The organism is Aneurinibacillus aneurinilyticus ATCC 12856, assembly GCF_000466385.1.
In the GTDB taxonomy this organism is placed as follows: domain Bacteria; phylum Bacillota; class Bacilli; order Aneurinibacillales; family Aneurinibacillaceae; genus Aneurinibacillus; species Aneurinibacillus aneurinilyticus.
On sequence record NZ_KE952752.1, the window covers coordinates 1 to 40,489 of the forward strand.

At 43.1% G+C, this 40,489-nt stretch carries 44 protein-coding genes and 1 pseudogene; 40 read left to right on the forward strand and 5 right to left on the reverse strand.

All coding sequences use genetic code 11. The features are described 5' to 3' along the window. The first annotated feature begins 541 nt into the window (after nucleotides 1-541). The 10 genes from HMPREF0083_RS08755 (at nucleotide 542) to HMPREF0083_RS08800 (ending at nucleotide 12,549) form a co-directional block, all read left to right on the forward strand. Nucleotides 542-1,813 (forward strand): dicarboxylate/amino acid:cation symporter, encoded by a 1,272-nt coding sequence (locus HMPREF0083_RS08755; RefSeq protein ID WP_021620881.1) that lies wholly within the window; start codon nucleotides 542-544, stop codon nucleotides 1,811-1,813. 482 nt (nucleotides 1,814-2,295) lie between these two features. Next, a complete protein-coding gene (locus HMPREF0083_RS08760) occupies nucleotides 2,296-3,585 on the forward strand; it encodes a Glu/Leu/Phe/Val family dehydrogenase (RefSeq protein WP_040302150.1) in 1,290 nt (429 codons plus the stop codon). Nucleotides 3,586-3,631: 46 nt separating this feature from the next. Further along, nucleotides 3,632-3,919, forward strand: coding sequence for an SAV0927 family protein (locus HMPREF0083_RS08765; protein WP_043064376.1), 288 nt, complete (start codon nucleotides 3,632-3,634; stop codon nucleotides 3,917-3,919). 215 nt (nucleotides 3,920-4,134) lie between these two features. Beyond that, nucleotides 4,135-5,661, forward strand: a complete 1,527-nt coding sequence (locus HMPREF0083_RS08770; protein WP_021620885.1) for an aldehyde dehydrogenase family protein — start codon at nucleotides 4,135-4,137, stop codon at nucleotides 5,659-5,661. Between the two features lie 95 nt (nucleotides 5,662-5,756). Further along, complete coding sequence (locus tag HMPREF0083_RS08775) at nucleotides 5,757-7,124, forward strand: putrescine aminotransferase (protein ID WP_370951300.1); 1,368 nt, start codon at nucleotides 5,757-5,759, stop codon at nucleotides 7,122-7,124. A gap of 13 nt (nucleotides 7,125-7,137) precedes the next feature. Further along, a complete protein-coding gene (locus tag HMPREF0083_RS08780) occupies nucleotides 7,138-7,389 on the forward strand; it encodes a biotin/lipoyl attachment domain-containing protein (protein ID WP_148315929.1) in 252 nt (83 codons plus the stop codon). Between the two features lie 144 nt (nucleotides 7,390-7,533). Next, the gene (locus HMPREF0083_RS08785) at nucleotides 7,534-9,654 is read left to right on the forward strand and encodes a sigma 54-interacting transcriptional regulator (protein ID WP_021620888.1); all 2,121 of its coding nucleotides are present in this window, start codon (nucleotides 7,534-7,536) and stop codon (nucleotides 9,652-9,654) included. A 200-nt stretch (nucleotides 9,655-9,854) separates the two neighbouring features. Next, nucleotides 9,855-10,190, forward strand: coding sequence for a hypothetical protein (locus tag HMPREF0083_RS08790; RefSeq protein WP_021620889.1), 336 nt, complete (start codon nucleotides 9,855-9,857; stop codon nucleotides 10,188-10,190). 206 nt (nucleotides 10,191-10,396) lie between these two features. After that, nucleotides 10,397-11,113: a response regulator transcription factor gene (locus tag HMPREF0083_RS08795; RefSeq protein WP_040302166.1), complete on the forward strand. Its 717-nt coding sequence runs from the start codon at nucleotides 10,397-10,399 to the stop codon at nucleotides 11,111-11,113. Then, nucleotides 11,110-12,549 carry a HAMP domain-containing sensor histidine kinase gene (locus HMPREF0083_RS08800; protein WP_021620891.1) on the forward strand — a complete coding sequence of 480 codons (1,440 nt, stop codon included), beginning with the start codon at nucleotides 11,110-11,112 and terminating at the stop codon, nucleotides 12,547-12,549. Before HMPREF0083_RS08795 ends, HMPREF0083_RS08800 begins: the two co-directional genes overlap by 4 nt. Before the next feature lie 39 nt (nucleotides 12,550-12,588). Here the strand turns inward: HMPREF0083_RS08800 and HMPREF0083_RS08805 are convergent, their stop codons facing one another. Beyond that, nucleotides 12,589-12,819 carry a hypothetical protein gene (locus HMPREF0083_RS08805; protein ID WP_021620892.1) on the reverse strand — a complete coding sequence of 77 codons (231 nt, stop codon included), beginning with the start codon at nucleotides 12,817-12,819 and terminating at the stop codon, nucleotides 12,589-12,591. A gap of 140 nt (nucleotides 12,820-12,959) precedes the next feature. Between HMPREF0083_RS08805 and HMPREF0083_RS08810 the strand changes: the two genes are divergently transcribed. From HMPREF0083_RS08810 to HMPREF0083_RS08830, 5 genes are all read left to right on the forward strand, one after another. Then, nucleotides 12,960-13,553, forward strand: coding sequence for a sigma-70 family RNA polymerase sigma factor (locus tag HMPREF0083_RS08810; protein ID WP_021620893.1), 594 nt, complete (start codon nucleotides 12,960-12,962; stop codon nucleotides 13,551-13,553). Then, nucleotides 13,543-14,457, forward strand: coding sequence for a DUF3600 domain-containing protein (locus tag HMPREF0083_RS08815; RefSeq protein WP_021620894.1), 915 nt, complete (start codon nucleotides 13,543-13,545; stop codon nucleotides 14,455-14,457). Before HMPREF0083_RS08810 ends, HMPREF0083_RS08815 begins: the two co-directional genes overlap by 11 nt. 153 nt (nucleotides 14,458-14,610) lie before the next feature. Beyond that, complete coding sequence (locus HMPREF0083_RS08820; RefSeq protein ID WP_021620895.1) at nucleotides 14,611-15,522, forward strand: ABC transporter ATP-binding protein; 912 nt, start codon at nucleotides 14,611-14,613, stop codon at nucleotides 15,520-15,522. Further along, a complete protein-coding gene (locus HMPREF0083_RS08825; protein ID WP_021620896.1) occupies nucleotides 15,519-16,256 on the forward strand; it encodes an ABC transporter permease in 738 nt (245 codons plus the stop codon). The genes HMPREF0083_RS08820 and HMPREF0083_RS08825 overlap by 4 nt, the downstream gene beginning before the upstream one ends. 11 nt (nucleotides 16,257-16,267) lie before the next feature. Beyond that, entirely contained in the window at nucleotides 16,268-17,008 is a 741-nt protein-coding gene (locus HMPREF0083_RS08830; protein ID WP_021620897.1) for an ABC transporter permease, read from the forward strand. A gap of 246 nt (nucleotides 17,009-17,254) precedes the next feature. Here HMPREF0083_RS08830 and HMPREF0083_RS08835 read toward each other — a convergent pair whose 3' ends face one another. Together HMPREF0083_RS08835 and HMPREF0083_RS08840 are read right to left on the reverse strand one after the other, a co-directional pair. Further along, the gene (locus tag HMPREF0083_RS08835; protein WP_021620898.1) at nucleotides 17,255-18,661 is read right to left on the reverse strand and encodes a sensor histidine kinase; all 1,407 of its coding nucleotides are present in this window, start codon (nucleotides 18,659-18,661) and stop codon (nucleotides 17,255-17,257) included. Continuing rightward, on the reverse strand, nucleotides 18,648-19,370 hold the full coding sequence (locus tag HMPREF0083_RS08840; RefSeq protein WP_040302153.1) for a response regulator transcription factor: 723 nt from the start codon (nucleotides 19,368-19,370) through the stop codon (nucleotides 18,648-18,650). Before HMPREF0083_RS08840 ends, HMPREF0083_RS08835 begins: the two co-directional genes overlap by 14 nt. A gap of 411 nt (nucleotides 19,371-19,781) precedes the next feature. Here HMPREF0083_RS08840 and HMPREF0083_RS27085 point away from each other — a divergent pair, with 411 nt between their 5' ends. Beyond that, nucleotides 19,782-20,864 (forward strand): GNAT family N-acetyltransferase, encoded by a 1,083-nt coding sequence (locus HMPREF0083_RS27085; protein WP_021620901.1) that lies wholly within the window; start codon nucleotides 19,782-19,784, stop codon nucleotides 20,862-20,864. A gap of 25 nt (nucleotides 20,865-20,889) precedes the next feature. Here the strand turns inward: HMPREF0083_RS27085 and HMPREF0083_RS08850 are convergent, their stop codons facing one another. Then, nucleotides 20,890-21,630 (reverse strand): J domain-containing protein, encoded by a 741-nt coding sequence (locus tag HMPREF0083_RS08850; protein ID WP_021620902.1) that lies wholly within the window; start codon nucleotides 21,628-21,630, stop codon nucleotides 20,890-20,892. Nucleotides 21,631-21,867: 237 nt separating this feature from the next. Between HMPREF0083_RS08850 and HMPREF0083_RS08855 the strand changes: the two genes are divergently transcribed. The 21 genes from HMPREF0083_RS08855 to HMPREF0083_RS08955 all read left to right on the forward strand — a co-directional run bounded on the left by HMPREF0083_RS08855 (nucleotide 21,868) and on the right by HMPREF0083_RS08955 (nucleotide 38,462). After that, nucleotides 21,868-22,122 carry a FeoA family protein gene (locus HMPREF0083_RS08855; RefSeq protein ID WP_021620903.1) on the forward strand — a complete coding sequence of 85 codons (255 nt, stop codon included), beginning with the start codon at nucleotides 21,868-21,870 and terminating at the stop codon, nucleotides 22,120-22,122. Nucleotides 22,123-22,134: 12 nt separating this feature from the next. Then, on the forward strand, nucleotides 22,135-22,941 hold the full coding sequence (locus HMPREF0083_RS08860; protein WP_051354592.1) for a FeoB small GTPase domain-containing protein: 807 nt from the start codon (nucleotides 22,135-22,137) through the stop codon (nucleotides 22,939-22,941). After that, a complete protein-coding gene (locus HMPREF0083_RS08865) occupies nucleotides 22,926-24,329 on the forward strand; it encodes a nucleoside recognition domain-containing protein (protein ID WP_021620905.1) in 1,404 nt (467 codons plus the stop codon). Before HMPREF0083_RS08860 ends, HMPREF0083_RS08865 begins: the two co-directional genes overlap by 16 nt. Nucleotides 24,330-24,542: 213 nt before the next feature. Further along, nucleotides 24,543-24,950 (forward strand): PaaI family thioesterase, encoded by a 408-nt coding sequence (locus tag HMPREF0083_RS08870; RefSeq protein ID WP_021620906.1) that lies wholly within the window; start codon nucleotides 24,543-24,545, stop codon nucleotides 24,948-24,950. A 26-nt stretch (nucleotides 24,951-24,976) separates the two neighbouring features. Beyond that, nucleotides 24,977-25,333 (forward strand): DUF485 domain-containing protein, encoded by a 357-nt coding sequence (locus tag HMPREF0083_RS08875; protein ID WP_021620907.1) that lies wholly within the window; start codon nucleotides 24,977-24,979, stop codon nucleotides 25,331-25,333. Next, a complete protein-coding gene (locus tag HMPREF0083_RS08880) occupies nucleotides 25,330-26,877 on the forward strand; it encodes a solute symporter family protein (RefSeq protein ID WP_021620908.1) in 1,548 nt (515 codons plus the stop codon). The genes HMPREF0083_RS08875 and HMPREF0083_RS08880 overlap by 4 nt, the downstream gene beginning before the upstream one ends. An 81-nt stretch (nucleotides 26,878-26,958) precedes the next feature. Further along, nucleotides 26,959-27,447: a hypothetical protein gene (locus HMPREF0083_RS08885; protein WP_040302154.1), complete on the forward strand. Its 489-nt coding sequence runs from the start codon at nucleotides 26,959-26,961 to the stop codon at nucleotides 27,445-27,447. A 165-nt stretch (nucleotides 27,448-27,612) separates the two neighbouring features. Further along, nucleotides 27,613-28,338 carry an ABC transporter ATP-binding protein gene (locus HMPREF0083_RS08890; RefSeq protein ID WP_021620910.1) on the forward strand — a complete coding sequence of 242 codons (726 nt, stop codon included), beginning with the start codon at nucleotides 27,613-27,615 and terminating at the stop codon, nucleotides 28,336-28,338. Continuing rightward, nucleotides 28,335-29,162 (forward strand): ABC transporter permease, encoded by an 828-nt coding sequence (locus tag HMPREF0083_RS08895; RefSeq protein ID WP_021620911.1) that lies wholly within the window; start codon nucleotides 28,335-28,337, stop codon nucleotides 29,160-29,162. Before HMPREF0083_RS08890 ends, HMPREF0083_RS08895 begins: the two co-directional genes overlap by 4 nt. A 12-nt stretch (nucleotides 29,163-29,174) precedes the next feature. Further along, nucleotides 29,175-29,948, forward strand: a complete 774-nt coding sequence (locus HMPREF0083_RS08900) for a hypothetical protein (protein ID WP_021620912.1) — start codon at nucleotides 29,175-29,177, stop codon at nucleotides 29,946-29,948. Nucleotides 29,949-29,974: 26 nt separating this feature from the next. Then, nucleotides 29,975-30,661 (forward strand): response regulator transcription factor, encoded by a 687-nt coding sequence (locus HMPREF0083_RS08905; protein WP_021620913.1) that lies wholly within the window; start codon nucleotides 29,975-29,977, stop codon nucleotides 30,659-30,661. Beyond that, a complete protein-coding gene (locus HMPREF0083_RS08910; RefSeq protein WP_051354593.1) occupies nucleotides 30,646-32,160 on the forward strand; it encodes a HAMP domain-containing sensor histidine kinase in 1,515 nt (504 codons plus the stop codon). The genes HMPREF0083_RS08905 and HMPREF0083_RS08910 overlap by 16 nt, the downstream gene beginning before the upstream one ends. Before the next feature lie 140 nt (nucleotides 32,161-32,300). After that, a complete protein-coding gene (locus HMPREF0083_RS08915; protein ID WP_040302156.1) occupies nucleotides 32,301-32,969 on the forward strand; it encodes a PspA/IM30 family protein in 669 nt (222 codons plus the stop codon). A 274-nt stretch (nucleotides 32,970-33,243) separates the two neighbouring features. Continuing rightward, complete coding sequence (locus HMPREF0083_RS08920; RefSeq protein ID WP_040302158.1) at nucleotides 33,244-33,648, forward strand: DUF350 domain-containing protein; 405 nt, start codon at nucleotides 33,244-33,246, stop codon at nucleotides 33,646-33,648. 24 nt (nucleotides 33,649-33,672) lie between these two features. After that, entirely contained in the window at nucleotides 33,673-34,179 is a 507-nt protein-coding gene (locus HMPREF0083_RS08925; RefSeq protein WP_040302160.1) for a DUF4178 domain-containing protein, read from the forward strand. Nucleotides 34,180-34,190: 11 nt separating this feature from the next. Then, complete coding sequence (locus HMPREF0083_RS08930) at nucleotides 34,191-35,003, forward strand: DUF4247 domain-containing protein (RefSeq protein WP_021620918.1); 813 nt, start codon at nucleotides 34,191-34,193, stop codon at nucleotides 35,001-35,003. Nucleotides 35,004-35,129: 126 nt separating this feature from the next. Next, entirely contained in the window at nucleotides 35,130-36,125 is a 996-nt protein-coding gene (locus HMPREF0083_RS08935) for a metal ABC transporter solute-binding protein, Zn/Mn family (RefSeq protein WP_021620919.1), read from the forward strand. Beyond that, entirely contained in the window at nucleotides 36,122-36,877 is a 756-nt protein-coding gene (locus tag HMPREF0083_RS08940) for a metal ABC transporter ATP-binding protein (protein ID WP_021620920.1), read from the forward strand. The genes HMPREF0083_RS08935 and HMPREF0083_RS08940 overlap by 4 nt, the downstream gene beginning before the upstream one ends. Before the next feature lie 18 nt (nucleotides 36,878-36,895). Then, complete coding sequence (locus HMPREF0083_RS08945; RefSeq protein ID WP_021620921.1) at nucleotides 36,896-37,735, forward strand: metal ABC transporter permease; 840 nt, start codon at nucleotides 36,896-36,898, stop codon at nucleotides 37,733-37,735. A gap of 16 nt (nucleotides 37,736-37,751) precedes the next feature. Beyond that, nucleotides 37,752-38,174, forward strand: a complete 423-nt coding sequence (locus HMPREF0083_RS08950) for a Fur family transcriptional regulator (protein ID WP_021620922.1) — start codon at nucleotides 37,752-37,754, stop codon at nucleotides 38,172-38,174. A 99-nt stretch (nucleotides 38,175-38,273) separates the two neighbouring features. Further along, entirely contained in the window at nucleotides 38,274-38,462 is a 189-nt protein-coding gene (locus HMPREF0083_RS08955) for an IS3 family transposase (RefSeq protein ID WP_021620923.1), read from the forward strand. A gap of 97 nt (nucleotides 38,463-38,559) precedes the next feature. Here HMPREF0083_RS08955 and HMPREF0083_RS27090 read toward each other — a convergent pair whose 3' ends face one another. Next, nucleotides 38,560-38,709: a transposase gene (locus HMPREF0083_RS27090; RefSeq protein ID WP_021620924.1), complete on the reverse strand. Its 150-nt coding sequence runs from the start codon at nucleotides 38,707-38,709 to the stop codon at nucleotides 38,560-38,562. A gap of 515 nt (nucleotides 38,710-39,224) precedes the next feature. Here HMPREF0083_RS27090 and HMPREF0083_RS08960 point away from each other — a divergent pair. The 3 genes and pseudogenes from HMPREF0083_RS08960 (at nucleotide 39,225) to HMPREF0083_RS08970 (ending at nucleotide 40,353) form a co-directional block, all read left to right on the forward strand. Then, nucleotides 39,225-39,449: a hypothetical protein gene (locus HMPREF0083_RS08960; RefSeq protein WP_021620926.1), complete on the forward strand. Its 225-nt coding sequence runs from the start codon at nucleotides 39,225-39,227 to the stop codon at nucleotides 39,447-39,449. Nucleotides 39,450-39,919: 470 nt separating this feature from the next. Continuing rightward, nucleotides 39,920-40,108: pseudogene (locus HMPREF0083_RS08965) on the forward strand (LexA family protein); the annotation flags it as partial. Nucleotides 40,109-40,146: 38 nt separating this feature from the next. Continuing rightward, complete coding sequence (locus HMPREF0083_RS08970; RefSeq protein ID WP_021620928.1) at nucleotides 40,147-40,353, forward strand: hypothetical protein; 207 nt, start codon at nucleotides 40,147-40,149, stop codon at nucleotides 40,351-40,353. Nucleotides 40,354-40,489 lie beyond the last annotated feature (136 nt).

The following is a 40,489-nucleotide window of genomic DNA, read 5'->3' on the forward strand; positions in this document are numbered from 1 at the left end:
TCTGGATCATACTGGATAATCAACACCCTTGATCTAAAACAAAAAAGTGGCTGTAATGTAGTCCAAAATAATTGAGTTAGATTAAACTACGCAAGATTGTTTAGACGATTGAGAAAATTGTATTGATTTTAAAAATATAATTGAGTATAATCCTACTATATATGAAAATGTATTTCGATTAATGAAACGGATTAGGGGCATTCTAAAATCTTTTAGTTATCACAGTTGTGTAGAGTTTAAGTGTAGTGACAGTCAAGTGTTATAAGGTACCAATCTATAGTTAATTTTACATTTATATAGAAATACCGTTTTAATAATTGAAATGAAAAAGGGGGTGTGAAAAGAACTGATGGCAGGGTACACGAACTTTCTTGTGGAAACGCTTTCTGAGAGGGTGATGATTATGAATGGTGCCGGAAACTGGCATTGTCCATGAAAGATCAAAGTAATCCAAATTTTTTGGGCCTTCGTTAGCACATAGGAGAAGGTTGAAACTCAAAAGTAAATACCGAAATATTTTTAACTTTTAAGGGGGTAAGCTATGCGTAAAGGGTTGGTATGGCAAATTGTCGCCGGTATGGTACTAGGACTATTGTTTGGATTTTTATCTAAACAATATGGTCAAGCAGTAAAGCCTCTTGGTGATATTTTTATTAACATGATAAAGATTGTCATTATCCCGCTTGTTTTTTCAGTGATTATTTCCAGTATTGCCAGCATGGGCAATTTAAAGAAAGTAGGTAAACTCGGGTTTAAGACACTCGTTTATTTTGAAATCATAACGACTATAGCTCTTATTGTAGGCTTGCTTGTTACCAATTTGACTCAGCCGGGTGTGGGTGTCAATATTAATCAATTGGAAGCAGGTGATATTCACAAATATACAGAAACAGCAGAGCATACCAAGCCTATTGACGTTTTAGTCGGTATTTTTTCACCTAATCTTTTTAAATCATTAGCCGAAGGAAAGATTCTTCCTGTCATATTTTTTGCTGTTATGTTTGGTATTGCGTTAGCTTCTATAGGAGAAAAAGGCAAAGTAGTAGTTCAGTTCTTCCATGGTGTTTCTGAAACGATGTTTGCTTTCGTTCATCTTGTGATGAGATTTGCACCATTCGGTGTTTTTGCTTTGATGGCTAATACGATTGCAACATATGGATTTACCTCTCTCATTCCATTGGGAAAATTGGTGATCATTAATCACCTTACAATTATCTTCTTTATTGTAGTCGTATTCGGCTTTATTGCGTGGCTTGCAAAAGTAAATCTATGGACACTAATTCGTAACTTAAAAGAGGAACTAGTTATCGGTTACGTAACGGATAGTACAGAAACAGTGATGCCTCAACTTATGGAGAAAATGACTCGATTCGGATGTGACCGTTCGGTAGTTTCATTTGTGATACCAACCGGATATACATTTAACCTAGATGGATCAGCTTTGTATCAGGCAATGGTTGTACCATTTATTGCGCAGTTATATGGCATCGAGCTAACGCTCATGGAACAATTTACGATTTTAATCGTATTGATGTTAACATCAAAGGGGATTGCGGCGGTACCTGGAGCATCATTCGCTGTTTTATCTGCCACACTTGCTGCTGTTGGCTTACCGGTAGAAGGTTTAGCTTTAGTTATCGGAATCGACCGTATTATGGATATGGCACGTGGGATAGTAAATATTATTGGACATTCGTTAGCCGCTATTGTTATATCCAAATGGGAGGGCCGTTTTGATCAAACAAAGGCAGTATTATTTAAAAATATGCCAGTTGTAACCGATGAAACGAAGATCGAATCATCTGTAAGTTAATCTATATAAGTTACACTTTATATTTTGACATGATAACGTGGTTGGAAGGAGGAGATTTGGAAAAAAGAAGAGGGTGGATGCGCCCTCCGCCCTTCCTTCTTATCTCTCACCACAAACATGTGCTGATTTATCAAATCAGATGTATATAGACCTCTATGCTTTTTCTCTTTCTTTTTATGCAATTATGAATTAAAAGGAATGGGTTCAAATTTAAGCTGCGAAGTTTATCTAATTATTTTAAGATAATATGATAATAAAGCCGTTTCTACGTAGCAGAGAAATGGCTTTATTTTTATTCATGCAAGCATACCAAGCAAAAACGATGAAGGGAAGGTATGCGACAATTGCTAGGTTATGCAATTGTGACTAGAAAAAGAACGGGGAAAAGACCATTTTTCTTGAAATAAAGCGATTTCTAAGTTGGCACGCTTATTGCTGACTATAAAATATTAAAGAAACAAAATGTGAAAAAAAGAGGTGCAATGGTTGTGAAGGAAGCAGTTGCAGTACAAAAGAGTGCAAAACAAAATGTCAGTGTCAGTGAACTGGAAGCGTTTCAATCAGTGCTGGGTGAAGCTGTAGAACGCCTTCATTATCCAGAAACGGTATATGAGCTCCTAAAAGAGCCAATGCGTGTACTTGAAGTAAACATTCCAGTTAAGATGGATGATGGTACAACAAAGATTTTCAAGGGATATCGTGCTCAGCATAACGATGCAATGGGACCAACAAAGGGCGGTATTCGCTTCCATCCAGACGTAACAGCAGATGAAGTAAGCGCATTATCTGGATGGATGAGCCTTAAATGTGGCATTACTGACTTGCCTTATGGTGGCGGAAAAGGCGGTGTCATCTGCGATCCCCGGACAATGAGTATGCGTGAGCTTGAGCGCTTAAGTCGTGCGTATGTTCGAGCTGTAAGCCAAATTGTAGGACCGTCTAAAGACATTCCTGCTCCAGATATGTACACCAACGCACAGATTATGGCCTGGATGTTGGATGAATACGACCATATCCGTGAATTTGACTCCCCGGGTTTCATTACTGGTAAGCCGTTGGCGCTGGGAGGCTCTAAAGGACGAGAAACAGCAACATCTCGTGGTCTATTCTATATTCTTCAATTCATTGCTGAGAAAAAACAAATGAAGCTTGAAGAAATGCGTGTGATTGTTCAGGGCTTTGGTAATGTTGGAAGCTATCTGGCGAAATATTTATATGAAGCTGGAGCCAAGGTAGTTGGTATTGCGGATGTTATGGGCGGCGTTTATGACGAAAACGGACTTGATATTCCATACCTAATGGAGAAGCGGGACTCATTCGGTGCTGTTACGCACCTGTTTGAAAATACAATTACCAATCAGGAATTGCTAGAGAAAGAATGTGACGTGTTAATTCCAGCCGCACTGGGCGGACAGATCACGGAAGAGAATGCACCACGTCTGAATTGTAGCATTGTCGTAGAGGCAGCTAACGGCCCGACAACTACAGGCGGCGGTAAAATCCTAAAAGAGAGAGGCATTACGGTTGTGCCGGACGTACTGGCCAATTCAGGTGGCGTAATTGTTTCTTATTTTGAATGGGTGCAGAACAACCAGGGATATTATTGGGAAGAAGATTTAGTTGATGAACGATTGAAAGCAAAAATGGAAGCAAGTTTCCAGAAAGTATATCAGACGGCAGAAGCGTATAAAACGGACATGCGCACGGCGGCTTATATGGTAGCTGTCCGGCGATTAGCGGAAGCATGCCGTCTGCGCGGATGGATTGATTAATTAATCCGTTCGCAGACAAAAGTCTACTCAACGGGGGGAATGCAAATTGGAATACCTTTTCGACGAAATGGAAGAAGCGATGACTCGTTACGTATGCCTGGCTACAGAGGAGAATAGATATGATTTCTCGCTTGTGTACAGTAAACTGTTCCAGGGAAAAAGTTTTGTTACCTGCTTGCAGAGCGGTAAAGCGCTGTTGTTATGCCACGATGATCTTCACAACGAAGAGTACTGGGTTAGCGGATTGAAAGTGGCCGAGCAGGATGTTGAAGCGATGAAGGCTTTTTTCACTACAGCTCTACCGGCATTCGCTCCCGCTGTTTCACAATATTAATCAATAACTTTATGCATTTTTGAATAATTCTATTCTTTGTTGCATGATTATACAGAGGTGACAGACATGTTGCCTAACAAATAGACAGGGTGGTGAAAGGCGTATTATAACAGCGTTTTCACTACCTTTCCTCTGCCTGTCTTAAGAGTTGGCATGAGTATTGCATTATTAAAAAGGTAAATCGAATAAAAAGTTCATGTGAGGGGGATTACGGAATGGCAGAAGCAAAAGCGACAGCGGGCACGGCATTACAAGGTGTAAGCGCAACACAAGTGCTGAAGATGTATATCGACGGTCAATGGGTAGAATCAGCGAGCGGCGAAACGCGTAATGTAATCAACCCGGCGAATGGCGAAGTCATTGCTGTAACAACGGAAGGAACAGTAGAAGACGTACGTAAGGCGGTAGCCGCAGCTAAGCGCGCATTTTATGAAGATGGCTGGATGGAGACGCCTGCAAGTGAGCGTGCCCGTCTGCTTTTCGAAGTAGCGAACAAACTGGAGCAAAGAGCGGAAGAGTTTGCATATCGTGAAACGATTGATAATGGTAAGCCGCTGCGTGAAACAGAATTTGACGTAGCTGATACGGTTGCTTGCTTCCGTTATTATGCGGGGATAGCTACCAAGCCGCATGGTCAAACATATGAAGTAGCCGATCCGATGCAAGCGATGGTTGTACGTGAGCCTATCGGAGTAGTCGGACAGATCATTCCTTGGAATTATCCATTGCTGATGTCTGCATGGAAATTGGCTCCGGCACTTGCGGCAGGTAATACGGTCGTCTTTAAGCCTTCTGAAGTGACTCCGGTTAATGCGATTAAGTTATTCGAAATCTTTGAAGAAGTTGGCTTCCCGAAAGGCGTCGTCAACCTTGTGCTTGGCGCCGGCCCAACAGTCGGAAATGAGATTGCCACAAACTTTGATATCGATAAAGTTGCCTTTACCGGCGGTACGGCAACCGGACGTAGCATTATGCAGGCTGCAACCGGCAACCTGAAGAAAATCTCTCTCGAACTTGGCGGTAAGTCCCCGAATATCGTGTTTGCCGATGCGGATTTTGAGGCGGCTGTTGATTATGCATTGTTCGGTATTTTCTGTAACCAGGGTCAAGTATGTTCCGCAGGCTCCCGTCTGCTTCTTGAAGAGAGCATCTATGATAAGTTCATTGAACGTCTCGTCGAGCGTGCGAAACAGATTAAGGTAGGTCCTGGAACAGCAGAAGAGACGGAAATGGGTCCGTTAGTTTCTGAAGCACATATGGAAAAAGTATTAAGCTACATTCAAATTGGTAAGGAAGAAGATGGCGCTACTCTTGTTTGCGGCGGAAATCGCATTACAGAAGGGGAGTTTGGCAAAGGGTTCTTTGTTGAACCAACTATCTTTGTTGATACAACGCCGAATATGCGTATCGTGAAGGAAGAAATCTTCGGTCCTGTCCTTGTAGTACAAAAGTTTAAAGATGAAGCAGATGCCATCTATCTTGCGAATGATACTGTTTATGGACTGGCGGGCGCTGTATTTACGCAAGATGGCGCAAAAGCACAGCGTGTTATCCGTAAGCTACGTGCGGGTATTACTTGGATTAATGCATACCATCCAACTTACAACGAAGCACCGTGGGGCGGTTACAAGCAAAGCGGTATCGGACGTGAGCTGGGCACCTTTGGTTTTGAAGAATATACAGAAGTGAAGCAGATTAATATTAATCTGCAGGTTGAACCAACTGGTTGGTTTAAGAACTAGAACGTAGCCAGACGGGCGATGATCACTCTAATTATTTCCGAGCTGGCACAGTCCAGCTCGGGGAATAAACAAAAAATCAAAACATGGAGGCTTCTATGAAAAACTATAACGAAATATACGAATATACTCAGAAGGTTTTGGGCATTATTGAAAAAGCAGAAGTAACACAAGAGGAAGCAAAATGGATTACAGAAGAAACGGTTAATGGATTCCGCGATAACGTAAACGCAGGATTTCTTGACTACCGTAAATCAGTTACCAAAGGTGGCCAATACGCATCCGTTGAGTGGAAGGATGCTGGTCTGAACTGCTTCATTGACGTAAACGGAAAAGAATACATTGACTGTCTGGGTGGATTCGGGATTTACAACGTGGGTCACAGCAATCCGAAAGTAGTTAAAGCAGTAAAAGATCAAATGAACAGACAACCGTTGCATAGCCAGGATTTGCTTGATCCACTTCGTGCCATGCTGGCAAAAACATTGGCGATGCTAACACCAGGCGACTTGAAATACTCTTTCTTCGGTAACAGCGGTACTGAAGCGGTAGAAGCGGCATTGAAAATGGCTAAAATCTACCACAGCGAAGAAGGTCGCAGCACATTCATTGCAACAACACGTGCATTCCACGGTAAGAGCTTAGGTTCACTTTCCGGTACAGCAAAAGGCGTATTCCGTAAGCCGTTCATGCCGCTAGTAAACGGATTCCGTCATGTTGCCTTCGGCGATATTGATATGATGCAAAAAACAATGCATGCTTGCCAGCTTGTTGGTGAAGATGTAGCGGCTGTTATTGTTGAGCCGATTCAAGGGGAAGGCGGCGTTATCATTCCTCCGGACGATTACCTTGCAAAATTACGTCAACTGTGTGACGATTACGGCGCATTGTTAATTTTCGACGAAGTACAAACAGGTATGGGTCGTACAGGTAAAATGTTCTGTGCTGAGCATTATGGTGTAACACCGGATATTATTACGCTTGCAAAAGCATTCGGTGGTGGAGTTATGCCAGCAAGTGCAACGGTTGCAACAGAAAAAGTATTCGAAAAACTGTTCGACAATCCGTTCCTGCATACAACTACTTTTGGTGGAAATCCGCTCGCATGTGCGGCTGCACTTGCTACAATTAATGTATTAATTGAAGAAAATCTGCCACAACGTGCTGCGGAGATGGGCGAATACATGCTGAACGGGTTGCGTGAAGCGGCTGCAGAGCATGGTGATAAAGTACTTGAAGTACGTGGTAAAGGCTTGCTAATCGGTATCGAATTTGTAAGCGATGAGATCGGCTACGAAGTTGCGAAAGGTTTCTTCGATAATGGTATCCTGACTGCTGGAACGTTGATTAACGCGAAGACAATCCGCATCGAGCCACCATTAACAATTGAAAAAGAGCAATGCGAAAAAGTATTTGCAACATTCTCCAAGGTATTGAAAGAAGTTAATAAATCCGTTCTCGTATAGGATGCGTGGGACGATGTCTATTCATTACCCGGTGATTAGCCCTTATTACGGGACGGTTGAACAAGTCATCCATCCGCTTTCCTCCTATTTTTACGAGTGGGATACATTGTTTCTGATTCGAACAGACGAGGGAGCAATTGAAGAAATTGTAGCAGATATCGACGGTTGTTTTCATTCTTGTGAAGTGATGGATGGCGACCGGGTTATTCCTGGCATGGTGCTGGCTTACATCCAAGAAGATATACAACGAACCGGCAGTGAATAATAGATATGTATGTAATATCGAATAGTGGCAAGCAGGGGGCGTGGGGAATACCAACGTTTCCCTGCTTGTTCTTATATGTATGCAATTGTGTATAATAGAATTATAGTGTGCATAACTTTCTGAAATGGAAGGAGGAAGAGAATAATGTTGGTATTTACCGAAGACAATGTACGTGATATCCTTTCAATTTCTACGGACATGTCATTTGCCGAAGTGGAACACTGCTTGGCCAAGCAAAAGGAGCCTGTGCTATTCGTTAAGAAAAAGGATGAGATATTAGGATATATCCGAGCGCAGGATTTGGCAGGAGAGGTGGAGAACGAAGGACGGGATCGGCAGTTTTGGTTGTCTCATCTTATCCCATTGCATTTCGCCTATCATATTTATCAGGATGTTTCGGTTTCTGATGTATTTAAGCTTTTAGGTGAAGAAGTTGTTATTGTAAGGAATAAAAGGGATGAGGTATGCGGGTATTTGCGCCGGGAAGACATTCTCATCGAACTGCTTCGTCAGGATAACCATCATATCGACTTGTTTCGTACGATTCTCTCATCCATTCCAATGGGGATTTTTGTTGTTGACAGACAGGGCAACATTGTTAATTACAACGATGAAGGTCTTCGCATGATTCGATGGGAGAAGGAGCAGTTGCATAATCGTCCAGCCAAGGATATCTTCGGCTCGGAGCATATTGATCGGGTATTTGCGACAGGTGATACGATTCTCAACCAATTGCACCTTCGACCAGAGATGGGGATACTGGCGGATTATAGCCCGATTTTAACACCAGAACATGAAGTGAAGGGCGTTATTATTGTCGTCCAGGATTTGCCTATGCTCGAAGATATGGCGATGGAGCTCGATTATGTTAAGGATTTGAACACAGATCTTAAAGCGATTCTTTCTACTATCTATGATGAAATTCTAGTCGTTAATCCTAAGGGAGAACTGCTACGCTTTAGTGATAATAATGTTATTAATTTTAGGCAGGGTGATTTGAAAGATTTAGTGGGAAAAAACCTTCTTGAATTAGAGGATAAAGGTATATTCAAGCCGTCTGTAACCCGCCTCGTGCTAGAACAAAAGCGAAAAGTATCGGTAATTCAAGATGTAAGCAATGGCCGGAAAGTACTTGCGGTTGGAAATCCTGTGTTTGATGAAGCTGGCCAAATCGAGCGCATCGTCATCGCTTCGCGCGACATCACAGAGACGACCAAGCTGAAAAGCGAACTGCGTGAAATGAAGAAATTATCCCAACAATACAAAGAGGAACTTGAAAGCCTAAAGAGTAGGCATACGCTTAATCGAAGCGTCGTCTATTGTAGCCCTAAAATTGATCGAATTATGCGGGAAATTGAGAAAATCGCCCGGTTCTCTTCTACGGTTTTGCTGACCGGGGAATCAGGTGTTGGTAAGGAAGTGTTTGCCAAGGCAATTCACCAGCTAGGTGTCCGCGCAAATCGCCCTTTCCTAAAAATTAATTGTGGGGCGATTCCGGAGAATTTGCTGGAGAGCGAGCTGTTTGGCTACGAGAAAGGGGCTTTTACAGGAGCAGATCCAAAAGGCAAGGAAGGATACTTTCAGAAGGCGAATAGTGGTGTGCTTTTCCTTGATGAAATTGGAGAAATGCCACTCTCTTTGCAGGTAAAACTATTGAGAGTATTGCAGGAACGGGAAGTTATTCCAGTGGGCAGTACACAGTCTGTTCAGGTGGATGTGCAAATTGTTGCCGCCACGAATAAGAATCTTGAACAGAAAGTAGAGGAAGGAAGCTTCCGCGAAGATTTATTCTATCGTTTGAATGTAATCCCGATTCATATTCCACCACTGCGGGAACGTCCAGAGGATATTCCGGTATTGGCTTATTATTTTCTACAGAAGCTCAACGAGACGTACCATCGGGATATCCAGCTTAGTCCAGATGCGCTTAACTTGTTGGAGGTGTATTCCTGGCCGGGGAATGTACGGGAGTTGCAGAATATGATTGAGCGTGCGGTCGTGACAACTGAAGAAGAATTAATTCAGGCTGATCATCTGAATCGGTTTCTTCAATGGAAGAAAGCATCGACAAAAGTAAAACCGATTATTACGAATCTGATTCCATTACAAGAAGCGCTTGAGGATGTGGAAGAGCAATTAATTCTTCTGGCAATGGAACGTTATAAGACGACGACGATGGCTGCCAAAGTGCTGGGAATTAGTCAGTCTTCTGTAAGTCGTAAATATCAAAAAATATTGCAAAAACAGGCAAGTATGCATGTATAACTTCATGTTCCCCATCCCCCGTAAGCTAGCATGAGCGTACCGGGGTATGGGGTTTTTTGTCGAACGAAAAAGCCGAAGAAGTCGAACTTAATTCTGATAATTTAGTTGCGAATCATGTATACTAATGATCGGTTGGTATTCACACTAGATAAGTTTTTCATAATTACAACCTTTATTACTATGATATAAGGGGAAATGAAATGGTGAGCGGGGAAGAAATATGTAGGTTTGACAGTCAAGCGTTTTCTTGTTTTGATAATATGGTAGAAACATTAATGCACGAAGCGAATGAGCAAATCGTGCGTATTGATACTGGAGACAAGAAGAATACGAATTTGGAAAGAATGTATGCCAGATGGCGACTTCAACATCTTCAGCAATGTTTCGGTGAATGTGTTCCCGGTGTATATCGAAGTACATACAATTCGCTCTGGAGTCAACTGTATCGGCTTGAACACCAGGCTGGCTATAGGAATCCTTATGTGGTGTACTTATTGGAAAAAGTCTTGTGCCGGGACTCTTCCAGTGTTGTATAAGAGCCGTCCTTAAAAAGAGGACGGTTTTTTTGATGGAAAGAAAAGCGTATAAAACAGAGACGAACGGCTGCACCACATACTTTGTATGAACGATCAATAGGTAAGAAGATTTAAGGTTAACTTAAGTAAAGGAATTCCTAGTATATGATATAATGGCGGAAAAAAGCACCGTAAGCAGCGGTTTTGAGGTGACAAATGTGTTGATAATGCCGGATATTTCCGCCAAGAAGATTCTGCTGGTTGACGATGAAGCGGATATTCTGCATTTATTGGAAACCGTATTGAAAAAAGAAGGATTCATTCATATATATAAAGCTTTCAATGGACGAGAGAGTATTGAGTTATGCCGCAGGGAACAACCCGATATTATCGTGCTTGATATAATGTTACCGGATATGAACGGATTCGAGGTGTGTCAGATTTTACGTGATATGACGGTGGCCCCCATTTTGTTCTTATCGGCGAAGAGTGAAGATATGGACAAGATTCTCGGCCTCGGTCTCGGTGGTGATGATTATATTACGAAGCCGTTCAGTCCGAAGGAAGTGGCATACCGGATAAAAGCGTATTTTCGTCGTCACCAGTATTTTCATAAGAAGGATGAGATGCCTGTATATTCGTTCGGTGATATCGAAGTCGATGAGAAAAGAGCAGAAGTTAGAAAATCCGGCAAGCTGGTATCATTGACGGCCAAAGAATATCAATTGCTGTTGTTCCTTGCGCGTCATCCTAACCAAATCTTTAGTAAAAGCAAGCTTTATGAAGCAGTGTGGGGAGAGGAATATTTCGGATATGATAATACAATTATGGTTCATATAAGGCATCTGCGCGAGAAGCTTGAAGACAATCCATCCGCACCTGTGTATGTGCTAACAATACGAGGTCTGGGATATAAGCTGAGGGATGGGAGCGCTGGTTTGTGAAGTGGAAAATGACGGGATTGTTCCTCATCCCGCTTTTATTAATGACGGTTGCGTTTACGGCCATTAATTTGACAGCCGCTTTTTACTTTCTTTCAGGAGAGGAAAATCCTGAAAAAGAGGCAAGTGAGTCTTTTTTCTCTTATACAGAATATACGGTTGCCTTTGCCCGCTTTATTACATTTGTTAAAGGGAAGCCGAGTATTACAGAGGAGGGGCAAGCGCAGCTTATTCAACGCAAAGCGTGGATTCAAATTCTAGATCCGAATGGAAATGAGGCATATTCATTACGTAGGCCGGAAAGTGCTCCTGTTCGCTACACGCCGGGCGAACTTGTTCATTATTATAAATACTCTGGTGCTATTGAGGATTCTACCCTGTTTGTCAGTTGGGTAAGCAAGGATGATGAGAAATGGACGTATATTATCGGGTATCCTATGTCGTATATCGCAAAATATATGGTGGAGTTTAATCCGCTTCGAATTATGACCTTCTGGAAAGAAGGAATCCTGACTGTGCTGGGGTTAACTTTCCTAATGGTGCTTACGATAGGATACTTCTTCGGACGCAAGCTAACTAAACCGCTTGTAGAAATCATTAACGGAATTAAGCTACTTGCACAGGGACGCTATATGGTTAAATATCAGCCCGAAGGCTTGTATAAGGATGTATATCAGAGTTTGAACCAATTGGCGGATGCCCTCCAGGCAAGTGCGGTGCAACGTGCACGTACTGAAAAAATGCGTGACGAATGGGTAACAAACCTCTCTCACGATATTAAAACACCCCTTTCTTCCATTCAAGGGTATGGTGAGATACTGGCAGACCTGGAATATGAAATTGTCGCCGATGAACGGAGAAAGTACGCAGAAATTATTGTTGGTAAGACACGGTACATAGAAAGCCTGCTGGATGATCTGCGTCTGACCTATCAATTGAAAAATCATCTGCTTCCTTTAGATAAAAAGGAAAGCAACATAGTGGAGATGTTGCGTCAGATTATTATTGACTTATTGAATGACCCGCAATACGGAAGCTGTAAGATGGAGTTTATTCCTGAATGTGAGCAGGTTTTTCTTGTTTTTGACCACGGGTTTTTAACTCGGGCATTTACGAATCTTATCTATAATGCAGTCATTCATAATCCTCCAAATACACAGGTACAGATTCAGGTAATGGAACGGGAAAAAGCGGTGGAGATTATCGTGGAAGACAATGGTCGGGGGATTGAGGAAGAAGAAGTTAAGAGGTTATTCACACGATATTATCGGGGTACGAACACGAATGAGAGACATCAGGGCTCGGGCCTTGGTATGGCAATTGCCAAGCAAATTATTGAAGCACACCAGGGAATTATTGAGGTGAAGAGCCGGATCGGAGAAGGAACATGCATCCGTATCCTATTCCCAAAAACAGAAAAAGAACCGCCGGAACGATAAAATGTATCCGGGGGTTCTTTTTCTCATTACATGGAAGAATTATTTGTTCATGTACGGAGCGAGGAATTGCTTGACTACTTCCTGCATGGCTGGAGATAGGCGATTGTACATTTCCAGCATCTCCGGTGTTACAGTGAAATCTTTATTGTTCTCAAGAAATTCCTTTGCATTTTTGGACATGGCTTCGAACAATATCATCTGCTCTTTCTCTGGAAGCTGGAGAGCGTTTTCAAACATTTGCTGGAACATTTTCATTTGCTCATTTGTCATAATTTACCCTCGTTTCTTGGTATGAATATTCCCTATCTATTATACCTTGTAAGCGCGTTTCGTAAAATTGAAATAAAAATGAACGCTTGGGCTATATCGGACCAATATAAAGTACGGCAGGAGAGAAAGGAGGGGGAGGCATGGGAGAAAACAGAGACGAAGAACTGCAAAATATCATCAGTCGGGCAGTAGCAGGAGACAAAGCGGCTTTTAGTATGCTGTATGATTGTACAATTCGAAATGTGAGCGGAACAGTGCGGTTTTTACTGGATGATAAAGCAGGTTTTGAGGATGTTGTGCAGGAGATTTATATCGAAGTATACAAGTCGTTGCCAAAATTTGATCTTGGCCGATCATTTCATTCCTGGGTTATCGGTATTGCAATACGGCAGGTGAATAGTTACCGGCGCAAGACCTGGCGTTTATTCCGTCTGCTGGAGAAGAATCGGCAGTATGAAACACAGGGGATAGAACCGGACTTTGCAGCCAATGTAGCAGACAGATTGGATTCCAGAGAGTTGGTTGAACAGATTGACAGGCTGCCGTACAAATACAGACAGGTAATTGTTCTACGATATTTGCACGAATATTCACAGGAAGAAATTGCACGTGTCCTCGGGATTCCAATAGGGACGGTCAAGTCGAGAATTCATACCGCGTTAAGGAAGCTGAAAGGCGGGCGAAGTGCTGAAGAATATTTCTTACGAAAGGTGGGAGAAAGACATGGACTTTGAAAAGCAGATTCGTCAGTCGTTAAAGACAGAAGCAGAAAAGGCGAGCGGGACGGAGGGCATGAAAGAGAAAGTAATGAATAATATTTTTTTGAAAAAGGGGCGAACAAGAATGAAGAAACGATTATTGGCGGGAATTATGGCAACGGCTATTTTGATACCGACGGCTGGATTTGCAGGATATTCCTATTTGTCTGACCGTATTTTCGGTTCGCAGGATAACTTCATATCCCAGGGCGGAAGCGGAGCAGAGTATGCGCATATAGAAGAAAAATTAACGCAGGCCAAGCGGGCACTGAATGAAAAGGAATATGCGGAGCTAGAGCAATTGCTGAAGGAAATTGCGCGATATCACGCAAAGATGGCTGAGCCGGGTGGAAAGTTGAATGTGGACCGGCTAACAAAGGAAGAAAAACAGCGGTACAATCAATTGGAAAAAGAAATGGAGCCTTATGCAGCCAAAATAACGGTAAAAGAAGATAATCCTGTCGATATTTTGACGATAGAGGAATCACAAAAACTGTTGTCATTTCCTGTACATCATCCTTCATATGTACCGGAGGGATACACTTTGGGTAGCGCAGTAGGAGTAATGGATGCTAATGCTAAAAAGAGTAAGCCAGTCATTAATATGTATTATGAGCATGGAGATGCAGGCATAGGAATTTTCCAGCAGGAGATAAGGGCTGGAGAGCAAGTTGGAATGCCGGATGAATATGAAAGGATACAAAAATACAAGCTGGAAAGCTATGAGGTAACGTTCGGTCAGGGCGGCTCTGATAAAGAGGACGGGCTTTCCTTGGTTGTTCCCGCGCAAGGCGGCAAGAGTGCATATCGAATTTATGTAGCGGGTAAACTTCCGCAAGCGGAGTTAGAAAAAATTGCGCTGTCTATCGTGCATCAATAGCTGTGATTTTTTGGAGAGGAAGCAGGCGTGCTAGCAAGCCTGCTTCTTTTTTGTTTCATAGGAAATTAAGCCAAATTTAAGGGAAGCTGAAAGAAGCGTTAAGAAAGGAAGAATACAATGGGAACCAGTCAATACAGATAAGGGGAGAAAAAGATGGCTGCGTTCGTAATTGAAACTAATAATCTAACAAAGACATTCAAAGGATTTAAGCCTGTTGATGCGCTTTCACTACAGGTAAAAAAAGGAGAAGTATACGGGTTTCTTGGGCCGAATGGCGCGGGGAAAACGACAACTATCCGTATGCTACTCGGTCTAATTCGGCCAACAAAAGGAGAGGTGCGAATTTTTGGTAAGCCATTAGAACGTTATCGCCTTGAGATCGCAAGAAAAATCGGTTCGATGGTAGAAACCCCCTCCTATTATGGTCATTTGACCGGTTATGAAAACCTTGAGATTACACGTAAGCTGTTAGATGCTGAGCGCAAGGATATCGACCGGGTGCTGGAGATTGTCCGTTTAACAGAGTGGCGGAACACGAAAGTCAAAACATATTCTCTTGGAATGAAGCAGCGTCTCGGAATCGCGCAGGCGCTTATCGGAAAGCCCGAGCTGCTTATCCTCGATGAACCAACGAACGGGCTGGACCCGGCGGGTATCCATGAGATTCGTGACTTAATAGTTACCTTGCCCGAGCAAATGAATATGACTGTACTTGTTTCCAGTCATATTCTTCAAGAAGTAGAGCGTATTGCTGATCGGGTAGGAATTATTAATCATGGTAAGCTGTTGTTTCAAGGGGAGCTTGCGGAGCTTCAGAGTCGAAGCCAGGCTAAAATATACGTGGAGGCAGATCGGCCGGACGAAGCCGCACGCCTACTTTTCAATACCGGGTATCGTATTGAAAAGCGTGAGGGCGCTCTTTATATTGATGCAGATAAAAGCCGGGCTGCAGAGATAAACAAAAGCCTTATTCTTAATGGGTATGATGTGTCACACATTAGCGAGGAAAGAAAGTCGCTGGAGGATATTTTCCTCGAAATGACAAAGGAGGCACAAAGCGTATGAGGCTGCCGGATGTTTTCGCTACGGAAGTATATAAACAGAAAAATGGCATCATGTGGTGGCTTGTCATAGGTGGTCCGCTACTTATTGCAGGTCTTATATTCATTGATGTATGGGTCCGCTACGATTATTTGCTTACGAAAAACAGAAGTGCTGAACTTGGGCCATGGGGCATCATGCTGGGAGAAGCGGTATATTTGTGGGCGATGTTTATGCCTATGGGTATCACACTTATCGCTGCGATTGTGCATTATCGCGAATTCAGTGAGAATGCGTGGAAGCATCTGCTTAGTTTACCGGTGACGCGCGGTAGCGTATATGTATCCAAATGGCTGCTTATTGTATTGCTTACCTATCTTGCAATTCTCTTTCTTATGCTGGGTTTTTTCGTAGCTGGTAAAATCATCGGACTTTCTGCGCCGTTTGCTTTTGGATCATACGGTCGTTATGCATTGTACCAGGCGGTGGGTGCACTTGGTATTATTAGTATTCAGCACTGGTTAAGCTCGCGATTCAAAAATGTAATAATGCCTGTTGCTATAGGAATAGGGTTAAGTGTATGTGCGATTTTCCTCGCTCAATCAAAAGTGCTCAGCTTTTTTCCTCATGCAACGATTTTATATACGATGCCGTTCGAAGGCGTGGAGAATAATCGTCCGTTGCTAAGCGGTTTGATCGCAGGACCGGTGTTGCTGGTACTAGGGCTGCTTGAATTCAGAAGACGGGATATCGTATAGGGGGAGATAAGATGAATCGATTGCTTGGGGTTGAACTGATGAAGCTGCGCCGTTCGGGAATGGTATGGATCGCTGTAGGTGCGCCGCTATTTTTGACGTTGCAAGGTATTGCGAATTTTTTGCGCTATAGTGATACGATGTTTGCAGGCAGTACACGTACGAAGTGGGAGATTTTATATGAGCAATGTATGATTATGTATCCATCTCTATTATTGCCGTTGGTGATTACCGTTATGGTAGCATTATTGGCACGACTTGAACATAGTCAAAACGGCTGGAAGCAATTGCTCGCACTGCCGGTAACACGCGAACAAGTATACAAATCGAAGCTGGTTATCGCTTGCTTGCTTGTATTGTTGAATTTAGGGGTGCTAAGTATCGGCACATTGGTAGGTGGTCTTATGATAGGAATAGAGGGAGATGTTCCTTATGAACTAATTCTAGGGCGCGGTTTGCTGGCATTTGTTGCTACCCTGCCGGTCATAGCGATACAGTTTGTATTGAGCTACCGCTTTTCGCATGTTGGTGTGCCGTTGGCGATAGGTACTGCTCTGGCTGCTCCCACGCTTTTTGCGGCAAATTCTGAACGGTTTTGGTTATATGATCCGTGGACGTATCCAGTCATGGCGTATTTCGGACCTGCTCAGGAAGGGATTACGAGGGGTGACTGGATGTATGCTATAGCATGTGGACTGTTCTTGCTTATCATATGGATAGGCCTGCAAGAGTTCAAGAAGAGAGACATGGTTTGATTGAAACAGTTATATACATCTGATTTGATAAATCGGCACATTTTTGTGGTGGGGGTAAGAAAAAAGGAAGGGTGGTGGGCGGGAACGGTCGGAAAAAGCCATGCTGGCCTCTCTTCTGCCGGAGTGCAGGGTACATCCATCCTTTTGTTTCCAACCACCTGAACTTTTGCTACTGCGTCAAGTGAATTCTATATAGAGGGCTAAAGGCTGTCACATGTTTTTAACTTTGAGAAAAAATGCTTCATTCTACCTTACCTTTCCTTGCGAATTCGCCGAAGGGAAAAACAAGTCGACCTGTGTACCCACTCCTGGCACACTATAAATTTCCATTCTTCCCTCGTGTAAAGTTACAATCTCGTCGCATATGGAAAGACCCAGTCCACTTCCTGGGGAAGATTCGCTTGTTTTATAGAATCTTTTCTTGATATGTGGGAGGTCCGCAGGAGAAATCCCCATACCTGTATCCTTCACACTTAGTTGTATGCCTGTTTCCTTCTCGCTGGCGAAAATGTATATCGTTCCACCGTTGGGGGTAAATTTCAATGCGTTATCCAGAAGATTAAGCAGCACTTGCTTAAGACGATTTGGATCGCCGGCGATATCAGGCAGATCGGGAGCTATTTCGATAAAGAGTTGCACATTCTGCCTTTTAGTTCGAGGTGCAAGCTGCTTTGCGATTTGCTGTACCCATTCATTTATATTTACTTGGGTGATATGCAGCGTGATTTTTCCTTCCGTTAATCTGGACAGATCTAACAACTCTTCCACAAGAAGAGCCAAACGATCCGTTTCTTTATCAATAATTTCAAGCCCTTCCTGCATAATTGGATCGTACCGGGGCGATTCAGAGAGCAAAGTAATGACCCATCCTTTAATCGAAGTAAGTGGGGTGCGCAATTCATGGGAGATTGAGGAGATGAACTTATTTTTCAATTGCTCATGCCGTGTGATTTCAGCCGCCATATAATGCAGCGTATCAGTCAACTTTCCCAGTTCGTCATTGTTTCTTTTCTTAATGCGTACTGAAAATTTGCCTACAGCCATCTCTTCTGCACCTTTTATAATTTCCCGTATCGGCTTTGTAATAGTTGCGGAGAGTAAGATGCTAATAATGATCGAAACAGCAATGATAATGACCCCAGCAAAAAGAAGGACCAGCGATGTTTTTTCGATCACAGCATACGCTTCGACAAGCGAGGTGACGAGCCGCAGAACTCCCGTCGTCTTCCCTCCGTCCTTAAGTGGGACAGCGATGGACAAAACCGGCTCTCCGGTTTCGGAAATTCTGCCTTGCCATTCTCCTGAACTACCATTGAGAGCCGCTTTTATATCCGGTGTATGTAGGCTCTCTCCCCAGGATATACCTGTAGAGTCGCCGAGAACCGTTCCGTTGAGACCGACAATTTGCACCTGGGCGCTTGTCGTTTCCGCGAAACTATTAATAAGGGAGCTTACTTGTTCCTCCAGGCTTTTTTCAACTAGGTATTGACTGTAGAAAGCGGCCGAGACCTCTGCCTTGTTCTGAAGGGAGTCACGAATATGGCCAAGGTAATATTGGCGGATAGCGATAAACATAAACAGTTCAAAAAGAAAAACGGTAAGTAAAATAATAAGAAAATAACTGCTGACCAATCTTTTTTTAATTCCGTACATTGCTTTGCCCCTTTCGGAAGCAATATCCATAGCCCCACACTGTTTCAATATGAACGGGATGGGAAGGCGTGTCTTCGATTTTTTCGCGCAAGCGTCGAATGTGAACATCTACGGTTTTTGGATCGCCGATAAAGTCAACTCCCCAGGTCATATTTAGAATTTCGTCTCTAGTAAGTGCCTTATCTATGTTCTTCATGAATGTTTTTAGCAGATCGAACTCACGCGGCGTCAGTTCAATATTCCTGTCATCCTTGACGAAGCGATGGCCGTGTGTGTCCAGCTGAAATGGACCACATTGAAGAATCGCCTCCTGCTTAAGCGAAGGGGACGATTGATTCATTCTTCGGAGTACCGCACGAATCCTGGCGGATAGCTCCAGCGGATTGAAAGGCTTAACGATATAGTCATCTGCGCCGAGCTCAAGACCCATAAGTTTATCCATATCTTGTCCACGAGCTGTTAACATGATAACGGCAACATGCGGAAACTCTTCCCGAAGCCTTCGGCATACTTCATATCCGTCAATACCGGGGAGCATTACATCGAGTACGACTAAATTCGGTTGCTCATTTTTGATTTTTTCCAATCCTTCTTCTCCGCTGGCGGCTTCAATTACTGTAAAGCTATCCCGCTGCAAGTTAATGCTAATAAAACGGCGTATGGAACTTTCGTCTTCTACGATTAATATTTTTTTCGGATGATTCCCCAAGCATAGCCCTCCTTTCTTTATGTGAGTGAAACGTATTATTGTATCTTCTATCTTACTATGGAAAAGACTGAAAGAGATTACAAGAGGGTAAAAATTAGAAACCAGCCTGCACCCGTACGCAGGCTGGCTAGAAGGAGGGAAGAGTACGCACAATCCATTCGGCAGTATGAACACAAGCAAAGCTGAATGAAGATTGAGTTTTCTCTTGCTATTACTATATTCGTACACGAAGAAATGGTATGGACAAGGAACTGCTTTTTTGGAAAAAACGTCTTTTGTCTATGCCCTTTATCCATGCATATTCCTTTGTCGGATGTGCTATGTGATTAATCGGTAAAGCGAGTAAAAGGGATTTTTGATTTTGCTATTGAAGTAAACAAGGAAAGCACGAAAAAAAGAAAGGAAAGCGCTATGGAGCATAAACTGGAAAGTGGAACGACGATTACCATTCAGAAGGGAAAACCGGAAGATGCCGAAGTTTATGTTGTATATTTGGAGAAAATCTCCGAAGAAAGCGATTTTCTGACATTTGGTGCCGGAGAGCTTACTGTGACCGCAGAGGAGCAACGTGAGATAATACAGAGATTTTTAGATGCTTCGATTGATTTATGTTTATTGGCGAAAATGGAGGGGGAAATCGTCGGAAATCTTACCTTTCGTTCAGGACGTCGATTACGGACTGCTCATACGGGAGAGTTCGGCGTTAGTGTACGGCGGAAATATCAGGGACTGGGGATTGGCGGAAGGTTGATTTCCTGTCTGCTGGATTGGGCGCGAGAAACCGGACGTATTCGTAAAATTAATTTACGGGTCCGAGCTGACCACAACAGTGCGATCCGACTGTATCGCAAGTTCGGTTTCAAAGAAGAGGGACGGCTGAAACGGGAGTTTTGTATAAACGGAATTTTCTTCGATGCGCTGACCATGGGAATGAATGTGGAGGAGAATGGAGTGATTATGGACAAAAAGAATGGGGTTCTTATCTATCAATCCGAAGAAATTCGGATGCGGTATACGACTCGAAAAGATTTGGATGTCGTATTGTCGACAGAACAAAGCGAGGAAAATAGCAGATTTATTGTTCCGTGGAGTATGGAACAGCATGCAAGTGCGCTTGAGGATGAAAATATGATGCACGCAGTACTTGAGTCTTCAGACGGGACGGAGAGAGTCGGATATGTGATTGTTAGCGGGCTTCAGAATCCTAATGATAGTATAGAGCTGACTCGAATTGTCATTACAGAGAAAGGGAGAGGCTGGGGAAGGAAGGCGCTGCAACTCATAAAGGAATGGGCATTTGAGGAAAGAAAAGCCCAGAGGTTATGGCTTGATGTGAAGGAATACAACACTCGTGCACGCCATATATATGAAGCGGAAGGATTTATCGTGGAAGGCATACTGCGAAACTGTTTGAAGACAGACGGTAAATATGAGTCACTGGTGCTTATGTCAGTACTGGCACACGAATATGCAGCTTGGAGAAAGAAAGGCTGAGGTAATATTATACCTTAGCCTTTTTTTATTTTTCAGCTTCATATGCTTTTTTCACTAAATTAAACAAGTATGCACTGCCTCCGCTATCGGGGTGAAGTACCTTCATTAGGTGACGGTATTGTTTTTTCATATCTTCTCTGGAAGCATGTTGACTTATCCCGAGAAGCTGGTACAAATCCTGCCCGCCTGCTGGTTCGGCAGGTGGATGAGATGAAGAAGAGCTATCGCTGTACATTCGACTATACGTTCGACTTGTATGGGAGCGGGGACTCTGCTCATATAATGTTTGCAGGCTTTTTTGATAATGGCTCAGTATATCTGACAGTTTTTGTTCGTCTTTAGGCATTTCACCTGCAAGAAATTGGTATTCGAATTCCTCATGGAATATTTTCTCGAATCGATCCATCAAGTCGTTATACATCACAATAGCTTCCCGAGTTTTGTCCGCTTGTTTATACAGGCGTAATATTTCCAATATGGCCCATTCCGGCATACCAAATGAAAATGCAAGCAGAGCTTTGCTCTCTTGTTTTTTCGGTATTGATTGGTCATGCAGAAAATCGAATAGTCTTTCCTGAAACTTTGGTGTTAGCTTTTTTCCAATTTCCACTGCAAAATCAAGCCGAACCAAACCTTCTTCCAGACGGCGGCGCCAGATTGGTATTAGGTTGCTAATTGCCTGTATGAGATCAAGTAAATAAACGTCAGTTACCAACATACTGCTTCGACCGGTTTGTGGAGAAGCCTCCTGATCTTCCTTGCTCATAACTCACTTCCTTACTGAATAAATTATTGTGGTTTTTGCCTAAGAAGATGGCACAAGAAAAGGGCGGGTGAAATACAGTAGGTATAGATCGAAGAAAAAAGTCTTGCATTTTTTGCCCGTATGCAAAATAATTTTAATAGAGAAAGAATTGATGAGCAATGTTTTTTTGCGAAAAAAGTTGTGTAAGGTAAACTATTTGGCGTACAGCTAATTGAATTAGAAATCGGAGGTAGTTGGATGGCTAAGAAAGTACAAAATGCGGTCCCTTTATCCGAGTTGGTACCGGGCAGCAAAGCAAGGGTACTGACGCTATCCGCTGAAGGGATGGTACGGCGGCGGTTGCTGGATTTGGGAGTCGTGCCGCAGACTATTATAGAATGCGTACGACGCAGTCCGATTGGAGATCCGACGGCATACCGGATACGTGGAACGACTATTGGATTGCGCAAGGATGATGCAAAGCAAATTATGGTTGAACCGATTATTGAGTGAGGAGGGGAATTTATGAGCTGTATGTGCATAGAGAAAAGAACAGAGCTTCTACATCATAAGTTCGGAATCGCTGCTTCAGCGGAACAGAAAGTCATTGCGCTGGCGGGTAATCCGAATACAGGAAAAAGCACGGTATTCAATGCGTTGACCGGACTCAATCAGCATACTGGAAACTGGCCCGGAAAAACGGTAGGGAATGCACAGGGTACATTTACACATAAAGGACAGTCGTTTCTGCTGGTCGACTTACCGGGGACGTATTCTTTGCTCCCGAACTCAGTTGACGAACAAGTAGCACGCGATTTTATTTGTTTTGGTCAACCGGATGTAACGCTGGTAGTAGTAGATGCAACAGCGATGGAGCGGAACTTGAATCTTGCGTTGCAGGTGATGGAGATTACCGATCAGGTTGTGCTGTGCGTAAATTTAATGGATGAAGCGGAGCGAAAAGGTATTGAGATAAATATAGCAGACCTTTCGAAAAAATTGGGTATACCGGTAGTGGCCACCGCCGCAAGGCAGAAGCGGGGGCTAGAAGAGTTACAGGAACGTCTGCTCGATGTAGCATGCGGAAACATTGTCCCTGATCCATTTATGTTACGCTATAGCCAAGAGATAGAACAGGCCATCAGCGAACTGGAGCTAAAATTGACGCCGCTATTAAAGGGAGCGCTGAAAGCTCGCTGGGTTGCGCTGCGCTTGTTGGACGGAGACGACACGCTCCTGCAGGATATAGAAAGATATATGACAGAAGAGCCGTTGCAAGATCCTTCCCTGGGCCGGGAACAGGAGGTGTCACCATCATGGCCGCAAGCATAGAAAGAAGTGACATTCATCGCTTACATGCGATCGCGCGTCAGATACAGGAGAAAAATACGGAAGCGGTGCGCGATGTAATCGTAGAGAAGATTTATCAGCATTCACAAACGATTGCAGGCGAAGTAACACGTCGTACAAATCAAAACAAAGTAGATCAGGATGACAGGTTAGATGCGATTCTGACATCACGCTATTTCGGATTTCCTATCATGCTGATATTGCTGGGGATTGTATTCTGGATAACCATTGCAGGTGCTAATGTTCCTTCTGATCTGCTAGCGAGCGGTTTTGGATGGCTGGAAGGAAAGCTGACGGATGCATTCATGTGGGCGGGGGCACCAGCATGGTTGCATGGCGTTCTGGTGCTTGGTCTGTATCGGGGCGTATCATGGGTAATCTCTGTCATGCTTCCACCGATGGCTATCTTTTTTCCGCTATTCGCCTTGTTGGAGGATGCTGGATACTTGCCGCGAGTAGCGTTCAATCTGGATCGTTTGTTCCGTAAAGCAGGCGGTCATGGGAAACAGTCGCTTACGATGGCAATGGGATTTGGCTGTAATGCTGCCGGAATTATTTCCTGCCGCATTATTGAATCACCCCGTGAACGCATGATTGCCATTCTGACGAATAACTTTGTACCCTGTAATGGAAGATGGCCGACGTTAATTCTCCTGTCATCATTGTTTATGGTGGGGGCAGTAGGTATGGGTGCAAGCGTGACTATGGCGTCGCTTGTTGTGGTTGGCATGGTGCTATTCGGTATTGTGATGACACTTTTTGTGTCATGGGCGCTTTCCAAAACGCTGTTGCGAGGAGTGCCTTCACATTTCACGCTAGAGCTTCCACCGTACCGTCCGCCACAATTCGGGCGTACTATCGTCCGTTCAGTGTATGATAAGACATTGTTTGTGCTCAAGCGGGCCATTATAACTGCTGCGCCTGCCGGAGTTATTACATGGATTTTGGCTAATATTATGGTTGGAGATAAGAGTGTGCTTACTCATGTTGCGGATTGGTTCGCACCATTTGCGCACGCGATAGGACTCGACGGTTACATCCTGATGGCGTTTCTGCTTGGTCTTCCAGCGAACGAGATCGTGGTGCCAATTCTAATTATGGGCTATATGGCTTCTGGCGCCATGATGGAATTAGATGATATGGGGGCGTTGAAGGCACTGTTTCTAGAGCATGGCTGGACGTGGTTAACCGCGCTGAATATGATGCTGTTCTCACTTCTGCATTATCCATGCGGCACTACAATTTATACGATTGCCAAAGAGACGAAGAGTGCGAAATGGACTGTGCTTTCAGCCGTTATTCCATTGGCTATTGCGATTGTGGTTTGCTTTATTGTAGCTCAGACAGTTCGTTATTTCGGCTGGGTATAGCAATTAGAGGAGTTGGATTCTGAAATGGATCTAACTCCTCTTTTGTCTGGCAAGCAGAAGAAGTGGAGATTATTTGCCCGATAGCTATTCAAATCTGAGAAAGATTTTAACGTTTAGAATAGTAAAAATATTTGTTGAAACATACATATACAAAAGTTATAATACGTTTTAAATACGTCATACAAATTTATGTTATAAAAAGAGGGGAGATTCATGAGTAAACAGTATCGTTTAATGGATGTCGTAACAAAAGGGAGCGTGCCGCCTCCTTGTGATGAAACGCTCGGGCTTACGGTCACATATGCGAAGGACGGCACGGCCCGTGGTGTATGGAAAGTAAACGGAGAGATGATAAATGGAAATGGCGTCGTGATGGGAGGATTTATTGCTTCTGCCGCTGATAGTATGATGGCATACGCGATTGCATCATGCGTACAGGAAGGACAGCATTTTGCTTCTATTAATTTGCATACGACGTTTCATCGCCCGGCTTTTATCGGTGAAATAGAAGTAGAAGCGCATGTGGAAAGAATGGGAAAAAGCATTGGTTATTTGGTGGCCACATTAGTTCAGGAAGGAAAAGAAATCGCGGCCGCCACATCTTCTGTGGTGATTCGATAGTAAAAAATTATAAAAGAGGTGGCAATATGCACATGCTAAAAAGCGAGAAATATGACGCATCATTGGAAAAGAAGCAAAAAACTTTGTATACAACGTTAATTCAAACGACAGATTTTCAAGAGCTTATACAAAAAAAGAAGGAATTTATCATACCTATGTCCATTTTCTTCTTCGTGTTTTATTTTACGCTGCCTATTTTAGCAGCATACACGGATATACTTACAAAACAGGCGATAGGTCATATTACGTGGGCGTGGGTGTATGCTTTGATGCAGTTTGTACTCGTATGGGTGTGTGGATACGTATATGTAAAGAAATCTGAAAAGTTAGATATATCTGCAAAGAAAATTTTATCAGCACATAAGGAGGAATTGGATTCATGAGTTCTTTAGCCTTAATTTTATTTTTAACCATTATTTTCCTAACTTTAATGATTACATATCTTTCTGCTAAAAAAACAAAAAACGCTAGTGAATTTTATACGGCAGGTGGAGGGCTGACCGCCTGGCAAAATGGATTGGCGGTTGCCGGAGATTTCATGTCTGCCGCTTCTTTTCTTGGTATTACCGGGGCGATTGCATTAATCGGTTTTGACGGATTTTACATGAGTATTGGTAATCTTGTGGCATTTCTTTTCCTACTCTACCTCGTATCTGAACCACTAAGAAATTTAGGGAAGTACACAGTAGCGGATATGATTACTACCCGTTTTCATTCTAAAAAAGTACGCGGCGTGGCAGCCCTCAATACACTGGTTATCTCCATTTTTTATATGATTGCTCAACTTGTAGGTGCAGGAGGGTTGATCAAGCTTCTGCTTGGTATTGACTTTGTTCCAGCGGTATTGATTGTTGGAACTTTAATGACGGTATACGTTATTTTTGGCGGAATGACAGCCACAAGCTGGGTGCAAATAACAAAAGCCGTCTTATTAATGGCCGGTTCCTTCATATTAACATTTATTGTATTTGCGAAATTTAATTTTAATGTCATGGCAATGTTTGAACATATCAAAACGGCTACACCATTACAAGAAGCTTTTCTTGATCCTGGAAATAAATATAAGAGTGGACTGGACATGATTTCTTTTAACCTGTCATTAGTGCTGGGTGCGGCTGGGCTGCCTCATCTTCTCGTCCGTTTTTTTACGGTAAAAGATGCGGCAACTGCACGGAAGTCAGTTGTGTATTCTACCTGGTTTATCGGGATCTTCTTTATTATGACGATTTTTTTGGGGTTTGGTGCCGCGGCCTTTGTCGGGTTTAACAATATTGTTGCAGCCAACCCTGGTGGAAACATGGCAGCCCCATTATTAGCACAAACATTAGGCGGAGATATACTGTTTGCTATTGTATCAGCGGTGGCCTTCGCTACGATTCTGGCAGTAGTTTCAGGTCTTGTTTTGACATCAGCATCCGCTGTTGCGCACGATATTTATGGTGAAATTATTCGCGATGGAAAAATTACAGAAAAACAACAAGTACAGGTAGCGCGTATTGCGTCGATTATGGTAGCGATCATCTCCATTATATTGGCGCTATTCTCCCAAAAATTAAATGTAGCTTTTCTATCTGTATTAGCATTGGGAATAGCTGCAAGTGCAAACCTGCCTGTGATACTGTGTACGATATACTGGAAGCGCTTTAATATGACGGGAGCTATTACAGGGATGCTTGTCGGGCTGTTAAGTTCGGTCATTCTTGTATTGCTTAGTCCGAACGTATGGAATCCGGTGCCTGGGGCAGCGATTTTTACAGGCAACCCGGTATTCCATATGGAAAATCCGACGATTTTTACCGTGCCTTTAGGCTTCATCGGTGCTTATCTTGGCACGATACTATCTGCTAAAAAAGCGGACGAGGAAAAATTTGCGGAGGTTCTTTTTAAATCCAATACGGGCTATGGCATTAGTATCGCTAAGGAATAATAATCCAATGGGTTAGAAATATTTACCTTTACGTCCCTTTTTTGTTACTATTTCTTATAAAGGAATGATCTGGAGGATGTAATGAGATTTTCAATCAAAAGCATGTCGGTTCTCTTCTTTCTAAGCATTATTGTACTGACTGGTTGCGTTGCAGAAAAAACAACAGATAATAATACTGAAATTAACAAAGGGAGTAAAGAACACGAAATGGTTGCTGCCTTGTATGGAGAATCAAAAAGCTGGAGAGCAACCGTCGCAATAGGGGTGCACGATGGAGTGTTTGTCAGCAAAACAGAAATAAAGCCGAAGCACGAAATGAATATCTCTTCTGCAACGATTACAACTATCTTTGAAAATGAGAGGTACGGACAGCGCGCTGTCACCATTGCCAACAGAGAGATGCTTGAGCACAGCGTGCTTGGGGAGCGCGAGTTTGGGGCAGGCGGTTCAGTGGATGTTAAAGCTACGAAAGATAAAGTAAAGGCCGAGGTGAAATTGGCCCGGGTAGAGATTCAGTGGGTGTATCAGGGAGAAGCGAAGAAAGAGGACGTTGTGGTACAAGCGCAGTGAAACATTCGAAGTGAACGCCAGCCTAACATCGGGCTGGCGCTTTTTTGTGATGGTGTATGCCGTACGCATCATTCTTTTCTATCCATCTATGGATAATCAATACCCTTGGCACTTTATAAATTCTTGAGATTTTCCCTTTATTATTACTTATAGGGAGGGGATATCATGCAGCCTATCTTACAGGTGCAGCAGATAACGAAAAAGGTACGAAGCAGAACGCTTGTAAAGGACGTCAGCTTTGACATTCAGAAGGGGGATATATGCGGGCTGCTCGGTCCGAACGGGGCTGGTAAAACGACGTTGATTCGTATGCTGACCGGCCTCATTGCACCGACTTCCGGAGATATTTTTGTCTCTGGCATGCATATGCAAAAGGAGCGACAAAATGCCCTGGTGAAACTGGGTGCCATTGTGGAATCCCCTGTGTTTTTTCCGTATTTGACAGGCAGGGGAAATCTGCGCAATTTGGTAAGGCTGCAGCCAAATTTAAGCAAGAAAGAACAAATTGAACAGGTAGAGGAGACATTACACATTGTCGGGCTTACTTCTAGAGCGGACGATCGTGTTGGTACTTATTCGCTCGGCATGAAGCAGCGTTTAGGCATTGCGCAGGCGCTGCTCGGAAAGCCGGATTTTATTATACTTGATGAACCGGCGAATGGACTTGATCCAATGGGGATGCGCGAATTGCGTGAGCTTGTCATGGAATTGCACAAACGACACGGAATTACGTTTCTTATCTCCAGTCATTTACTTGATGAAATTCAGAAAATGTGTGATCACCTCGTGCTTCTCAAGGAAGGAGAACTTATCTGGAAAGGGCAGACGCAGGAGCTTGCCGGAGAAGGCGGGAATTTGGAGGATGCGTTTGTAGAGATGATGGTACGATGATGCGACTGTTTATTAGTGAATGGCAACGGCTCTGGAAACGGAAGAGTACATGGTTAATGTTTGCTGCCATTCCGCTTATCGTATATGCGGCAGGCAGCTATTTTCAGAAGGCTAATGAACAAACAAGCTCTGCGCTTCCTCAATACAGTGTGTTCGGCAATTTCAGCATACTTAGCTTTGAGGAAATGCTTATGACGGTATTTAATTTTATGGTTATTATTCTTGCTGCATTAATCGTTACTGACGAATACCGCAGCGGTCAGCTGCGCATGGTAATGCTGCGTGCCTATACGTTTAGTAAGCTATTTTGGGCCAAGGGAGCGGTACTTACAGGATTGTTGTTTTTGTTTACGTGCTTTTACTTTGTATGTAGCTATGTAGCCGGATTTTTTATGTTTCCGCATGCAGAGAGATTCCCGTTGTTTTATCGGAGTGAAATGGTAGATATGTGGGGCGGTCTTGTTTACAATCTGGCTTTTTACGGTCTAGGTTTTCTAAGCTTGCTTGCCTTTGTTTGTGTTATGCTGCTTATTTCTGTGGCGGGTCATACGACTACTACGACGATTGGTGTGGGTCTAGGTTTTTATTTGTTTTCTCTCATGTATCCTTATGTTTGTAGTTATTTTCAGCCGCTGTTTGGCAATGAGGTATATATGAAGATTTTTTTTAGTTCGATACCGATGATTCAATGGCAAGGCATTGTTTTTATGCTTGCTGAGCAACCAAGATACGTCGGCTGGATTGTGGGAGTGCTTTGCTTTTATTTATTTGTTTTTGGTGGAGCGGCGTATGTTTTATTTACTCGAAAAGATCGCTGGATATAGGGGGAGTAAGTCATGCTGGCATTAATGAAGAGCGAATGGGAACGCATGTGGGGACGAAAAAAAACGAAATATACGTTGCTTGTGTTCGTATTTCTACTGTTGTTTGAGTGCTACTTTCTATGGGGGATGACTGGACGGAGGAGCTTCTATGATCCAAACCATGTTGTTCATCTTAATTCATTGAATACTGCGCCTTTTTTGCTAAGGGAGCTGGCGCTGTACTTACATCTTGTGCTTATTCCTATGCTTGTTGTAGATAGCTTTAACGCAGAGAATACTTCAGGCGCTTTGCGCATGGTACTTCTTCGTCCGATCGCATATACCCGTCTCGTTATGGCGAAATGGCTTGTTCTGGCTCTGCTTCTTCTGGGTATAGTACTCTCGATGCTTATAGTCGGTACGTTATTTGCGAAGCTGGCCATGCCCTATGCCGAGACCGTCGCATTTTTGAATACAGATACGTACACCGCGGTCGGTGCCTTTATTTTTAGCGTTCGTTTTTATAGTATTGCTTATATTGTGCTGCTTGCTGTACTAGGAGTGGGGTGCTTTGTTAGTACGGTACTGCCTCATCCGATTCTTTCCTATTCGGCAATTGTCGGGCTTTTAATCGGAAGTTTGTATGTATCATCCCATTTCCTTTTTTTTCTTGGCCCATCCGACTCCATTTTTCAACTGATCGGTGGGGTTAAAGGATCGGAGATGTATTGGATAGCTCTGGTGTGTGCTATCATGGGATATGTAATGACGCTTTGGATATGGCGACGTAGGGATTGGATGAATTAATTGAAAGGTAGAAGGAGGCATCGTAGTTGAAAGGGAAGATTTTGCTTGCTGATGATGAAGCATCAATTGTTGAATTTATTCAAGATGCCCTGGAGGATGAGGGGTACGAGGTGCTTGTTGCTAATAACGGCAATGAAGTGTTTAAGCAGCTTGTACATAAGCCTGAACTCATCATTCTAGATATTATGATGCCGGGACCCGATGGTTTTGAGGTATGTCGCGCAGTACGAGAGATGGTGAGCTGTCCGATTATTTTCCTGAGTGCCCGTTATGCAGAGTCGGATCGTATTCAAGGGTTGGCTGTTGGCGGAGACGACTACATCGTTAAGCCGTTTAGCATGCGCGAATTGAAGGCGCGTCTGGCCGCCCATTTGCGTCGCGAACAAAGAGCCGGAGCAAAAGCATCACTGGTTGTGCTGCATTATGGAGACATCTCCGTTGATTTGAACAGTTACCGGCTATTGTATCGTGGACAATCTGTTCCTGTTACCGTTCGTGAGTTTGAGATTGTTCAACTACTTGCCCTCCATCCGGACCGTGTGTTCTCACGTGAACAAATTTATGAGAAGGTATGGGGATATGATGCGGAGGGGAATTCACAAACTGTTACTGAGCATGTGAAGAATATTCGGGCAAAGCTGGTAAGCTACAACTCTAAATGCAATCCCATCGCTACAGTATGGGGAATTGGATACAAATGGGTAAGAGTATAAACACGTCTCGCTGGTTTGATAGACTTTCTCTGCGCCATCAGTTTATGTATACATCTATCCTGATTCTTGTCTGTACGATCGGTGCTACGCTTTTGACCTGGGGTCTCAGCATATTATATATATCTAAGGCTCCTGGGGGATTTCCGGCACCGGCCAATTATTATGAGCAGCAGATTCCAGCGATTTTATCGTATGTGCGTAAGAATAATGAAGCGTTGCTTAACCCGGCTGCCCGACCAGCCCTGGAGAAAGTCATCCCTGTGGAAGGAATCGATTATCAAGTGATAGGAAAATCTGGTGATGTACGATACGGTACGAGTACGGAGCGAATCGTAAATAACCGGGAGGAATTGCTTCGCAGGATAAATACTACAAGTGGGAAAAGCGGAAAGTTTATTCAGTACGTTCCTATCATAAACCGGGAGCAAGAAGTGCAGGGAGCCATTCTTTTGCGATACGAGCTGAATTTACTGGCTTCCAATCCCGATAAGCAGTTGTTTATGGCCTTATTTATTGTTGTGAATATGGCGATGCCATTAATTTATTTGACAATATTTACGTTCTTCTTCGGCCAAGTGTTCAGCCGTAAAATCAAACCGCCGATAGCCAAGCTTATCGAAGGAGCGCATCGTATTAAACGGCGGGATCTTGACTTTGAAATGGAAGAGATAAAAGGAGCTAAGGAATTAAAGGAACTGGGAGATGCTTTTGAAGAGATGCGGAAAGCCTTGTATGACTCCCTGGAGCGGGAGTGGCGTTCAGAACAGGTCCGCAGAGAGATGGTTGCCGCTATTGCACATGATTTACGGACACCGCTAACCATTATTCAGGGACATGCTGAAAACCTGCGTGACAGTGAAACGGTTCGTTTGGAACGATTACACAAATATGTAGATACGATTCTACAAAATACTGGACGCTCTATCCGATTGCTGGAGGAAATGACAGGTCTTTCAGAAATTGAACATCCTGATTTTTCCTTATTGCCTGAATGGGTTGATATTGTATCTTTCATCAAACAGAAAACGGAGGAGTACGCCCTTTTGTGCAGTCGGAAAGAAATTGTTCTGTCTTACACATGTGAAGATGTGCGGCCTTCTTCGAAGAAAATGTGCCTTGACACTCACAGGCTTGGACAGGTGTTGGATAATATAATGGCTAACAGCATTCGTTTTACTCCCGAATACGGTAAAATTCAATGGAAAGTAAGAATTAGCGAGGAAAGAGTCGATTTTGAAATCACAGACTCAGGACCCGGATTTACGTCGCAGGATATGCGAATGGTATTCAATAAATTTTATAAAGGTGACTCTTCCCGTTCTGTAGAAAAAGGACATGCTGGGCTTGGCTTGTATACGTGCCATACATTAATTCAAAAGCATGGTGGAGACATTACTGTGGGGAATAACCCGGAGGGCGGTGCATCCGTTCGATTTTGGATACAAAGCAGTAAGCTTTGTGATTCCGCTGATGGTTTGCTATACGTATCAGATTCTTAGGGACAGTTACCCTCTGGAACATCCTGCTGCCCGTTAGACGGGAACAAATAATTTGTTTTGTTAAAGAAACTTCTTATCACAGTTTTCCGTATATAATGGTAGCTAGAAAAAAATTAGCTTTATTCAAGGAGGAAGTACAAATGTCATTGTTCAAGCGACTACGAGATCTTACTTTATCCAATATTTATGCCCTGGTTGAGAAAGCTGAGGATCCTGTAAAGTTACTGGATCAATATATTCGTGATATGGTAACAGATGTGGAAGAGGCGGAAAAAGCGGTTGCAGCTCAAATTGCCATTGAGAAGAAGTTTAAAATCCTGTATGAAGAGCAGGCTGCGCTTGTACAAAAGCGTACAGAACAAGCAGAAAAGGCGGTACAGGCAGATAAAATTGATCTGGCCCGCCGTGCATTGGAAGACAAGAAGGTAGCAGATCAAAAAGCCGAAGAATACAAGACAGCGTATGAGCAGAATAAAGCCGCTGCCGAACAGCTTCGCAGCAAACTTTCAGAAATGCAGAAGCAAGTAAATGAAATGAAAAACAAACGGGAAACGCTAGTTGCCCGTGCTAATGCAGCAAAAGCACAGACGCAAATCAATAAAGCGATGGCCGGATTCGGTACCGATACAGCTAAAGCGGGTCTGAAGCGGATGGAAGAGAAAGTGCTGGAGATGGAATCAAGAGCAGAAGCTTCCAATGAGCTTTCAGCCAAGGAAAAGTCGCTTGACGATGAATTCGCGGCCTTAGATAAAGATCAGGACGTTGAAGATGAACTGGCAGCGTTAATGAAGAAACATCAAAAACAGTAAAGTAAAACTTCCATCAATCAGCAGGGAGATTCTTCATCTTCCCGCTGATGGTTAGTATTTGAAGTACACTCCGACTTATGTTCAGGCAGGGGTGTACTTCGTCTTCTTATAAAGTAAAATTTTTATCAGTGGAGGATTTCTTCATTCTCCGTTGCTGGTTAGGTTTACTTATCAGGGTCTCAGGGGCAGTTATTTCCCGCGCAGCGTACTTGAAGTAGGGCCTTTCCGTCCGGTGGACCGGAATAAATACATTGTAAGGTAAGGAGAGAAAGCAGTGACGTTGATGAATGTAATCGCTATGCTTGTATGGACCGCGGCTGGTGCCGTACTGCTTTTTTTACTGATGTGGATCGACTCCCTTTTTACAAAATATAAAGATTTGACAGAGATGAGAAATGGAAATGTAGCAGTAACGACCCGTTTTATTATGAAATTATTTGCCCAGGGCTATATTTTATCTCAATCCATTTCCAAGGCTAACGATTTATGGCAGGCATTATTGGCTTCTGTCGTCTCTTTCTTTATTCTGTTTGTACTTGAGCTGCTTGTAGAATGGCTGCTGAAGAAAACAGTCCAGCTTGATTTGGACCAGGGAGCCAAAGAGGGGAAAGTCGCCTATGCCTTGTTAGCGGGCTCCCTGCATATCGTAGGTGCTCTCATACTGGCGGCCTGCTTGTAATGATGATGAGAAAGGAGTATGTCTGTGAGTTTATATAAACGCATTAAGAATATTATAAAAAAACCCGAGGCTCCTGCACCGGAGAAGAGTGTCCTGGATTTGGAGCCGGGAGATATTGTTGATGTATCGCTTGTAACTTATCAGGTAATTGGAAGAACATATTATCCGCAACGCAGGGCCGTCTTTTTGACATTGCAGGACGGAAATGATCTCGCCTACCTGAAAATCGAGAAGCGAGAACAGGTTCAGCATGAATTGTATACGGCGATTGATGGCCGTCTTGATTCTTTTGATGAAATTCCCACTACCATTGAAATGGAGGATGTGGTATATCATCTGGAGGAACAATATTCGGGACAGGTACTCACGATAGGTAATACTCCCTTCTCAATGGCAGGTGAACAATACGTCTGGGATTTTCAATCGGATGACCGCAAGCTATTGAGAATCGAATGGCAAGATGGCCGCATGATGATGTATGAAGGAGAATCGGTTATCCCTGCCGATGTACAGGTCATGCGGGCAACATAGGGGGGAAAACGATGGTAAAACGGCTGTTTACAATAATCAAGACGACCCTGGCGGTTGTGTTGGTCGCTTCGACTTTAGCCGGATGTACGAGTCAGGCAATGGGCTCATCTTATCCGCTGGAGTCCGTAACACAGGATGGCAAGCAGCAATCACGTGTGTATTGCGCTGAAAATAAAACCGTTCCCCAGGTCGCAAAAGAGCTTAGTGAACAGAAAAAGCCTAAGGAAATCTCCAAAGAAGATAACGATCAGATGTTCCTCGTCTATTCAGATGAGTGGTATAATCTGCAAAAAGATCCGAAGAAGCCGGAAGATACGTTAATCGAAGTAAGCAATCTGGAGTTTGTCCGGCAAAATTATAATCCGTCATTTTTAGAAGGATATATTCTTGCCAGTATATTGAATGACTTGTTTGATTCACATAAACGATCCGGTGGTTCATATCGTGGCTACGCGGATAAGGATATTTATAAGCCAAAAACGGAATATCACACGCCTACCGCTAAGGAGAAGAAAAATCTTCCGCCTATTACGACTGAAGGAACAGGGTCCATTATTAAGCGTGGTGATAGCTCTTCGTCTTCCTCGGATAGTAAGAGATCATCAGTCGGCTCTGGTGGCAGTATTATCAAGAAAAGTGATACAGACACATCTGCATCAAATGAAAAAAGGGGAAAGATTATTCGTTCCTCTGACGACGGATCGTCGTATGATAAGCAGAGAACTAAAGTGAAACCGAAGGATTCGATATTTTCGCGTCCTAAGAACAATTCTCCTCCGAAGGTAAAGGTGGGAGGGTCAGGAAAGATTTTTAAAAGAAGATAGAAAAACGTAGTAGAAGGGTTGCCTTTTTCCGGCAGCTCTTTTTTTGTTTACAAATCGGTATCATTCCGTTATACTAATTTTCGATAAATCGGAAACGATATTATTTGTGAGGGAGGGAAAAAGAGCGTGAAAGGATATTATAAAATTTTATATGGATTGCTTACAATAAGTATCGTATTTTCTATTTTTTTAGCTGGCTGCGGACAGAAGGAGACAATAGACCAAAAGCAGATTACAGATGGCAGCCAGAAAATCAAAGTGTATACGACACTGTTTCCATTGTATGATTTTGTGCGCACGATTGGAGGGGAACATGTAAAGGTCAGCAATCTTCTGCCGCCAGGTGCTGAAGCACACGATTATGAACCGTCCGCTAAAGATATCGGAAAAGTGAATGAAGCTAGGCTGTTTATTTATAATGGAGCCGGATACGAGGCATGGATTGACAACATGACAAAAAATCTGGATGTTCAAAAAACAAAAGTAGTGGATGCAAGCCGGGGGTTACAGCTAGTGGAATCCGATAAGCATGAGGAGGAACATGCTCATAAGAACGGCGAAGCACACGAAGAACATGAAGGGCATAGCCATGGCAAATATGATCCGCATGTTTGGTTGAATCCTCAGCTTGCTAAGCAACAGGCAGCGAACATTCAAAAAGGGCTGACTGATGTCGATCCGGCACACAAAGCCGAATATGAAGCGAACTATAATAAGCTGGCCCAGCAGTTGGATGCACTTGACAAGGAATATAAAGATGCGATAGCGAAAGCAAAAAAGAAAGAATTCGTTGTCTCCCATAAGGCGTTCACGTACATGGCGGAGCACTACGGATTGGAACAATTGTCTGTATCCGGACTGACCCCTTCGGAAGAACCGAAGCAGCAGCAACTAAAACATTTGATCGATACGCTTAAAGAGCATAATATTAAATATGTAGCGTTTGAAGAACTGGTGGAGAACAAGGTTGCCAAAACAGTTCAGCGGGAAGCGGGGGCGGAAGCCGTGACACTGTATACGCTGGAGAACTTGACGAAAGAACAATTCAACGCCGGTAAAACATATACCGATATAATGAAAGAGAACCTTACTACATTGAAGAAGGTGTTGGAAGTACAGTGAACGACATCATTTTAGACGTACAGCATGTTTCGTACCGCTACGGGAACAAACATGTGCTTGAGGATGTCTCCTTGCAGTTGCATCAGGGCGAGATGCTGGGGCTTGTCGGACCTAACGGGTCAGGCAAGTCCACTTTGCTTAAAATTATTCTCGGCGCGTTGCCGATGCAGAAAGGGAATGTTTCCTGGTTTGGAAAGCCGTTAAACAAGTTTGGCGACTGGCCGCGCATCGGCTACGTCTCGCAAAAAGCGAACAGTTTCAATACCGGTTTTCCAGCTACTGTATTTGAGGTTGTAATGATGGGATTAACATCAAAAATTGGCCTGTTCCGTCGTCCTGGCAAAAGGGAAAAGGAGCGGGTTCGGGAAGCGATTGCGATAGTAGGCATGGGGGAATTCGAAAATCGGAATATTGGCCGTCTTTCTGGAGGGCAGCAGCAGCGCGTATTTATCGCCCGGGCACTGGTCAGTGATCCGGATGTCCTTATTCTTGATGAGCCGACTGTTGGCGTGGATGCGCAATCAGAAGCCCAGTTCTATGAGCTGCTGAAGCAACTGAATGAAGAGCGGCGCATCTCGATTGTGTTGGTCTCCCATGATTTGGGGGCAGTTAGTACGAAGATGCATTCTATTGCTTGCCTGAATCGTAAGCTTCATTTTCATGGAAGAGCGGAAGAGTTTGAGCGGATGCGCCCCGAAATTTTGCTGGGGTCATACGGACATGATGTACATGTCTTGCATCATGACCATTAGAAGGGATTTAAACAGACAATGATAGAAGCGGTTATGAATTATACATTTATGCAGCATGCGCTGTTTTCCGGGCTGATTATCGGCTTCGTGGCACCGCTTATCGGTGTATTCCTGGTGGTGCGGCGGATGTCATTAATTGCTGACGCACTGTCGCATATTACGTTGTCAGGTGTAGCGGCAGGTCTTCTGCTGGCACAGTCTGTTCCGTTCTTTCAGAACGTTAGTCCGGTCTATACGGGTATGGTATTCTCGGTCGGCGGCGCATTTATGGTAGATAGGCTGCGCCAGGCGTATAAGTTTTACCAGGAGCTGGCCATTCCGATTATTCTCTCTGCGGGTATCGGGCTTGGTGTAGTGCTGATTAGTCTTGCGAACGGATTTAATGTGGATTTATTCGGGTATTTGTTCGGCAGTTTATTGTCGGTGACGGAGGAAGACTTATGGCGCGTAATTATTGCGAGTCTAATCGTCATTGCGATTGTTTGGATATTTTATAAAGAATTGCTGTATTTATCGTTTGATGAAGAAGGCGCACGCATTTCTGGCGTGCCGCGTAACTTGATTAATGTTATATTCAGCGTACTGGTGGCACTCGTTATTAGTATCTCCATGCAAGTAGTGGGTATTCTGCTGGTCTCCGCATTGATTACACTGCCGGTTGCTGCGGCGCTTCAAGTAGCCAATAGCTTTCGACAGACATTTGTTTATGCTATTATTTTTGGAGAGGTATCCGTATTGAGCGGACTGATGATTGCATATACGTTCGATTTGGCTTCAGGCGGAACGATTGTACTGGTCGCCGTTCTGTTGCTCGTATGTGTACTGGCCGGCAAACGGCTACGTAATTCTTTGAACTAAAAAGGCGGTGAAAGTTATGACCGCAGAGCAGGCTCTGCAGGTGCTCAAGGAGCACGGATATAAGTATACAGGCAAACGAGAAGAGATGATTCGCATCTTTGCTAAGGAAAAGCGTTATTTATCGGCCCGTGATATGTTAGAGTATATGCAGAAGGAGTATCCGGCGTTGAGTTTTGATACAGTGTACCGGAACCTGACGTTGTTTACCGACCTGGATATTCTTGAGGTGACGGAGTTGGGAGGCGAGCGGAAATATCGGTTCCGCTGTTCCACTGAAGATCATCATCACCACCTGATTTGCTTGTCCTGCGGCAAAACACGCCATATTAAGTCTTGTCCACTGGACGGAATGTTCGGCGAACCTGACGGGTTTACAATTACAGGGCATAAATTTGAAATTTACGGCTACTGCTCACAATGTGAGGAAATGCATCCCTAAGACCCCTTGATATATAAGGGGTTTTTCTTTTTGTGTCTAATTACATAGAGGGTTTTGACCACATTTTGACCACCTTTAATGAGCTAAAGTGATTGTTTGATGCTCTGCATCGCCTTTTTTTATCTGCGTAATCATCCAAGCTGGAATTACGCAAAATTTGAAAGTGTAAAACATTTTAAGCAGGAACGAACAAAATATACCGAATACTATAATTACAGACGAATCAAGGCGAAATTAGAAGGTATGAGCCTGGTACAATGCGGAGCCCATACCCAACAAGCCGTCTAACGAATAACCTGTCTAACTTTATGGGGCCACTTCAAAGGGAGCGGCCCTTTTGTTACATGTTAAAGATAAATCATAAGGTTAGCCGTATACGCTGGAGTTATGCTTCTCTTTGTTTATATTCACGCACCCAACGAGAAACAGTAGCGGCATTTAATGCGTACTTCCTTGCTACTTTAGCGAACACTCCTGTTTTTAAAGCATCTTTGATCACGTTTTGTTTAAATTCGGAGGTGTAGTGTCTTCTCATGGCATCTCCTTAGATTTTCATATTATAAGTATGTATTTAAATTAATAACATAAAATTGAATAATTTGTATATAATTCATTCATAAAATTTGCTAATTTTTTCTGCCTTTATCATGATTGAACTTCATATTTTTGGTGAAGGATAAAGTTTTATATCACACTTATTGATTATCTATAAGGTGGAAGAAAGAAGGTACACGGCCGCTTTGTGGCGCCAAGGGTGTTGATTATAAGCATTGAATTTTCTTTTGAGTATATTATTCTGCCTATTAGGGGGGAGTGCCCTTTTTTATGAACTTTTCCCGGCCTGCCCAAGCACATCTAGTTATTTTGAAAAGAAACAAATGAGCAACAAGGAGGAAAACGGCGAAATCATGAGATTAAACGTTATGACATTCGTTTTCATTCCCTTTCATTATCAATGATTGTCGCTTTCATGAAGGTATATCGACTTTGTAGAAAGGCATTAGAAAAGCGATAATAAAGGTATAGTACATATACGGAGGTAATACAAAAATGAATGCAGTTCAAGTTAGGAAACCAGAAACGAAAGGTATCCTACAGGCATTACTCTGTATTTCTATTTTATGGAGTGTAATCGCATTAGCGCCTAAAGTGGCAGATATTATGGTGACACCATCAATAGAAAAATCAACAGAGAAAAAACATAGTAATGTCTTTGAGGCAAGAATAAACGCTGCTCAGGCGTGGGCAGAACAAATAAAAGTCAATAATAAATAACGAGTGGAGGTAATGTAAAATGTTAAAGTTATTTAAATCTGTAGTTAAGTGGTTTGAAAATGAAAATAAAGCTGCTCGATTAGCTTATGAAAAAATTTGGAAAAACTTATAGGATATTAGAAAAAAGACGGGGCGGCTTATGTATTAATGCTAAGATCGAAAAGTAATATCGGTCATATCCCTCGACTTTTCGCAAATATAAACAGCCAAATAAATAGAGAGGTGATTTGATGTATGTAGGTTGTAAGGTATGATCCCTTGTTCGTTCCCAACATGGAATGAGCAGGGGATTTTTTATTTTCTACAGGTTAAAAAGGGCACTTTCATCCAGTTTTCATCCATTCTTGCCTAATTTCGAAGTAATTACATAATGCTAAAAAAATTTTTTAATCGACATATAGAATAAGAACTAATGTTCTTGTATAATCTAAAATAAGAATATACGTTCTTGTTGGAGGAGGATAAAAGGGATGAATCAGCTTCCAAAAAGACAACAGGCAATTTTTGATTTTATCAAGAAAGAAGTCAAAGAAAAAGATTCCCCTCCAACGCTCCGGGAAAGTGGAGAGGCAGTTAGTTTGGCTTCTAGTTCTACAGTATACAGTTACTTAGCACGTTTGGAAAATAAAGAATTAATTATGCGTAGTCCAAGCAAGCCATAGGCACTTACTATTTTGCATAGTGAAGAGGAAAATGTATGATGAATTTATTTACTTATCTAGGCCGTACTGTTGAGGTTATTTATTTGAATCGGGACGGAGAACTGAGTCAACGGAAGATACGGTTACTGTCAGTAAAGGATGGAAGGATTCGGGCGTACTGCTTCATGCGGAGAGCGACACGATATTTCTTTGTTGAGAACGTACTGGCAATGCGACCAGTGAATGAAAAGCGGGTGAGCTGAAAAAGGCCCGGTGACTAGGCCGGTTTTGTGTTTGGCCACATTTTTGACCATGCACAGAAGTAATCTGCGTTAATCAATAGAAACGATGATAGAAAGAACTCCTGTCAACTACCCACCACTTAGATTCTACCGAATC

Excerpts from the sequence above, each read along its gene's own strand:
- HMPREF0083_RS08755 (WP_021620881.1), top strand. The coding sequence starts at position 542 with ATGCGTAAAGGGTTGGTATGGCAAATTGTCGCCGGTATGGTACTAGGA.
- HMPREF0083_RS08760 (WP_040302150.1), top strand. The coding sequence starts at position 2,296 with ATGGTTGTGAAGGAAGCAGTTGCAGTACAAAAGAGTGCAAAACAAAAT.
- HMPREF0083_RS08770 (WP_021620885.1), top strand. The coding sequence starts at position 4,135 with ATGGCAGAAGCAAAAGCGACAGCGGGCACGGCATTACAAGGTGTAAGC.
- HMPREF0083_RS08775 (WP_370951300.1), top strand. The coding sequence starts at position 5,757 with ATGAAAAACTATAACGAAATATACGAATATACTCAGAAGGTTTTGGGC.
- HMPREF0083_RS08780 (WP_148315929.1), top strand. The coding sequence starts at position 7,138 with ATGTCTATTCATTACCCGGTGATTAGCCCTTATTACGGGACGGTTGAA.
- HMPREF0083_RS08785 (WP_021620888.1), top strand. The coding sequence starts at position 7,534 with ATGTTGGTATTTACCGAAGACAATGTACGTGATATCCTTTCAATTTCT.
- HMPREF0083_RS08790 (WP_021620889.1), top strand. The coding sequence starts at position 9,855 with ATGGTGAGCGGGGAAGAAATATGTAGGTTTGACAGTCAAGCGTTTTCT.
- HMPREF0083_RS08795 (WP_040302166.1), top strand. The coding sequence starts at position 10,397 with ATGCCGGATATTTCCGCCAAGAAGATTCTGCTGGTTGACGATGAAGCG.
- HMPREF0083_RS08805 (WP_021620892.1), bottom strand. The coding sequence starts at position 12,819 with ATGACAAATGAGCAAATGAAAATGTTCCAGCAAATGTTTGAAAACGCT.
- HMPREF0083_RS08810 (WP_021620893.1), top strand. The coding sequence starts at position 12,960 with ATGGGAGAAAACAGAGACGAAGAACTGCAAAATATCATCAGTCGGGCA.
- HMPREF0083_RS08815 (WP_021620894.1), top strand. The coding sequence starts at position 13,543 with ATGGACTTTGAAAAGCAGATTCGTCAGTCGTTAAAGACAGAAGCAGAA.
- HMPREF0083_RS08820 (WP_021620895.1), top strand. The coding sequence starts at position 14,611 with ATGGCTGCGTTCGTAATTGAAACTAATAATCTAACAAAGACATTCAAA.
- HMPREF0083_RS08825 (WP_021620896.1), top strand. The coding sequence starts at position 15,519 with ATGAGGCTGCCGGATGTTTTCGCTACGGAAGTATATAAACAGAAAAAT.
- HMPREF0083_RS08830 (WP_021620897.1), top strand. The coding sequence starts at position 16,268 with ATGAATCGATTGCTTGGGGTTGAACTGATGAAGCTGCGCCGTTCGGGA.
- HMPREF0083_RS08835 (WP_021620898.1), bottom strand. The coding sequence starts at position 18,661 with ATGTACGGAATTAAAAAAAGATTGGTCAGCAGTTATTTTCTTATTATT.
- HMPREF0083_RS27085 (WP_021620901.1), top strand. The coding sequence starts at position 19,782 with ATGGAGCATAAACTGGAAAGTGGAACGACGATTACCATTCAGAAGGGA.
- HMPREF0083_RS08850 (WP_021620902.1), bottom strand. The coding sequence starts at position 21,630 with ATGAGCAAGGAAGATCAGGAGGCTTCTCCACAAACCGGTCGAAGCAGT.
- HMPREF0083_RS08855 (WP_021620903.1), top strand. The coding sequence starts at position 21,868 with ATGGCTAAGAAAGTACAAAATGCGGTCCCTTTATCCGAGTTGGTACCG.
- HMPREF0083_RS08860 (WP_051354592.1), top strand. The coding sequence starts at position 22,135 with ATGAGCTGTATGTGCATAGAGAAAAGAACAGAGCTTCTACATCATAAG.
- HMPREF0083_RS08865 (WP_021620905.1), top strand. The coding sequence starts at position 22,926 with ATGGCCGCAAGCATAGAAAGAAGTGACATTCATCGCTTACATGCGATC.
- HMPREF0083_RS08870 (WP_021620906.1), top strand. The coding sequence starts at position 24,543 with ATGAGTAAACAGTATCGTTTAATGGATGTCGTAACAAAAGGGAGCGTG.
- HMPREF0083_RS08875 (WP_021620907.1), top strand. The coding sequence starts at position 24,977 with ATGCACATGCTAAAAAGCGAGAAATATGACGCATCATTGGAAAAGAAG.
- HMPREF0083_RS08880 (WP_021620908.1), top strand. The coding sequence starts at position 25,330 with ATGAGTTCTTTAGCCTTAATTTTATTTTTAACCATTATTTTCCTAACT.
- HMPREF0083_RS08885 (WP_040302154.1), top strand. The coding sequence starts at position 26,959 with ATGAGATTTTCAATCAAAAGCATGTCGGTTCTCTTCTTTCTAAGCATT.
- HMPREF0083_RS08890 (WP_021620910.1), top strand. The coding sequence starts at position 27,613 with ATGCAGCCTATCTTACAGGTGCAGCAGATAACGAAAAAGGTACGAAGC.
- HMPREF0083_RS08895 (WP_021620911.1), top strand. The coding sequence starts at position 28,335 with ATGATGCGACTGTTTATTAGTGAATGGCAACGGCTCTGGAAACGGAAG.
- HMPREF0083_RS08900 (WP_021620912.1), top strand. The coding sequence starts at position 29,175 with ATGCTGGCATTAATGAAGAGCGAATGGGAACGCATGTGGGGACGAAAA.
- HMPREF0083_RS08910 (WP_051354593.1), top strand. The coding sequence starts at position 30,646 with ATGGGTAAGAGTATAAACACGTCTCGCTGGTTTGATAGACTTTCTCTG.
- HMPREF0083_RS08915 (WP_040302156.1), top strand. The coding sequence starts at position 32,301 with ATGTCATTGTTCAAGCGACTACGAGATCTTACTTTATCCAATATTTAT.
- HMPREF0083_RS08930 (WP_021620918.1), top strand. The coding sequence starts at position 34,191 with ATGGTAAAACGGCTGTTTACAATAATCAAGACGACCCTGGCGGTTGTG.
- HMPREF0083_RS08945 (WP_021620921.1), top strand. The coding sequence starts at position 36,896 with ATGATAGAAGCGGTTATGAATTATACATTTATGCAGCATGCGCTGTTT.
- HMPREF0083_RS08950 (WP_021620922.1), top strand. The coding sequence starts at position 37,752 with ATGACCGCAGAGCAGGCTCTGCAGGTGCTCAAGGAGCACGGATATAAG.
- HMPREF0083_RS08955 (WP_021620923.1), top strand. The coding sequence starts at position 38,274 with ATGCTCTGCATCGCCTTTTTTTATCTGCGTAATCATCCAAGCTGGAAT.
- HMPREF0083_RS27090 (WP_021620924.1), bottom strand. The coding sequence starts at position 38,709 with ATGAGAAGACACTACACCTCCGAATTTAAACAAAACGTGATCAAAGAT.
- HMPREF0083_RS08960 (WP_021620926.1), top strand. The coding sequence starts at position 39,225 with ATGAATGCAGTTCAAGTTAGGAAACCAGAAACGAAAGGTATCCTACAG.
- HMPREF0083_RS08970 (WP_021620928.1), top strand. The coding sequence starts at position 40,147 with ATGATGAATTTATTTACTTATCTAGGCCGTACTGTTGAGGTTATTTAT.